The sequence below is a fragment of the Trinickia sp. genome (assembly GCF_051954495.1).
Taxonomy (GTDB): domain Bacteria; phylum Pseudomonadota; class Gammaproteobacteria; order Burkholderiales; family Burkholderiaceae; genus Trinickia.
The window spans coordinates 1-53,914 of the sequence record NZ_JBQCHR010000017.1; the positions used below are offsets into that span (position 1 = coordinate 1).

At 66.0% G+C, this 53,914-nt stretch carries 55 protein-coding genes, 1 other RNA gene, 1 pseudogene and 1 riboswitch; of the genes and pseudogenes, 28 read left to right on the forward strand and 29 right to left on the reverse strand.

The annotated features are described in order from the left end of the window. From gspL to ACTHNR_RS01855, 3 genes are all read left to right on the forward strand, one after another. Positions 1-956, forward strand: a 956-nt coding sequence (gene gspL, locus ACTHNR_RS01845; RefSeq protein WP_440545714.1) for a type II secretion system protein GspL, incomplete at its 5' end; no start/stop codon positions are given. Then, positions 953-1,474 carry a type II secretion system protein GspM gene (gene gspM / locus ACTHNR_RS01850; RefSeq protein WP_440545715.1) on the forward strand — a complete coding sequence of 174 codons (522 nt, stop codon included), beginning with the start codon at positions 953-955 and terminating at the stop codon, positions 1,472-1,474. The genes gspL and gspM, both read left to right, overlap by 4 nt. Positions 1,475-1,535: 61 nt before the next feature. Next, on the forward strand, positions 1,536-2,315 hold the full coding sequence (locus ACTHNR_RS01855) for a type II secretion system protein N (RefSeq protein ID WP_440545716.1): 780 nt from the start codon (positions 1,536-1,538) through the stop codon (positions 2,313-2,315). On the opposite strand, the gene ACTHNR_RS01860 is transcribed toward ACTHNR_RS01855, so the two are convergent. After that, a complete protein-coding gene (locus tag ACTHNR_RS01860; RefSeq protein WP_440545717.1) occupies positions 2,312-3,895 on the reverse strand; it encodes an efflux transporter outer membrane subunit in 1,584 nt (527 codons plus the stop codon). The genes ACTHNR_RS01855 and ACTHNR_RS01860 overlap by 4 nt on opposite strands. 258 nt (positions 3,896-4,153) lie before the next feature. Between ACTHNR_RS01860 and ACTHNR_RS01865 the strand changes: the two genes are divergently transcribed. After that, positions 4,154-5,716: a DHA2 family efflux MFS transporter permease subunit gene (locus ACTHNR_RS01865; protein ID WP_440545718.1), complete on the forward strand. Its 1,563-nt coding sequence runs from the start codon at positions 4,154-4,156 to the stop codon at positions 5,714-5,716. A gap of 23 nt (positions 5,717-5,739) precedes the next feature. On the opposite strand, the gene ACTHNR_RS01870 is transcribed toward ACTHNR_RS01865, so the two are convergent. From ACTHNR_RS01870 to ACTHNR_RS01890, 5 genes are all read right to left on the reverse strand, one after another. Further along, a complete protein-coding gene (locus ACTHNR_RS01870; RefSeq protein WP_440545719.1) occupies positions 5,740-6,189 on the reverse strand; it encodes a hypothetical protein in 450 nt (149 codons plus the stop codon). A gap of 138 nt (positions 6,190-6,327) precedes the next feature. Continuing rightward, positions 6,328-7,944, reverse strand: coding sequence for a glutamate--cysteine ligase (gene gshA, locus ACTHNR_RS01875; RefSeq protein WP_440545720.1), 1,617 nt, complete (start codon positions 7,942-7,944; stop codon positions 6,328-6,330). 124 nt (positions 7,945-8,068) lie between these two features. Further along, positions 8,069-9,001, reverse strand: a complete 933-nt coding sequence (locus tag ACTHNR_RS01880; RefSeq protein WP_440545721.1) for a DNA-3-methyladenine glycosylase family protein — start codon at positions 8,999-9,001, stop codon at positions 8,069-8,071. After that, a complete protein-coding gene (gene ada, locus ACTHNR_RS01885; protein ID WP_440545723.1) occupies positions 8,998-10,122 on the reverse strand; it encodes a bifunctional DNA-binding transcriptional regulator/O6-methylguanine-DNA methyltransferase Ada in 1,125 nt (374 codons plus the stop codon). Before ada ends, ACTHNR_RS01880 begins: the two co-directional genes overlap by 4 nt. A gap of 360 nt (positions 10,123-10,482) precedes the next feature. Continuing rightward, entirely contained in the window at positions 10,483-10,746 is a 264-nt protein-coding gene (locus tag ACTHNR_RS01890; RefSeq protein WP_440545724.1) for a Txe/YoeB family addiction module toxin, read from the reverse strand. Positions 10,747-10,932: 186 nt separating this feature from the next. Between ACTHNR_RS01890 and ACTHNR_RS01895 the strand changes: the two genes are divergently transcribed. Continuing rightward, complete coding sequence (locus ACTHNR_RS01895; protein WP_440545726.1) at positions 10,933-11,358, forward strand: VOC family protein; 426 nt, start codon at positions 10,933-10,935, stop codon at positions 11,356-11,358. A gap of 21 nt (positions 11,359-11,379) precedes the next feature. On the opposite strand, the gene ACTHNR_RS01900 is transcribed toward ACTHNR_RS01895, so the two are convergent. After that, positions 11,380-11,934, reverse strand: coding sequence for a YaeQ family protein (locus ACTHNR_RS01900; RefSeq protein WP_440545727.1), 555 nt, complete (start codon positions 11,932-11,934; stop codon positions 11,380-11,382). 157 nt (positions 11,935-12,091) lie between these two features. After that, a complete protein-coding gene (gene sap1, locus ACTHNR_RS01905) occupies positions 12,092-12,433 on the reverse strand; it encodes a surface attachment protein Sap1 (RefSeq protein ID WP_440545728.1) in 342 nt (113 codons plus the stop codon). 161 nt (positions 12,434-12,594) lie between these two features. On the opposite strand from sap1, the gene ACTHNR_RS01910 reads away from it, so the two are divergent. Beyond that, complete coding sequence (locus tag ACTHNR_RS01910; protein ID WP_440545730.1) at positions 12,595-12,972, forward strand: hypothetical protein; 378 nt, start codon at positions 12,595-12,597, stop codon at positions 12,970-12,972. A gap of 296 nt (positions 12,973-13,268) precedes the next feature. Here ACTHNR_RS01910 and hutG read toward each other — a convergent pair whose 3' ends face one another. From hutG to ACTHNR_RS01935, 5 genes are all read right to left on the reverse strand, one after another. Further along, on the reverse strand, positions 13,269-14,243 hold the full coding sequence (gene hutG, locus ACTHNR_RS01915; RefSeq protein ID WP_440545731.1) for a formimidoylglutamase: 975 nt from the start codon (positions 14,241-14,243) through the stop codon (positions 13,269-13,271). Next, positions 14,240-15,031 (reverse strand): amino acid ABC transporter ATP-binding protein, encoded by a 792-nt coding sequence (locus ACTHNR_RS01920; RefSeq protein WP_440545732.1) that lies wholly within the window; start codon positions 15,029-15,031, stop codon positions 14,240-14,242. Before ACTHNR_RS01920 ends, hutG begins: the two co-directional genes overlap by 4 nt. Further along, on the reverse strand, positions 15,028-15,696 hold the full coding sequence (locus tag ACTHNR_RS01925) for an amino acid ABC transporter permease (protein ID WP_440545775.1): 669 nt from the start codon (positions 15,694-15,696) through the stop codon (positions 15,028-15,030). Before ACTHNR_RS01925 ends, ACTHNR_RS01920 begins: the two co-directional genes overlap by 4 nt. 89 nt (positions 15,697-15,785) lie before the next feature. Continuing rightward, positions 15,786-16,535, reverse strand: a complete 750-nt coding sequence (locus ACTHNR_RS01930; RefSeq protein ID WP_440545733.1) for a transporter substrate-binding domain-containing protein — start codon at positions 16,533-16,535, stop codon at positions 15,786-15,788. 50 nt (positions 16,536-16,585) lie between these two features. Next, a complete protein-coding gene (locus tag ACTHNR_RS01935) occupies positions 16,586-17,347 on the reverse strand; it encodes an IclR family transcriptional regulator (protein ID WP_440545735.1) in 762 nt (253 codons plus the stop codon). Between the two features lie 384 nt (positions 17,348-17,731). On the opposite strand from ACTHNR_RS01935, the gene ACTHNR_RS01940 reads away from it, so the two are divergent. From ACTHNR_RS01940 to cobA, 8 genes are all read left to right on the forward strand, one after another. Continuing rightward, on the forward strand, positions 17,732-19,402 hold the full coding sequence (locus ACTHNR_RS01940) for a methyl-accepting chemotaxis protein (RefSeq protein ID WP_440545737.1): 1,671 nt from the start codon (positions 17,732-17,734) through the stop codon (positions 19,400-19,402). A gap of 119 nt (positions 19,403-19,521) precedes the next feature. Further along, complete coding sequence (gene cysC, locus ACTHNR_RS01945; RefSeq protein ID WP_440545738.1) at positions 19,522-20,229, forward strand: adenylyl-sulfate kinase; 708 nt, start codon at positions 19,522-19,524, stop codon at positions 20,227-20,229. Then, positions 20,213-21,250 carry a DHH family phosphoesterase gene (locus tag ACTHNR_RS01950; protein WP_440545739.1) on the forward strand — a complete coding sequence of 346 codons (1,038 nt, stop codon included), beginning with the start codon at positions 20,213-20,215 and terminating at the stop codon, positions 21,248-21,250. Before cysC ends, ACTHNR_RS01950 begins: the two co-directional genes overlap by 17 nt. 21 nt (positions 21,251-21,271) lie before the next feature. Then, positions 21,272-22,399 carry a sulfotransferase family protein gene (locus tag ACTHNR_RS01955; protein ID WP_440545740.1) on the forward strand — a complete coding sequence of 376 codons (1,128 nt, stop codon included), beginning with the start codon at positions 21,272-21,274 and terminating at the stop codon, positions 22,397-22,399. Positions 22,400-22,578: 179 nt separating this feature from the next. Next, positions 22,579-23,361, forward strand: coding sequence for a sulfite exporter TauE/SafE family protein (locus ACTHNR_RS01960; protein ID WP_440545741.1), 783 nt, complete (start codon positions 22,579-22,581; stop codon positions 23,359-23,361). Positions 23,362-23,437: 76 nt separating this feature from the next. After that, positions 23,438-24,400, forward strand: a complete 963-nt coding sequence (gene cysD, locus ACTHNR_RS01965; protein WP_440545742.1) for a sulfate adenylyltransferase subunit CysD — start codon at positions 23,438-23,440, stop codon at positions 24,398-24,400. Between the two features lie 41 nt (positions 24,401-24,441). Continuing rightward, the gene (locus tag ACTHNR_RS01970; protein ID WP_440545743.1) at positions 24,442-25,776 is read left to right on the forward strand and encodes a sulfate adenylyltransferase subunit 1; all 1,335 of its coding nucleotides are present in this window, start codon (positions 24,442-24,444) and stop codon (positions 25,774-25,776) included. 58 nt (positions 25,777-25,834) lie between these two features. After that, positions 25,835-26,611, forward strand: a complete 777-nt coding sequence (cobA, locus tag ACTHNR_RS01975; protein ID WP_440545744.1) for a uroporphyrinogen-III C-methyltransferase — start codon at positions 25,835-25,837, stop codon at positions 26,609-26,611. A 21-nt stretch (positions 26,612-26,632) separates the two neighbouring features. Here the strand turns inward: cobA and ACTHNR_RS01980 are convergent, their stop codons facing one another. From ACTHNR_RS01980 to lptF, 3 genes are read right to left on the reverse strand one after another with little or no spacing between them, the layout of a single operon-like run. Further along, positions 26,633-27,028, reverse strand: a complete 396-nt coding sequence (locus tag ACTHNR_RS01980; RefSeq protein ID WP_440545745.1) for a sirohydrochlorin chelatase — start codon at positions 27,026-27,028, stop codon at positions 26,633-26,635. Between the two features lie 20 nt (positions 27,029-27,048). After that, the gene (lptG, locus tag ACTHNR_RS01985; protein ID WP_440545746.1) at positions 27,049-28,206 is read right to left on the reverse strand and encodes an LPS export ABC transporter permease LptG; all 1,158 of its coding nucleotides are present in this window, start codon (positions 28,204-28,206) and stop codon (positions 27,049-27,051) included. Between the two features lie 4 nt (positions 28,207-28,210). Continuing rightward, the gene (gene lptF, locus ACTHNR_RS01990; RefSeq protein ID WP_440545747.1) at positions 28,211-29,308 is read right to left on the reverse strand and encodes an LPS export ABC transporter permease LptF; all 1,098 of its coding nucleotides are present in this window, start codon (positions 29,306-29,308) and stop codon (positions 28,211-28,213) included. A gap of 126 nt (positions 29,309-29,434) precedes the next feature. Between lptF and ACTHNR_RS01995 the strand changes: the two genes are divergently transcribed. The 3 genes from ACTHNR_RS01995 (at position 29,435) to ACTHNR_RS02005 (ending at position 31,992) form a co-directional block, all read left to right on the forward strand. After that, positions 29,435-30,946: a leucyl aminopeptidase gene (locus ACTHNR_RS01995; protein ID WP_440545748.1), complete on the forward strand. Its 1,512-nt coding sequence runs from the start codon at positions 29,435-29,437 to the stop codon at positions 30,944-30,946. Positions 30,947-30,980: 34 nt separating this feature from the next. Continuing rightward, positions 30,981-31,397, forward strand: a complete 417-nt coding sequence (locus ACTHNR_RS02000; RefSeq protein ID WP_440545750.1) for a DNA polymerase III subunit chi — start codon at positions 30,981-30,983, stop codon at positions 31,395-31,397. 112 nt (positions 31,398-31,509) lie between these two features. After that, entirely contained in the window at positions 31,510-31,992 is a 483-nt protein-coding gene (locus ACTHNR_RS02005; RefSeq protein WP_440545751.1) for a DUF2486 family protein, read from the forward strand. 34 nt (positions 31,993-32,026) lie between these two features. Here ACTHNR_RS02005 and ilvD read toward each other — a convergent pair whose 3' ends face one another. Further along, on the reverse strand, positions 32,027-33,700 hold the full coding sequence (gene ilvD, locus ACTHNR_RS02010; RefSeq protein WP_440545752.1) for a dihydroxy-acid dehydratase: 1,674 nt from the start codon (positions 33,698-33,700) through the stop codon (positions 32,027-32,029). Positions 33,701-33,959: 259 nt separating this feature from the next. Between ilvD and ACTHNR_RS02015 the strand changes: the two genes are divergently transcribed. Both ACTHNR_RS02015 and lgt read left to right on the forward strand, forming a co-directional pair. Continuing rightward, positions 33,960-34,949 (forward strand): LysR substrate-binding domain-containing protein, encoded by a 990-nt coding sequence (locus ACTHNR_RS02015; protein ID WP_440545753.1) that lies wholly within the window; start codon positions 33,960-33,962, stop codon positions 34,947-34,949. Between the two features lie 84 nt (positions 34,950-35,033). Further along, complete coding sequence (gene lgt, locus ACTHNR_RS02020; RefSeq protein WP_440545755.1) at positions 35,034-35,936, forward strand: prolipoprotein diacylglyceryl transferase; 903 nt, start codon at positions 35,034-35,036, stop codon at positions 35,934-35,936. A 64-nt stretch (positions 35,937-36,000) separates the two neighbouring features. Here lgt and ACTHNR_RS02025 read toward each other — a convergent pair whose 3' ends face one another. From ACTHNR_RS02025 to ACTHNR_RS02045, 5 genes are all read right to left on the reverse strand, one after another. Continuing rightward, positions 36,001-36,726: an SIMPL domain-containing protein gene (locus ACTHNR_RS02025; RefSeq protein WP_440545756.1), complete on the reverse strand. Its 726-nt coding sequence runs from the start codon at positions 36,724-36,726 to the stop codon at positions 36,001-36,003. A gap of 66 nt (positions 36,727-36,792) precedes the next feature. Next, positions 36,793-37,251: an EVE domain-containing protein gene (locus ACTHNR_RS02030; RefSeq protein ID WP_440545757.1), complete on the reverse strand. Its 459-nt coding sequence runs from the start codon at positions 37,249-37,251 to the stop codon at positions 36,793-36,795. 51 nt (positions 37,252-37,302) lie between these two features. Beyond that, positions 37,303-37,484, reverse strand: a non-coding RNA gene (gene ssrS / locus ACTHNR_RS02035) — 6S RNA. 48 nt (positions 37,485-37,532) lie between these two features. Next, positions 37,533-37,847 (reverse strand): cell division protein ZapA, encoded by a 315-nt coding sequence (locus tag ACTHNR_RS02040; protein ID WP_440545758.1) that lies wholly within the window; start codon positions 37,845-37,847, stop codon positions 37,533-37,535. Further along, positions 37,844-38,200, reverse strand: coding sequence for an ATPase (locus tag ACTHNR_RS02045; RefSeq protein ID WP_440545759.1), 357 nt, complete (start codon positions 38,198-38,200; stop codon positions 37,844-37,846). The genes ACTHNR_RS02040 and ACTHNR_RS02045 overlap by 4 nt, the downstream gene beginning before the upstream one ends. A 179-nt stretch (positions 38,201-38,379) precedes the next feature. After that, positions 38,380-38,624: riboswitch (cobalamin riboswitch) on the forward strand. A 100-nt stretch (positions 38,625-38,724) separates the two neighbouring features. On the opposite strand from ACTHNR_RS02045, the gene ACTHNR_RS02050 reads away from it, so the two are divergent. From ACTHNR_RS02050 to cobC, 6 genes are all read left to right on the forward strand, one after another. Next, on the forward strand, positions 38,725-40,680 hold the full coding sequence (locus tag ACTHNR_RS02050) for a TonB-dependent receptor plug domain-containing protein (protein ID WP_440545760.1): 1,956 nt from the start codon (positions 38,725-38,727) through the stop codon (positions 40,678-40,680). A gap of 72 nt (positions 40,681-40,752) precedes the next feature. After that, positions 40,753-41,760: a FecCD family ABC transporter permease gene (locus tag ACTHNR_RS02055; RefSeq protein WP_440545761.1), complete on the forward strand. Its 1,008-nt coding sequence runs from the start codon at positions 40,753-40,755 to the stop codon at positions 41,758-41,760. A gap of 5 nt (positions 41,761-41,765) precedes the next feature. Next, the gene (locus ACTHNR_RS02060; RefSeq protein ID WP_440545776.1) at positions 41,766-42,578 is read left to right on the forward strand and encodes an ABC transporter ATP-binding protein; all 813 of its coding nucleotides are present in this window, start codon (positions 41,766-41,768) and stop codon (positions 42,576-42,578) included. A 239-nt stretch (positions 42,579-42,817) separates the two neighbouring features. Further along, positions 42,818-43,873 (forward strand): nicotinate-nucleotide--dimethylbenzimidazole phosphoribosyltransferase, encoded by a 1,056-nt coding sequence (gene cobT, locus ACTHNR_RS02065; protein WP_440545762.1) that lies wholly within the window; start codon positions 42,818-42,820, stop codon positions 43,871-43,873. Next, on the forward strand, positions 43,870-44,673 hold the full coding sequence (locus ACTHNR_RS02070; protein ID WP_440545763.1) for an adenosylcobinamide-GDP ribazoletransferase: 804 nt from the start codon (positions 43,870-43,872) through the stop codon (positions 44,671-44,673). The genes cobT and ACTHNR_RS02070 overlap by 4 nt, the downstream gene beginning before the upstream one ends. Beyond that, positions 44,658-45,266, forward strand: a complete 609-nt coding sequence (gene cobC / locus ACTHNR_RS02075) for an alpha-ribazole phosphatase (RefSeq protein ID WP_440545764.1) — start codon at positions 44,658-44,660, stop codon at positions 45,264-45,266. The genes ACTHNR_RS02070 and cobC overlap by 16 nt, the downstream gene beginning before the upstream one ends. A 32-nt stretch (positions 45,267-45,298) precedes the next feature. On the opposite strand, the gene ACTHNR_RS02080 is transcribed toward cobC, so the two are convergent. The 3 genes from ACTHNR_RS02080 to ACTHNR_RS02090 all read right to left on the reverse strand — a co-directional run bounded on the left by ACTHNR_RS02080 (position 45,299) and on the right by ACTHNR_RS02090 (position 47,293). Continuing rightward, on the reverse strand, positions 45,299-46,207 hold the full coding sequence (locus tag ACTHNR_RS02080) for a cobalamin-binding protein (protein ID WP_440545777.1): 909 nt from the start codon (positions 46,205-46,207) through the stop codon (positions 45,299-45,301). A gap of 11 nt (positions 46,208-46,218) precedes the next feature. Beyond that, positions 46,219-46,791, reverse strand: a complete 573-nt coding sequence (gene cobU, locus ACTHNR_RS02085) for a bifunctional adenosylcobinamide kinase/adenosylcobinamide-phosphate guanylyltransferase (RefSeq protein WP_440545766.1) — start codon at positions 46,789-46,791, stop codon at positions 46,219-46,221. Positions 46,792-46,873: 82 nt separating this feature from the next. Beyond that, the gene (locus ACTHNR_RS02090) at positions 46,874-47,293 is read right to left on the reverse strand and encodes a PaaI family thioesterase (protein ID WP_440545768.1); all 420 of its coding nucleotides are present in this window, start codon (positions 47,291-47,293) and stop codon (positions 46,874-46,876) included. A gap of 125 nt (positions 47,294-47,418) precedes the next feature. Between ACTHNR_RS02090 and ACTHNR_RS02095 the strand changes: the two genes are divergently transcribed. Beyond that, positions 47,419-48,042, forward strand: coding sequence for a ParA family protein (locus tag ACTHNR_RS02095; RefSeq protein WP_440545769.1), 624 nt, complete (start codon positions 47,419-47,421; stop codon positions 48,040-48,042). Positions 48,043-48,103: 61 nt separating this feature from the next. On the opposite strand, the gene panD is transcribed toward ACTHNR_RS02095, so the two are convergent. From panD to ACTHNR_RS02115, 4 genes are all read right to left on the reverse strand, one after another. Then, the gene (gene panD / locus ACTHNR_RS02100) at positions 48,104-48,490 is read right to left on the reverse strand and encodes an aspartate 1-decarboxylase (protein WP_440545771.1); all 387 of its coding nucleotides are present in this window, start codon (positions 48,488-48,490) and stop codon (positions 48,104-48,106) included. 67 nt (positions 48,491-48,557) lie between these two features. Beyond that, positions 48,558-49,391 carry a pantoate--beta-alanine ligase gene (gene panC, locus ACTHNR_RS02105; RefSeq protein WP_440545772.1) on the reverse strand — a complete coding sequence of 278 codons (834 nt, stop codon included), beginning with the start codon at positions 49,389-49,391 and terminating at the stop codon, positions 48,558-48,560. A 137-nt stretch (positions 49,392-49,528) separates the two neighbouring features. Continuing rightward, on the reverse strand, positions 49,529-50,398 hold the full coding sequence (locus ACTHNR_RS02110) for a segregation and condensation protein A (protein WP_440545773.1): 870 nt from the start codon (positions 50,396-50,398) through the stop codon (positions 49,529-49,531). A gap of 2 nt (positions 50,399-50,400) precedes the next feature. Next, on the reverse strand, positions 50,401-50,589 hold the full coding sequence (locus ACTHNR_RS02115; protein WP_440545774.1) for a DUF3460 family protein: 189 nt from the start codon (positions 50,587-50,589) through the stop codon (positions 50,401-50,403). Between the two features lie 348 nt (positions 50,590-50,937). On the opposite strand from ACTHNR_RS02115, the gene ACTHNR_RS02120 reads away from it, so the two are divergent. Both ACTHNR_RS02120 and ACTHNR_RS02125 read left to right on the forward strand, forming a co-directional pair. Further along, positions 50,938-52,677: an autotransporter assembly complex protein TamA gene (locus tag ACTHNR_RS02120; RefSeq protein WP_440545778.1), complete on the forward strand. Its 1,740-nt coding sequence runs from the start codon at positions 50,938-50,940 to the stop codon at positions 52,675-52,677. A 33-nt stretch (positions 52,678-52,710) separates the two neighbouring features. Continuing rightward, a pseudogene (locus tag ACTHNR_RS02125) lies at positions 52,711-53,914 on the forward strand (hypothetical protein); the annotation flags it as partial.

Below are 53,914 nucleotides of genomic sequence, written 5' to 3' on the forward strand. Positions count from 1 at the left end.
CCCCTGAACCCGCGTTGGCCGAAAGCGCGGGCGCGGGGCCGGGCCCGGCCGAGGCGGCCATCGCGCCGCGGGACGATGCGCCGCAGCTGGAGCCGCTCGTCGCGGCCGTGCTCGGCACCGTGGCGCAGACGGCGCCCGCGATTCTTGCCGACGTCGCCATTACGGCCACGCCCGAGCCGACGCTGCTGTCGAGCACCGAGCCGCGGGTCGAACTGGCCCTCGCGCGCGGCGCCCACGGCGAAGGGTTGGCGGTGCCGCTCTCCGCGCTCGGCACGACGCTTGCGGCCCTGGCCGGCGAGGCAAGCGTCTCGGCGTACGAGCTCGCCGGGCTGCCCGGCGGGGAACCGACGTTGGCCGGGGAAGCCGTCCCCGCGCACGGTCTGCACGTGGGCGTCGCCCCGCTGCCGTTCGAAACCCTGGCGCGCAACGCGCTCGCCTGTCGCTTCGATCTGTGTCAGTTCGAGTTCGAGTCGCGGCCTTGGCGGCTCGATCGAGCGACGCTGCGGCGGCTGCGTTTGCCGATCGCGCTTGGGATCGCCACGCTCGTCGTCGCGGTGATTGGGGCGAACGTGCAATGGATGATGCTCGCGCGCGAGCGCGATGCGATCAACGCGCAGATGACGGAGTTGCTGTTGAATGCGTTTCCGAAGACGACGGTCGTGCTCGATCCGGCATCGCAGATGGCGACGCAGCTCGAGCATTTGCGCGTCGCCGCAGGCGAACTGTCGCCCGACGATTTTCTGTCGTTGGCGGCCCGCCTCGATCATTCGCTCGGGGCCGTTCCCGTGAACGGAATCGCGGCGCTCGACTACCACGATCGGCGGCTCGAGGTGACGTTCAAGCCCGAGGTCAAACCCGACCCCGCCTTCGCCCAGCGGCTGGCGCAAAACGCACTGTCGGGCGAGATCGACACGAACACGGGCAAGTGGGTCATTCGAAACGGGAGCGGTCAATGAATCTCGGCGCACTGGGTGATGTCTGGGCGGGCTTCTGGGAGCCGCGCACGGCGCGAGAAAAGATGTTGCTCACTTGGGGCGGCGTGGCCGTCGGCGTCGCCATCGCCTACTCGGTGCTGTGGGCGCCGGCGCAGCAAGGGCGCGCCCATTTGCGCGAGACGCTGCCGGCCATGCAGCGTCAACTAGCGCAGATGACGGCGCAAGCCGACGAGGCGCGTGCGCTCGCGCCCGCGGCGCAAGGGGCGGCCCCCACGGGCGGTGCGCTGCGCGATGCGCTGACTGCGTCGCTGACCCAGGCCGGCGTGGCCACGACGCAGGTGCGCTTGACCGGCGAGGCCGTTCAGATCGAAGCGAAGAACGTCTCCTTCCCGGCCTGGACGATGTGGCTCGACGACGCGCGCAAGCAGTTCAAGGTGCGCGTGAGCGAGGTGCACGCGAACGCGCTGAAGGCGGACGGTCAGGTGGATCTGACTGCCACGCTGCAGCCCGCCACGGCGAGCCCGAGGTCCGCGCAATGACGCTGCGGGCCGTGTCGGGCGCCGACGGCGAGCCGGCGCCGCGCAGCGAGCGAGGCTCGGCATGAGGTTGATTGGACGGCGTCTGCTCGCCGTGCTGCCGTGGTGCGTCATCGCGCTCGTGTCGTGCGGCGCGACGCTCGTCGCCATGATGCCGGCCGCTTGGATCACGCCGCAGTTCGCGAAGGCCACGCAAGGCCACGTCAATTTGATCGAGCCGTCCGGTTCGCTGTGGCATGGGTCCGCCACGCTCGTGCTGGCGGCGGGCAGGGATGCGGGCGCCGGCACTCTGCTGCCCGGGCGCGTGCAATGGCGCACGGCGTTCTGGCCGCTGCTGACCGGCCGGCTGAGCATGCGCATGCAGCAAACGCCGGCGATGCCCGAGGCGGTCGAAGTCTCCGCCGCTCCGCGGGCGGCAACTGTTTCCGCAGGCGAAATCGCGGTGCCCGCGGCCTTGCTGTCGGGCCTGGGCGCGCCGTTCAACACGCTCGATCCGCACGGCTCCGTGCGCGTGGCTTGGACGCCGTGGCGCGTGGTCGGACAGCGCGCTTACGGGCAGCTCGTCATTACGTTGACGGACATGACTTCCCGCGTGTCGCCGGTCAAGCCGTTGGGTTCGTATCGCGTGTCGTTCCAGTCGCAGGGCGATTCTTCGACCATCGAACTGTCGACGCTGAAGGGCCCGTTGATGCTGACCGGGCAAGGCACGATCGCGGCAAACGCGACGTCGTTTCATGGACAGGCAAGCGCGGCGCCCGAAGCGCGCGACAATCTCGCGGGCTTGCTCAACGTGATCGGTCGCCCGACCGGCGACGGCTCGGTCGCGCTCGATTACTCCCGTTAGCCGCCGGAGCCGGCGGGAGCGGCGTCGGCGGCCGCAGCGCGGGGCGAGCCGCCGTTGCCGTCGCTTGGCGGCTGCTGGTCCTGCTGATCGCGGCTCATCCGCGCCGCGTCCCACCCGCCCCCCAAAGCCTTCACGAGCCCGACCGAGGACACCATCCGCTGGCCGGCCAGATTCGCGAGCTTCTGCTCGGCGGCGAAGGCCGTCGTCTGCGCGGTCAGGACGTTGACGTAGCCGACGGTACCGGCCTTGTATTCGTTCGTCACGATCGCGAGCGCTTGGCGGGCGGAATCGACCGCTTGCCGCTGCACGACGATTTCCTGCGCGAGAATGCGTTGCGAGGCAAGGTCGTCCTCCACCTCCTGAAACGCGCCGAGCACCGTTTGCCGATAGACGGCAACTTGCTGGTCGTAGGCCGCGCGCGCGGCTTCGGTCTGGGCGTGCCGTAGCCCTGCGTCGAACAGCGTGGCCGCGAGTTCGGGGCCGACGCTCCAGAATCGGGACGGCAGGGTGAAAAGATTGGACCATACCGAGTTTTGGAACCCGCCTTGGGCCGAAAGCGTCAGCGTCGGAAAGTAGGCCGACATCGCAACGCCGATCTGCTCGTTGGCCGCGGCCGCTCGGCGTTCGGCCGCCGCGATGTCGGGCCGCCGCTCGAGCAGCGCCGAGGGCACGTCGACGGGGATGGCCGGCGGCTCGGCGTGAAGCGGCATCGAGGGAAGCGAGAATGTCGATGCGCTTTGACCGATGAGCGCGGCGATCGCGTGTTCGGCCTGCGCCCGAGCGACGCCGTTGTCGATGGCGCTAGCCCGCGCCGATTGAAGTTGCGTCTGCGCTTGAATGACGTCCGAGCGCGCGACGACGCCCTGCGCGTACTGGTTCTGCGTCAGGGTCAGCGCTTGGGTGTAGGCGGCGACGGTATCGTCGAGCAGCTTTTGCGTGGCGTCGAGCGCGCGTAGCTGAAAGTACGTTTGCGCGAGGGTCGCCTGCGCCGAAAGCCTCGCATTCGCGAGGTCTGCCGCCGCGCCCTGCTGACCGGCTTCTTGCGCCGCCACCGTGCGGCTTACCTTGCCCCAAAGATCGGGTTCCCAGGAGGCGTCGAGTGCGACATTGAACGCATTGCTGACGCCGGAAACCGTGCGCGCGCCGCCGCTCGTCGAACCGATCGAGCCGCTGCGCGAGAGCTGCTGCCCCGAGCGCGACGCGCTGGCGGACAGCCCGAGCGTGGGGAAGTACGCCGCACGCGCTTCGCCGACGAGCGCTCGCGCCTGCCGGTAGGCCGCGTCGAATTGGGCGATCGTCTGATTATTCGTGTTCAACGTTTCGATGAGCGCCGAGAGGCGAGCATCGTCGTAGATCGACCACCAGGGCCCGCGATCGCTCCGATCGCCCGGCTCGGCCACCTTCCACCCCGGCGGGATTTCCTTGTACGAGGCGCTGGCGGGTGTGCTCGGGCGATGGTAATCGGGGCCGACCGCGCATCCGGCGAGCGCGGCGATGGCGGCGACGCAGCCGAGGGCGGTGGCAACGCGGGAGGCCCGCGGCGCAGCGGCGGATGAAGTGCGAGGGCGATGACGCGGCATACCGGCGAAGGTTCGATGTGATGCGGCCGATGGTACCGCAGGGCGCGGCCTGCCTGAGTTACGGCCGGTTACGGACATCGCGGCCCTTCGCCGGCTGCCCGCACGCTGGAAGCCGGATCGACCCAATCCAGGCCTCAACCATAATTGCATAGAAAAATATTGACAGGGCAAGCAATTATGGCGATATTGGCGCCGAACGCAAACCATTGGCGCCGATGGACGGGCTTGCCCGGTCGGCGAAGAACAAGGAGAACGCGCATGGCAAATGCGGCTTCGGCGGCGGCCGAACCTCAGGCAGGCCCGTTGCCCCTGAAGGGCGGCACCCTCGCGCTACTGACGATCGGCCTCGCCTTCGGCACCTTCATGGAAGTGCTCGATACGTCGATCGCCAACGTGGCGGTGCCGACGATTTCGGGCAGCCTGGGCGTTGCAACGAGCGACGGCACGTGGGTGATTTCATCGTACTCGGTAGCGGCCGCCATCGCGGTGCCGCTGACCGGATGGCTCGCCCGCCGCGTGGGCGAGGTTCGGCTGTTCACGATGTCGGTGCTGGCGTTCACGATCGCGTCGGCGCTTTGCGGGTTGGCCGCGAATTTCCCGTCATTGATCGGTTTTCGCCTGCTGCAAGGGCTCGTGTCGGGGCCGATGGTTCCGCTGTCGCAAACCATTCTCATGCGTAGCTACCCGCCGCAGAAACGCGGCCTGGCGCTCGGGCTATGGGCCATGACGGTGATCGTGGCGCCCATCTTCGGGCCGGTGATGGGCGGCTGGATCACCGACAACTACACGTGGCCCTGGATCTTCTACATCAATTTGCCGATCGGTCTGATTTCGGCCTCGTCAGCCTACTTTCTGCTGCGCGGGCGCGAAACGAAAATCACGAAGCAGCCGATCGACGCGATCGGGCTGGCGTTGCTCGTCATCGGCGTGTCGTGCCTGCAGATGATGCTCGATCTCGGCAAGGATCGCGATTGGTTCAATTCCACCTTCATCGTCACGCTGGCGCTCATCGCCGTCGTCGCCCTCGCTTTTCTGCTGGCGTGGGAAATCACGGAGAAGACGCCCGTCATCGACTTGACGCTGTTCAAGGATCGAAACTTCGGCCTTGGCGCGCTGATCATCTTTCTCGGGTACATGACGTTTTTCGGATCGGTCGTCATCTTTCCGCTTTGGCTGCAGACGGTGATGGGCTACACGGCGGGCCTCGCGGGGCTCGCGACCGCGCCGGTCGGGCTGCTTGCCCTCGTGCTGTCTCCGCTTATCGGACGCAACCTGCACCGGCTCGATTTGCGCATGGTCGCGAGCTTCGCGTTCACGGTGTTCGCGATCGTCTCCGTCTGGAACGGCACGTTCACGCTCGATGTACCGTTCGGCCACGTGATCTTGCCGCGTATCGTTCAAGGCATCGGCGTGGCCTGCTTCTTCGTGCCCATGACGACGATCACGCTCTCGAGCATTCCCGACGAGCGGCTGGCGAGTGCATCCGGGTTGTCGAACTTCCTGCGCACGCTGGCGGGTGCGATCGGCACCGCGATCAGCACGACCTACTGGGAAAACGATGCCATCTACCACCATGCCGTGCTGGCGGAATCGGTCAACGCCTATTCGTCGAATACGGCCGCTTACCAGAGCGCGCTCGGAACGCTGGGGTTTTCCGGCGGCAGCGTCGGCGCGCAACTGAACGCGCTCGTCACGCAGCAGGGGTACATGATGGCCACGAACGACTTCTTCCGCATTTCCTGCGCCGCGTTCGCGCTGCTGGCCGTGCTCGTTTGGATCACCAAGCCCAAGCGCGGCAGCGGTCCGGCCATGGCGCACTAATGCCAGGCCGGCGGCTCATGCCCTCATTGCGGGGCGTGGGCCTGCGCCGGCGGCGCGGATGACGGCCCCTCTTCGCCCGATCTCACGAATTGCTTGAACCTGGCCGCCGATTGCCAAGGATCGGGGCGGCATCCGGCCAGCGGACGATCGCAGTGGGCCGCGAATCCGATCGTGAACGAACCATCCGGGTTGCGCGCGCGCGTGACTTGAAAAGCCGGCGCGCCGCTGCCGCCGGCCGGGCCGGCCGTTTCGATCGCGTCGGCGGTGTCCGTCTGCAAGGGGTATTGCGCGTGCTGCGTCACCCACTGCCGTGCGCGCGCCCACCACAGCGTGCATTGATCGGCTCGGCATACGAGCGGCGCCGTGGCGATCTGCATCGTTTCCGGCTCGACGCGATTCGCCGCCGTGCACCCGGTGAAGAGTGCGCAAGCGAGCACCGCGGCCACCGTGCCGATTCTTCCTGTCGATTCCATGCGAACGCCCTCCGTCCTGGCTTCGATCAGTCTTCGCCCCGCAGTGAAGAAAGGGGCTCCATCCAGTTCGACGCGGATCGGGCGCAGTCGTTCGCGCGATGCGAATCGAAACGAGCAGCGGCGCCCGGGCGCGTAGGTTCAGACGCTGAAGCGTTCGAGCGTGTAGCTGCGGTAATCGTTGACGAAGTCGTCGAACGAAGCCGGCGCGTCGCGCCGCTCGAGCTCGACTTGCTCGGCCAGCGACTGTTCCGCCAGTGCCCGTGCGGCGGCGAGCGCTTGCGCGTCGAGCGGGCGGGCCTTGAAGTACGCGGCATGCGCTTCGCTTTGCGCGAGGCCGAATTCGAGGAAGCTCTGGCCGCGCTCGCGCATGGTGCGCAGCACCTGCGCCGAAGGGGTGGCTTCCGGATCGGCCAGCTTCACGCGCTGGGCCGCTACCGCACGCACATGGGCGTCGCCGCCGCGCACAGCGTCGAGTGCGCGCGCGGCCGCGTCGATGCGCTCGAACAGCTCGTCCGCCCAATCGCGCAGCGACAGGGCTTGACCGTCGCGCATCAGCGTGAGGCCCGGCCTGCGGCCTTCGAGCGTCACCGCGCCGAAATTCGCGTTCGCCTCCGCAAGGGCGGCCGGCGGCAGCGGTGGGCTATCGTCGAGCGCGCCAACGAGCAAGTAGGCATCCAGAAAGCGCGCCGTCTCGACGCTGATGCCGCACGGCTCGAACGGGTCGATGTCGAGACAGCGCACCTCGACGTACTGAATGCCGCGCGAAGCGAGTGCATGCAGCGGTCGCTCGCCCGGATGCGTCACGCGCTTGGGCCGGATCGTCGAGTAAAACTCGTTCTCGATCTGCAGCACGTTCGTATTGAGCTGCACCCAAGCGCCGTCGCGATGGGTGCCGATCGCTTCATAGGCCGGGTACGGTTCGCTGACGGCCCGCGCCAGCGCTTCCAAATAACCCTGCAGCGAGTCGTAGTTCGGTTGCAGCGCGGCCTGCGCCGTCGTGTTCGAATAGCCGAGGTCGCTCATGCGCAAACTCGTCGCGTACGGACGATAGAGCGTGCTTTCGTCGAACGTTTCTAGCGTGTGCGCTCGGCCGCGTAAAAACGCGCGGTCGAGCGCCGGCGACGCGCCGAACAGGTACATCAGCAGCCAGCTCGTGCGGCGGAAATTGCGGATCAGCGCAAGGTACGAAGCCGACTGAAAATCGACCGCCGTGGCCGGCGAGGGGCGCGCTGCGTGAAGCAGACGCCAGGCCTCTTCGCTGAGCGAATAGTTGTAGTGAATACCGGCGATGCACTGCATCGTGCGGCCATAACGCAGCGCAAGGCCGTGCCGGTACACGTGCTTGAGCCGGCCGATGTTCGAGCTGCCGTATTCCGCGATCGGAATTTGATCGTCGGCCGGCAAACGGCCCGGCATCGAATGGTTCCACAGCAGCTCGCCGCCGAGCTGCGAGTAGACCAAGCGATGCAACTCGTCGAGCCGTGCGATCACCTGCTCGGGATCGGCCAGCGCCGGTGTAATGAGCTCGAGCAACGCCTCGGAATAGTCGGTCGTGAGAGACGGATGCGTGAGGGCCGAGCCGAGTGCGCTCGGATGCGGCGTCATGGCCAGCGAGCCGTCGCGTGCGACACGCAGGCTTTCCTTCTCGATGCCGCGCAGGCCGCGGACGAGCACGTCCCGCGCCGCCGGCGACGTCAACACCGACAAGCGCTGCGCGAATGCTTCCGACCGGGGGGGTGTTTGGATATCTGACATCGAAGCCGATTGCGATCAGGCGCCTTTGCACTGCCGCGCGCGGCGCCTCGATGCAATTAATTTTTGAGTAGCGGGCACTTTAACACCGCGCCGCGAACCTCGCTTGAGGCCACGCCGGAGGCGGCTAGCCGCCCCGGGCGGCCCCCGCCCGATCGGCGATTTCGTTCCAAAGATGCATGGCGGCGTAGGCGCGCCAAGGCCGCCACGCTTCGGTCCGAGCGCGTTGCGCCGCGGCGCGGGCGAGCGCGGGATCGCGCGCCGCGATCGCTTGCATGAGGACGAGGTCGGTGGCGGGGAAGGCATCCACGTCGCGCCAGGCGCGCATCGCGATGTACTCGACGGTCCATGGGCCGATGCCCGGCAGCGCGAGCAGCGCCGCGCGCGCGTCGGCCAGCGCGGCTGCCGGTAGCTGGCCCGCGTGGATATCGTCGATCGGCAGCTCGCCCGAGGCTACCGCACGCGCGAGGCCTTGGAGCGCGGCCACGCGCTTGCCCGGCATGCCGATCTGCGCGAGATCCGCATCCGCTAACGCCGCCGGGGTCGGAAAGCGCCAGGCGGTGCCGGGGTGCGGATGATCGTCGATGCGCTCGCCTGCGCGCACGACGAGACGCCCGATTAGCGTGGTCGCTGCTTTGACGCTGACCTGCTGACCGACGATGGCCCGGACGACGAGCTCGAACGCCGACCAAGCGCCCGGCAGACGCAGTCCCGGGGCGGCCTGTACAAGCGGCGCGAGCCAAGGGTCGCGCCCGAGGTGAGCGCCGATGGCGGCCGGGTCGGCGGCAACATCGAACATGGTGGCCACGTGCGGTGCGAGCGCCGACGCATGCCGGCTCGCTTCGCCCTCGATCGTGACCACGAGGCGGCGCTTGCGCGGATGGCGCGTCACGAGCAGGGTGCCGCTCGCCGTGTTCCACTCGATCGCGCGCCGGTACGCGCCGTCCTCCACGGCTTCGACGCCGGGCGTCGCGCGCCCCGCAAAGAAACGCAGTACGCGCGCCCAGTCATAGGGCGCCTTGAACGGCAGTTCGAAGCTGGCGGCGAGGACGGGGCTCAAGCTGCGTCGTCCAGATCGCGGCGAACGTACTCGATCGTGTCGGCTTCGGCAGATGCCGCGGGAGCCACCGCCGCGTGCCGCGCCTCGGCATCGAGCAAGGCCGCCTTGCGCGACAGGCCCCACCGATAGCCGGCGAGCGAACCGCCCTTTTGTAGGACGCGATGACACGGAATAGCCAGCGCGATCTCGTTCGAGGCGCAGGCGCTTGCCACGGCGCGCACGGCATGGGCGACGCCGAGCGATTCGGCCACCTGCGTGTAGCTGCGCGTCTCGCCGTAGGGAATGCGTCGCAGGGCGTCCCATACGCGTTGGCGGAACGCCGTGGTGCTGACGTCGAGCGGCAGGTCGAACGTTTCGCGTTGTCCGCGCAGATACGCGTCGATTTGTTCGATGAACGGCGCGATACGGGCGCGATCCTCGACGAGTTCGGCGTTGGCGAGCGCATGGCGCAGCGCCTGTTGCAGTTCGGCTTCGTCGTCGCCAAAGGCGATTCGGCAGATGCCCTTCGCGGTTGCCGCGACGAGCACGGGACCGAGCGCGGTGCGCGCGCTCGCATAGTAGACGCGCAGGCCGTCGCCCTTCTTGCGATACGTCGAAGGCGGCATGCCGAGCTCGCCCGCCACGCTGCCGTACAGCCGCGAGGGGGAGTTGAAGCCGGCATCGAGCGCGGCGCGCGTGACATCGTCGCCGCGTTGAAGCGCCTCCCTCAGGGCCGCGCCGCGCCGCGCGGCCTGATATTCGCGCGGCGACACGCCGACGACGCGCTTGAACAGCCGCTGCAGGTGAAACGGGCTGACGTGGACGGCCTCGCTCAGTTGCGCGAGTGTGACGCGTGCTTGCGGATCGGCGTCGAGCGCCGCGCACGCGCGCTCGACGATGGCGAGTTCGCGCGGCAGACCGTCGGGACGGCAGCGTTTGCAGGGACGAAAGCCGCCCGCGCGGGCGGCGTCGACCGTGCCGAAGAACGCGACGTTTTCTCGGCGCGGCAGGCGCGAGGCGCACGAAGGCCGGCAAAAGACGCCCGTCGTGGCGACGGCGTAGAAAAACGCGCCATCCGCCCGCGCGTCGCGCGCGACGACGGCATCCCAGCGCTGCGCATCGGTCTGATAGGCGGTATCCATGATCTTCCTCGACGTTGGCAGGTGAACGATGCCAACTTTATGTGTTCGAGCCGGTCGCTGCGCGCCGATTGTTGCGCTCTAATTCTGCCGCAACGCCCGGGCGGATGTTCGCGCCCCGTTTGCCGGTTCGCAGTCCTAGCTGGGGCGTGCACACACTCCCGAATCCATCGTCATTTTCCGTCATAAAAAAGATATTGCATTGCACCATCCAGATGTGTATAGTAGGAACTGTCTCCTCCATGTCTCCTCCTGATATGGATTCACCCGCTCCCTGTGAGCGGGTTTTTTTTGTCCGTACGCTTCGTATGGGCAAAAAAAGAGCACCGTTTCCGGTGCTTGGGTGCGGCTTGGCGGCCCGCGTCAGTAGTGAAAGCGACACTGCATCACGTAAAGAACGCCTTCTTGGACGATGTAGACGAGGCGATCCGCTTTAGTGATCCGCCGCGACCAGAACCCGGTCGGATCGCCCTTCAGCGGTTCGGGCTTCCCCGTGCCTTTGAATGGATCCCGGCAGATTTCCTCCACTAGGCCGTTGATTTCGTCGACGACCGCCCGGTCATGCTTGTGCCAATAGAGATAGTCGTCCCAAGCGTGCGTCGTCCATGCGACCTTGCATCTACTCACGGCCGCTGCTTTGTTCTTTGTCGTCCTAAGGCGCCGAATCCTGCCGGCGGTCGCTCGGAGGCGTCTGGTCGCGACGCCGCCGCCCGTCGCACACCTGCGGCTACACTGACTATATCGAGGGCGCGGCCAGCCGCGTATGGCCATACGGCCCCGCGCCGACCGCCGCCGCATGAAGGGAGACATCCGATGAAGCCGACGATTCGCGAAATCGACCATGTCGTCATTCGCACGTCCGACCCTGTCGCATTGGCGCGCTTCTACTGCGAGGCGCTTGGGTGCACCATCGAAAAAGAGCAGCCGGACATTGGGCTTACCCAACTGCGCGCGGGGCGCTCGCTGATCGATCTGCTGAAGGTCGGCGCGAAGATCGATCGCGCCGACAGCGGCGCGCCCGGCGCCGGACGGAACATGGATCACCTGTGTCTCCGTGTGGAGCACTACGATGCGCACGCGCTTGCCGAGCACGTGACGGCGCATGGGGCGAGGCTCGGCGAAGCAGGCCGTCGCTATGGCGCGGACGGCTTCGGGCAGTCGCTTTATTTGTTCGATCCCGAAGGCAACATGATCGAGCTCAAAGGGCCGCCTGAATCGGCGCGGGCCACCTCGCTTTGATCGCGCGGCCGCCCGCCGCCATTAGCCTGCGCTTCTGGCCTTGAGCACCGACCACTGAAGTTCGACGGGGTCCGAGCTTGCGCTCGTGAACCATGCCGCACCGTCTTGCACGGTGAACTGCAACCGCATCGTGCGCTCGGCCAGCCGCGCGAGCGTTTCGCCGACGCCCTCGGCCAGCGACCACACTTCCACGTTGCGCAGCCGCTCGACTTTGCCGCGCAATCCGTCCCACCAGATTTGCGACGCGCGGCCGCCGTAGGCGATGACGATCACCGAATCGGACCGGCCGCTGGCCTTGGCCAGCCGACGTTCATCGGGCTGCCCCACTTCGATCCAGGTTTGGATGGCGCCGGTCAGATCCTTTTGCCAGAGATCGGGCTCGTCCGTATCGGATAGGCCCTTGGCGAGTTCGAGACGCTCATTGGCGAAGAACGCGAACGCGGCAAGGCGCACCATCATCCGCTCGTCGGGTTCGGAAGGATGGCGAGCACTGGTCAGCGCATGGTCGCCGTAGTAATGGCGATCCATGTCGGCAATTTGCAGTTCGGCTTTGTAGATGGTCGATTTGAGGGCCATGCGGCGGAGAAGAGGCTCGTTTGCGCGAATCGTCGCGTTTCGTGCGCGGCGCGCGTCGATATGCGCGCGCCGTCATTGGCGCGAAATGATAGCGAAAACTAGGCCAAGCATGGCAAACGGCCCGGGCGAGCCGGGCCGCGATGGGACGAATCGACGGTTATTGCTTGATGAATTCCGCGTGGGTCCACAGCCCTTCGGTATCGCCGTTGCCGGCGTTCACGAATTCGACGTCCCGGCCGACGACGCGCACGACACGGAAGTCCGCATGCTCGGGCGTCGACAAGCATTGGTAGCCGGAGAAATATTCCTGCATCTTTTGCTGTTCGCCCGCTTGTGCGTGCTGGTAGGCGGAATCAAGCTTATCCTTGGATAAGCATCCGTAGGCATTCGCCCTGAATTGGAAGGTTTGCTGCGGTCTGAGCACTTGATCTTGCGCTTGCGCAACCGTGGCCGCGGCGGCCAACCCCACGAGCATCAAAAGCATGCCTGCTTTTTTCATATACGCCTCCATGCGGGTTTTTACTTAGGTTAGCTATGTATTTAAAGGCAATCTAAAACCCGCGTGTTTGAGCGTAGAACATAGGTTTAAAAGCACAAGCACATCTTGTGTGCACTTGCAAAAGCGACGGATTGTCGCACCGGTGCGACCGCACCCGAGCGATGCGCGCTGACTGCCTTGCCACACCTTGCCAGGCGGGCCATGAAAGCGTTCGGAAAGCGCGAGCGCGGCTTGCTGCAAGGCTTTCGGCGTTATTTGCGGATTACGCAGAAAACGAATTAAGCCGTTTAATAAAATGCCAAAAGCATTTTGCGGCGGCGCACATAAAGATGTTCGTCGATGACGGCTCGGAACCGTTATCGCCCGCTTTGCCGCGCGACAAAATTAATGCCTGCCGCGATCGCTATCGTCTCGAAACGCAGAAATTGGCTGCATCGATTCGTTTTAGCTTGCGTGGGCAGCGGCACGAGCGCCATGAATGGTTCGTCGGCGCGCATTTGCTCGCTCCAAAGCACGCCGCCGCCGTGCGATTTCGGTGAATGCGTGCGAACCCACGTGCTGCTCGCGTTGCCTCGCGCGAACCGAGCAACATGCGCTTAGAATGGTTTCCACTCTCTTTCGCTTTCGCCTGGCAATGGCACGGGAGGCTCATCGTGATCGAGCGAGTGATTTTGGGCGCGTTCCTCGTGCTGCCGCTTTTGATCGTCGCGTTTCTTTTTTCCGACGAATTATGGCAGGAGCACTTGCGGGAAACGCGCGGCGCCGCGCCGCGCCGACTGGACTGGCGGCATCCGTTACGGAGCCTTTTGCACCGGCACTGAATTGGCGGCGTGCATCAAAGCAGACGATAGAGCAGTCGAGCCGCCGCACGCGCCGTCCGGCTGTCCCGATCGTATTGCGGGTTGAATTCGGCAATGTCGGCAACGCGCAGCTTGCTCGAGGCCCGCACGCGCATGACCATCGCTTCGACGACGGCAAGCGGCACGCCTAGCGCGGCCGGTGCGGAAACGCCCGGGGCGACGGCCGCGGGCAGCACGTCGAGATCGATCGTCAGATAGACGTCGTCCGCCGCTGCGATCAATCCGTCCAATTCGGCGAGTCGATCCGCCAACTGGCTTTCCTGCATGACTACGTCGAGGGCGTAGTGCGCGCCGATTTCATGCGCACGGGCGAACAGCGCCGCCGTATTGGCGAGTTCGCTGATGCCGAAGCATGCGTAGGTGAGCGCCGCGCCGCGGGCCCCGCAGTCTCGCGCGATTTGGTCGAAGGGCGTGCCCGAGTTGCCCGGGCGCGTCGTGCGCAGATCGAAGTGCGCATCGAAGTTGATGACGAGCAGCCGCCCGCGAGGCCGCGCCGCAGCCGGCTCGGGCCTGCCTTCCCCATCGAGCCAGCCGCGTAGCCCGAGGTAGGTGCCCCAAGCAACCTCGTGCCCGCCGCCCAAAATGATGGGCCGGGCCCCTCGCGTCAAGGCGTGTCGCACCCGCTCGCCCAGTGCCGCTTGCGCTGCTTCGAGCTCGTCCGCTTCACAAAGCACGTCGCCCGCGTCGAAACAGCGAGCCACCCGATGAGCCGGCAGCGAAGCGAGTGCGCGTCGAAGCAGCCGAGGTGCGTGCGCGGCGCCGATACGCCCTTGGTTGCGGCGCACGCCTTCGTCACAGCAAAAACCGATCAATACGGGCGCGCCGGCAACGGGTTCCGGCTCGAGGGGATCGTCGAAAGCGCGCACGCGCTCGTACAGCCTCGCGGTGTCGCCCGCCTCGCCGGCATCGCGCCGGCCGGTCCAGACCGACGGATCGAACGCCGCGTTCATGCGCGGGAGAGCACGGCTTGCAAAAAGGCGCGCGTACGCGGCTGCGTCGGCGCGGAAAAGATCGTTTGCGGCGGCCCCGCCTCGACGATCGCGCCCCCGTCCATCACGACGACTACGTCGGCGACTTCCCGGGCGAAGCCCATTTCGTGCGTCACGACGACCATGGTCATGCCGTCGCTCGCCAGCATTTTCATCACCTGCAGCACCTCGCCGACCAGTTCGGGGTCCAGCGCCGAGGTAGGTTCGTCGAACAGCATGACGCGCGGGCGCATCGCCAGCGCGCGAGCGATCGCCACACGCTGTTTTTGTCCGCCCGACAAGCTCGCCGGCATCGCGTGAGCCTTGTGCGCTAGGCCGACTTTCTCGAGCAGTTGGATGGCGCAGGATTGCGCTTGCTCTTTCGAAGCGCCGCGCAGCTTGCGCGGACCAAGCGTCACGTTTTCGATGACGGACAGATGCGGAAACAAATTGAACGATTGGAACACCATGCCCACCTCGGTGCGCAGCGCGTTGAGCGCGCGCTCCTTGAGCATGACGCCGTGATCGACGAGCCGATGACCGCAGATGTCGATCGTGCCGCCCTCGGCCTGCTCGAGCCCGTTGCAGCACCTGAGAAACGTGCTCTTGCCCGAGCCGCTGGGCCCGATGACCACGACGACCTGAGACGGCGCGACGTCGAAATCGATGCCGTTCAAGACGGTGTGGGCGCCAAACGATTTCTTGAGCGCGCGGATGCGGATGATCGGCGCGGCGTCCGTGGGAAAACGATCTTGCGGTACGGCGTTCACTGAACCATTCCTCCCGCGCGCAAGCGCTGCTCTGCGCGCTGCAGTAGGTAATTCGTCGTGCTCGTGAGCACGAGATAGACGAGTGCGATAGCCAGATAGACTTCGAGCGAGCGGTACGACACGCTGATGATCTTCTGCCCTTCGTGCATGAGATCGTCGATCGTGAGCAGCGACACGAGCGCCGAATTCTTGATCAATGCGATGAATTCGTTGCCGAGCGGCGGAATCATGCGCACGACGGCCTGCGGCAAAATCACGGTGCGCATCGCGAGCGACGAGGACATGCCGATCGAACGCGCGGCCTCGGTCTGTCCGCGATCGATCGATTGAATCGCGCCGCGCACGATTTCCGACACGTAGGCCGCGGAATACAGCCCGAGCCCGAGGATGCCGCAGAAGAAGGCCGGCAGCATGACGTTGAACTGCGGCAGGCCGAAGAACAGCAGGAACAGCTGCACGAGCAGCGGCGTGCCGCGAAAGAACGTAACGTAGGCCGTGCAAAAAACGTAGACGAAGCGGCGCCGGCGCACGAGCCGGCCGATGCCGATCAAAAGGCCGATCGCGCAGCTCAGGACGAGCGCGGCCGCCGTGACTTCGATCGTGACGGCGGCGCCGTGCAAGATATCGGTCCAGCCGGCGAACACGGGGGAGAAATCGAGTTGCATCTGCATCCGCTTCGACTCTTGAAGGTGAAGCACACGGCCGCGCGTCTATTGCGGCCGGCGAGGGGTGTCGCGTCGGCGTCAGCTCGGCGTTATTTGCTGCTGAACCACTTCTTGACGAGGGCAGCATAGGTGCCGTCTGCCTTGATTTTCTCGAGCGCCGAATTCAATGCGTCGCGAAGCTGCGGCTCGTCCTTGCGCACCGCGATCCCGTACTGCTCGGTCGTCAGCTGCTCGTCGAGCACGCGAAAGCCCGGGCGCGTGCGCGCGAGCTGGTAGGCGGCCGGCTTGCCCGTCACGGCTGCATCGGTGCGGCCGATGCCGACGAGGTCGAACATCTCTTGGTTCTTTTCGACTTCGACGCGCTGCACCTGCGGATAGTGATCGTGCAAGAAGTTCACCGATTTTGTCCCTACCTGAACGCTCACCTTCTTGCCGTTCAGATCGGCGAGCGTCTTGATGGGGGAATCGGATTTGACGAGCGCGACCAGGCCGCCCGCATAGTAAGGCTGCGTGAAGTCGACCACCTGAGCGCGTTCGGGCGTGATGTAGATGGCCGAAATCGCGACGTCGAAGCGACGGGCAATGAGGCCTGGAATGAGCCCCTTGAAGTCGATGTCGGTCCATTGGACCTGCTTGCCCATCGTTTTCGCCAGCGCGTTCATGAGATCGACGTCGAACCCGGTGCGCGCGCCGTTTTCCGTGAATTCCATGGGCGGGAACGTGGCGTCGGTCGCCACCTGCAGGGTGCCGGTATCGGCTGCGTGCGCCGCGCCGGGGGCGAGGGTGAAGGCGAATGCCGCGCTCATGCAGAGGGCGGCGAGCAGGCGGATCGGTTTCATCGAGGGTCTCCTTGAGGTTCCATGCAACGCTGCGGCAAGCAGCGAATCGATCAAGCGTCGTTCGATCGGTCGGTTTGAAGGCGGCGCGAAATGTTGCGCGCCGTGCGGCGGGTCGCGTCGATCAGCGCGGCCTCGCGCCCCGCCACGCGCGTGACCGGGGCCATCAGCGTGATCGAGGCCACGCTCGGGCTCGTGCGGCCGGCGCGCGCGAAGATCGGCGCGCTGACGCCCCACACGCCTGGGTCGACTTCGCTGTCGCTGACGACGTAGCCGTCTTCGCGGATCCTCGCGAGCTGCGCGATGAGCGCGGCCCGGCCCGCTTCATCGCCCGCGAACATCGTGTCGAGAATATCGGCGCAGCGGCGCTCGTTCATGAACGCAAGCAGCGACTTGGCCGATGCGCCCGCTTTGAGCGGGACGGCCCGCCCTTTCTCGAACGAGCAACGCAACGAATGCAGGCTTTCGATCATCTCCAGGCAAACGACCTGTTCCTTGACCGCCACCACGAGTCCCACGCTTTCACCCGAGGACTGCGCGAGACGTTCGATGGCGCCGCGGCTCGCTTCGATCAAATGCGAGCCGAGGTCGAACGACAGGGCGAGCTGAAGGCTAACGGGGCCCGGCGCATACCGGCCGGCGTTTTCCGAGACGAAGCCCCAGCGCTTGAGCAACGCGATTTGACGGTATAGCGTGCTCTGCGCGAGCCCCGTCTTGCCGACGAGTTCGCGCACGGACATGGCCTTGCCGTGATGAGCGAGCGAGGCGAGCACGAGCAAGATCCGCTCGGCGCCGGCTCCGGGGACGTCCTGCATGACAGATCGGTCCGTTTAAGTACGTAAACGATACCAAGCATGCCGCACAATTCTCATGAAAAGAAAACTCGATTCCCATGAAACGGGAGTTTTCGCGAGGGTGTTTACCCCTACGGCCGAGAAAACGGGGCCATTGACGATCGTCAATTTTCGGCGATAGCCGCCGGTCTATGGTGCTCGGTTCGGCATTTTAAATCGTCATACGAAAAAGTAGTCGACCTACCTCGCTTACCAACTATCTCGTCATTAAAAACGTTTTCATCCGATAAAACACTTAAGGCCTTTTACGGATGTGCCGTTCACGCTGCTTGTGACCGCCAGGTCTCACGCGTTTGGCGTCCACGGACGAGAGAGACGTCCTTTTAATTACAAGGTAGCGACGAGATGAACTTATCCCACATGAAAGTGGCGAGCCGCCTCGGCATCGGCTTCGCGCTGGTTTCAGCCCTGCTTGCGATCGTGACCGTGTTCGCCCTGATGCGAATGTCCGCACTGCAGAGCGCGGTGGTGAATATCACCGATGTCAACTCCGTCGAGGCTTCATTGGCGAATCGCCTCGACGAAAGCATTTCCAACCGCGCGCTGGCGTTGCGCAATCTAGTTTTGCTCCAGGCTGACCAGCAGGATCAGGTGGATATCGAAAACAAGCGGTTCGACGCCGAAACCGATGTCTACGAGCAAAGCCGCGCGAAGCTCGCGACGATGTTCACCTTGCCGGGCACGAGCCCCGACGAATCGTCGCTACTGCAGCAGATCACCCAGCAGGGCGAGCTCGCCTTGCCGCTCATGAAAAAGGCCCGAGAGCTCGCTTTGTCGGGCCAACGCGACGCCGCCTATCATCTGCTGCGGTTCGATCTGCGGCCGATTCAAGCTAAATGGTGGGCCTATGTACGCCAATTGCGCACCCTCGAGCACAAGCAAAGCGATGAGCTGACGGCAGACGCAAAAGAAACCTACGCATCGAGCCGGCTCGGCATCATCGCGCTGGCGCTCGCCGCGTTGGCCGTCAGCATCGTTTCGGCACTCGTGATCACGCGCGGCATCATCAAGCAGCTCGGCGGCGAGCCCGGTGACGCGGCCGACGCTGCAGACCGCGTGGCGACGGGCGACTTGACGACGGAAGTCTTCGTCAAGCCCGGCGACGACACGAGCCTCATGCATTCCATGAAGACGATGAGAGAGAGCCTCGTTGGCATCGTGAGCCAGGTCAATGTCAGCACCGGCGCGATCGCTTCGGCGGCGGGGCAGATCGCGAGCGGCAACCTCGACTTGTCCTCGCGCACGGAAGAACAGGCCGCGTCGCTCGAGCAAACGGCCGCGTCGATGGAAGAGTTGACGGCGACCGTGAAGCGCAATTCCGAACATGCGCGCCAAGCCAACGAACTGGCCGCGTCGGCTTCGGTCGTCTCGGAGCGCGCCGGCACCGTGGTGTCGCAGGTCGTGACGACGATGGGCTCGATCAATCAGGCGTCGCAGAAGATCGTCGAAATCATTGCGGTGATCGACGGCATCGCCTTCCAAACCAACATCCTCGCCCTGAACGCCGCGGTGGAAGCGGCGCGCGCGGGCGAACAAGGACGCGGCTTCGCTGTCGTGGCTTCCGAGGTGCGCAGCCTCGCACAGCGTTCGGCGACGGCGGCCAAGGAAATCAAGGCGCTGATCAGCGGCTCGGTCGAACAGGTCGAAGTGGGCAACAAGCTCGTCGACGAAGCGGGCGCGACGATGAAGGACGTCGTCGACGGCGTCAAGCGCGTCACGCTCATCATGGGCGAGATCATGAGCGCCAGCGAAGAGCAGGCGACCGGCATCGAGCAGATCAACCTTGCGCTGACGCAGATGGATCAAGTGACGCAACAGAACGCCGCGCTCGTCGAGGAAGCCGCCGCGGCCGCCGAATCGATGCGCGAACAGGCCGACGCGCTGGTGTCCGCCGTGAGCGTATTCAAGCTGCGTCAAGGCGCCGCCGGCGCGCCGATGCGCCCGAGCGTGAGCCGCACTGCGCATCGCCTTGGCGCGCCGGCGGGCTCGCGTGTGCTGGCCTACGAACCTGCGTGAGGCATCACGTCGCGCGCTGGGTCTGGTGTCAAGAATCCCACGCAAGGCACGGTCGTGTGCTTTGATATGCCGCAGACGGCGGTCGAATTTCTAAAATCATGACAACGAGGATGTTTCCCATGAACGCTGAGGGGCCGATCCACGGTGCACAGCCTCATGCGCACGCCCGTGAAGTGGAACCCGGAGGCGGCGGACGAGAGAGCGTCCGCCGCCCGAATGTGAATGTCTTCCGGCATGCCGGCGGGTTGTCCGACGATACGCGCGCGCTGCAGTTCGGCCGACCGCCGCTGACGTTTTGGCTCACGGGATTGAGCGGGGCCGGCAAGTCGACGATCGCGTTCGATTTCGAGCGGCTGCTCAGGCGCGACGCGCGTCCGTGCGCCGTGCTGGACGGCGACAACCTGCGTTGCGGATTGAACCGCGACCTGGGTTTTTCGGAGCATGACCGCCGCGAGAACGTTCGGCGCGCGGCGGAGGTCGCACGCGTCATGAACGATGTCGGCCTCATTGTCGTCACGTCGTTCGTTTCGCCCTTGCGCGAGGATCGGGCTGCGGCGCGCGAGATCATCGGCGAGGCACGGTTCGTCGAAGTGCACGTCAGCACGGCGCTGGCCGTGTGCGAATCGCGCGATCCGAAAGGACTTTACCGCAAGGCTCGGCGAGGCGAGCTCTCGCAATTCACGGGCGTCAGCGCGCCCTACGAGCCTCCGCTCGCGCCCGCGCTCGCACTCGACACGGCGCAATTGGCGCAAGGCGGCGCGGCGTCTCTGCTGCTCGCTTACCTGATGCGGCGCGATTCGGAGCATGAAGATGGCCGGTCCTGCTGAACCTCTGCCCACGGTGGCGCCCGTGCTCGCCTACGACGTGTTCAACGGCGATGCGGACGGATTGTGCGCGCTGCATCAGCTGCGTCTCGCGCAGCCCCGAGAAGCGCGCCGAATCACGGGCGTGAAGCGCGATGTCGCGCTGTTGCGCCAGGTGCCGAGCGTGGCCGATATCGACGTGACGGTGCTCGACATTTCGCTCGACACGAACGTCGACGCGCTGGCTCGGCTGCTGGAAGCGGGAGCGATCGTCACCTACTACGATCATCACAGCGCGCGGCTAGCCAGCCCTCATCCGCGACTGACGATGCACTGGGACGATTCTCCTCATGTTTGTACGAGCGTCCTCGTCGACCGCGCGCTAGGCGGGCGCTATCGACGCTGGGCGATCGTCGGCGCGTTCGGCGACAACCTCGACGCGACGGCCGCTAGGCTCGCGGGCGCCGAGGGCGTGCCCGACCACGAGATGGCCACGCTCTCGACACTGGGGCGTCTGCTCAACTACAACGCTTACGGGGACACGCTCGACGATCTTCACATCCGGCCCGATGCGCTCTACGACGCATTGCATCCGTTCGCCGATCCGTTGGAATTCGTCGCGGCCTCGCCGTGTTTCGCGCAGCTCGAACACGGCTATTGGGAGGATCTGTCGCGTGTGGATTCGCTCGTGCCGCATCACGCATGCGAGGGCGGCGCCGTCTACGTGCTTCCGGACGAGCCCTGGGCGCGGCGCATTTCGGGCACGTTCGCGAACTTACTGGCCGCGCAGGCGCGCGACCGATCGTTCGCGGTCCTGAACGCACGCAGCGACGGATCGTGTTGCGTAAGCGTGCGCTCGTCCAAGCCGGACTCGCACCCGGCGAACCTGCTGTGCGAACGCTTCGACACCGGTGGTGGGCGACGCGCCGCCGCCGGCGTCAATGTGCTGCCGAGCGCGAGCATCGACGCGTTCATCGACGCTTTTTCAACGTATTTCACGACGATGGGCGCGGCTGGCGCGATGACGCCCACCGCATCCAAGTAAGCACCGAGGAGCACCAAAACAATGAACCGAGCATCCGATCGCGCACAGGCCGGCGCGAGACCCAGGCCCGTCTTGATGATTCCGCTGCGCCGCTGCGGCAGCCACGCGCTGCGGTTGCGCTTGAACTTGAACCCGGCGTTCTATTCGCCGTATCCGCTGCATATCGTCGACTTCATGCCGATCGTGCCGCTCTACGGCGATCTCGACGACGACCGCGCCTACTTTCGCCTCGTGAGCGACGTCGTCGGGCTCCAGGCCGCGAGCATGGTGAAATGGCCCGGGATCGTCTTCGATCCGGTCGATATCTTCGAAGCGATTCGCCATGAGCCGCGCAGCGTGCATCGCATCGTCTGGGAGCTGCTGCTTCGCGCCGGCGAGCAAGCCGGAGCGGGCGTCGTCATGGACAAATCGCTCGACAGCGTGCACTACGCCGAAGCGTTGATGCGCCTTTTTCCCGACATGCTGTTTTTGAACGTGGTGCGCGACCCGCGCGCGCAGATCGCTTCGATGAACAAGGCGATCATCCATGACTTCGACACGCTGCTGAACGCGCATACGTGGGTCGAGGCCCATCGCGCGGCCGACGCGATTTTGGCGCAGTACCCGCAGCGCACGCTCACCATCCGCTACGAAGATTTTCTGACCGACGAAGAAGCCATCCTGAAGGAGGTTTGCGCGTTCTTCGGCATTGCGTTCTTGCCGAGCATGCTGGACGTTTCTCATTCGGACGAGGCGCGGCAAATTTCGCGCATGTCCGCCTTATGGTCGTCCAATTGCTTCGCGCCGATCGCCGCCAATGCCGACAAGTACAAGCGCGCGCTGTCGATGGAGGAGATCGCGATTATAGAAACGTTGACGAAAGCTTATATGGAGCGTTACGGTTACGAGCGCATAACCGCCGCATCGGCTGTGATCGATGCGGCGGCCTTCGATGCGGCGCGTCATGCTTCGGATACAGGGCGAGCGCACGCATGGCAGGCGCTCGAGCGGACGAACTTTCGCGATTTTGCGCTGCGGCGCCACCGGGCCGAGTATTTGGCCACGGTGCGCGCCCGCATGGAGCAATGCGCGGCGGCTCAGGCAGCGCTCGGCCACGCTGCGCCCGTCAAGCTCGATGCGCTTACGGAGGTTTTCGAAATCACGGACTGACCGTTCGGCGCTGAAATAGAAGCAGAAATAGAAGCGGAAAGACAAGCCATTGCCGTAAATAACGAATTACGTCATTACGAGGCTACGAAAGTACCCAATGAAAAACCATGTCGGACGCGGTGCGCGATGTACGCGCCGCGCCGGCAATGAGTTGCCGTGTACCTGAGAGGAACACCACGATGTCTATTGCGTTGCAGACGCAGGTTGCGCTTGCGTCCGTGTCCGGGCTATCCATCGGCTTTGCGCTCGGACTTGTCGGCGGCGGCGCAGGCATGTTGTCCGTGCCGCTGCTGCTCTATTTCGTCAAAGTCGGCGATCCGCATGTCGCGATCGGCACGACGGCCGCGGCTATCGCGCTCACCGCGCTCGTCAATCTCGTCTCGTATGCGCGGGCCGGCCATGTGCGTTGGCGCGTGGGCGCTTTATTCGCGGCGGCCGGCGTCTCCGGCGCGTTCGCGGGCTCGCGGTGGTCGCTGCATATCGACGGCGGCGCCTTGACGTTGCTGCTCGCGGTTATCGTGGCCGCGGTCGCGGTGCTCATGATGTCACGTGCGCAACCGACCCACGACGGGCCGATCCCGATCGCCACTGCCGGCAGAGGTTTCGCCACGGCCGGCGCGGGCGTGGCGGTCGGCGGCGTGGCCGGGTTCTTCGGCATTAGCGGCGGCTTTCTATCGGTGCCGGCGCTGCGCTTGATCGCGCGTGTGTCGATGCTCGAGGCCGTGGCCTCCTCGCTCGTCTCGGTCGTGGTGTTCGCCGCGACGACGGCCGCCAACTACGCGATGGCCGGAAAGGTCAGCGTGCCGCTCGCGCTGGCGCTCGTCGCCGGCGGCGTCGTCGGCGGCCGTTTCGGCATGCGATCGGCCAAAGCCATCGCCGGCAGGAGCCAAACGCTGCAAAAGATTTTCGCCGCGATGCTGCTGCTGATCGCGGCCTATATCGCCTATCGGAGCGTCGGCTAGTTCGCCGGCTGCCCTAACCTGCTCACACCATGTATCACGCTCGTTCGACAAAAACGCAGACACCAAGGCCAACATCATGTCTACCCTGATCGCCTCTCTCGGCACGGCCGGCGCCGTAAAGCCAGCCCTACGCATGGACCACCTCGACTGGCTGGAGGCCGAATCGATCCACATCCTGCGCGAGCTCGTTGCCGAGTGCAGCAAGCCGGCGCTGCTGTTCTCGGGCGGCAAGGATTCGGTGGTCGTGCTGCACCTGGCGCTCAAGGCGTTCGGGCTCGGCGCGAACCGCAAGACGGCGCTGCCCTTTCCGCTCGTGCACATCGACACGGGGCACAACTATCCGGAAGTGATCGAGTTTCGCGATCGCCGCGCGGCGCAGATCGGCGCGCAGCTGGTCGTGGGCCATGTCGAGGATTCGATCAAGCGCGGCACGGTGCGGCTGCGCCGCGAGACCGATTCGCGCAATGCCGCGCAAGCGGTGACGCTGCTCGAGACGATCGATGAGCACGGCTTCACGGCGATGATCGGCGGGGCGCGCCGCGATGAAGAGAAGGCGCGCGCCAAGGAGCGCATCTTCTCGTTTCGCGACGAATTCGGCCAGTGGGATCCGAAGGCGCAGCGCCCGGAACTGTGGAGCCTGTTCAACGCGCGGCTGCACAAAGGCGAGCACCTGCGCGTGTTCCCGATCTCGAACTGGACCGAGCTGGACGTGTGGCAGTACATCGCGCGCGAAGGCTTGGAGCTGCCCTCGATCTACTACGCGCACGAGCGCGAGATCGTGCGCCGCGGCGGCCTGCTCGTGCCGGTGACGCCGCTCACGCCGATGCGCGAGGGCGAGCAAAGCGAGCAGGCGCTCGTGCGTTTTCGCACGGTGGGCGACATCAGTTGCACGTGCCCGGTCGAGAGCGATGCGGACGATGTCGAGAAGATCATCGCCGAGACGGCGGTGACCGACATCACCGAGCGCGGGGCCACGCGCATGGACGATCAAGCGTCCGAGGCTGCGATGGAGCAGCGCAAGAAGCAAGGCTACTTCTAAACGCCGGCACCCCGAACGACATCAAGACGGAATCCAGAATCATGAGTACTCCTCACCAACCGGCAGACCTGGGCGTGCTGCGTTTCATCACGGCGGGCAGCGTGGACGACGGCAAGAGCACGCTGATCGGCCGGCTGCTTTACGACAGCAAGGCTGTGCTGTCCGATCAGCTCTCGGCGCTCTCGCGCGCGAAGAACAAGCGCACGGTGGGCGAGGAGATCGACCTCTCGCTGCTCACCGACGGGCTGGAGGCCGAGCGCGAGCAAGGCATCACGATCGACGTGGCCTATCGCTACTTCGCCACGGCGCGGCGCAAGTTCATCATTGCCGATACGCCCGGGCACGAGCAGTACACGCGCAACATGGTGACGGGCGCCTCGACGGCGCACGCGGCAATCATCCTCATCGACGCCACGCGCGTGAGCAAGGACGAGCAAGGGCGCACGATCTTGCTGCCGCAGACCAAGCGCCACAGCGCGATCGTGAAGCTGCTGGCGTTGCAGCACGTGATCGTGGCGATCAACAAGATGGACTTGGTGGAATACAGCGAGACGCGCTTCAACGAGATTCGCGACGCGTACGTGGAATTGGCGCGGCAGTTGGGCATCTCGGACGTGCGGTTCGTGCCGGTGTCGGCGCTCAAGGGCGACAACATCGTGCAGGCGAGCGAGCGCATGCCGTGGTACGCGGGCGAGCCGCTCTTGGACGTGCTCGAGCAGTTGCCGGTGGCGCAGGCGATGGGCGAGGCGCTGCGCTTCCCGGTGCAGTGGGTGGCGCGTCAAGACGGCTCGAGCGCAGACGACTTCCGCGGCTACATGGGGCGCGTGGAGGCGGGAGAAGTGCGCGTGGGCGAGCCGATCGTCGTGCTGCCCGCGAAAAAGGAAGCGACGGTGGCCGAGATCATCGCGCCGGTGCCGGGCGGCACGGCGCAGGTGGACCGCGCGTTCGCGGGGCAGACGGTGACGATCCGCTTGAGCGAGGACGTGGACGTGTCGCGGGGCGACACGTTCGTGGCGGCGCAAGAGGCAAAAGCGGCACAAGCGGCGCAGCCGGCGAAGAAGCTGGAAGCGGACTTGTGCTGGTTCGACGACGAGCCGCTCTCGACGCAGCGTAAATATCTGCTCAAGCAGACGACCAATACGGTATTTGCGCGAATCGGCTCGGTCAAGGAGGTGCTCGACGTGCATACGCTATCGCATACGAGCGAAGTGCACGATTTGAAGATGAACGATATCGGACGCGTTGCATTGACGCTGCAAAAACCGATCGTTTGCGATGCGTACGATGCACAACCGGCGACCGGCGCGTTCGTGCTGATCGACGAAGCCACGCATCATACGGTGGCGGCCGGCATGATTCGTGCATATTCCGCGTGACTGACGAACGCGGCGGCGCGACTCGCGCCGCCTGAACACGCGAGAGGATGAAAGGGCGATGGGCAAGGTGTACTTGATCGGTGCGGGACCGGGAGCGGCGGATCTCATTACGGTGCGTGGCGCCCGCTTGTTGGGCACGGCCGACGTCGTCCTGCACGATGCGCTTATCGAACCGGCGATGCTCGAGCACGCGCCCCATGCGCGCAAAATCGCCGTGGGCAAGCGCTGCGGCCAGCGCTCCACGGCGCAGCACTTCATCAACAAGCAGATTGTCGACGCGGCGCGCACGCATGACGTGGTCGTGCGGCTCAAGGGCGGCGACCCGATGCTGTTCGGACGCGCCGACGAAGAAATGCGCGCGCTCGAAGAGGCCGGCATCGAATACGAGGTCGTGCCCGGAATCACGGCTGCGTTGGCGGCTGCGTCGTCGGTCAAGCGATCGCTGACGCTACGGGGCGTTGCGCGCAGCGTGGCGCTCGCCACGAAGAGCCGCGCACCCGACACGGAGGCGATTCGCGAGGCCGTGAACGCCGATTCGCTCGTCTTCTACATGGGCCGCGATAGCGCGCCCGATATCGCGCAGCAGCTGATCGACGCGGGCCGCTCGGGCGCGACCCCCGTGGCGATCGTCGAGGCGTGCAGCACGGCGCGCGAGCGCACGCTTACGCTCACGCTCGAGGCGCTCGCGATGGGCGAGGCGCAGGCGTGGCTCGACCCGTCGCAGCCGAGCCTGTTGATGATCGGTGAGGCGTTCGCCGAACGCGCTCGCGCCACGACGCAACAAGAGAACGCCGGGCGCGCCGAAGCAAGCGCCGCATTCGCGCACGCCGCGTGATCGACTAGCGATTCCCCGCGCTCATCCGAGCGAATTCAACTGACTGAGACAGTACGCTGCGAGTGCATCGAGGACGGCGTCGTCCTCGCCCACGGGCACCGCGTGGCGGATGGTCACGCCCGGGTGGGCGGCGCGGCACGCGTCGAGGATGACGGGAAGATCGCGCCGCACATGGCCGCCTTGGCCGAAGAATACGGGCACGACCGTGATCGACGCGCAGCCCGCGGCCACTTGCGCGGCGACGGCGGCCGGCAGATCGGGCGACATCAATTCGAGGAAGGCAAGCGAGACGTCCACGCCGGGGCCCGCGAGCGCGCGCAGCTTGCCGGCCAGGCGTTCGAACGGCTCGGCCCAGCGCGCATCGCGCGCGCCGTGCGCGAATAAGACGATGCCGCGTGCGTTCGTGCTTGCGTTCACCGTTGCCTCCGCTGCCGGCGTCAGTGCCGGTCGACCCACTTGAGCCCCGCGAGCCCGAGTACGAGATAGATGAGACCCGGCAACGCGGCTGTGACAGGCGCGGGCCACGTGTTGAGCATGCCGATGTGCGAGAACAGCGTGTTGATGAGCTGGAAGCTCATGCCAAGCATGATGCCGCCGAACACCTTCACGCCGACGACGCCGGCCCGCGTATGCAGGTAGCCGAAAGGCAGCGACAGCACGAGCATGACCAGCACGGCGAACGGATAAAGCAGCTTCTTCCAAAGGGCGATGTCGTAGCGCTGCGTGTCTTGATGGTTTTCGACCAGATGCTGGATGTAGCGGAACAGATTGAACATCGACATCCGATCGGGCGCGACGAGCAGCACCGAGAGGATCTGCGGCGTGAGTTCCGAGCGCAGCGAGTATTGCGGCAGGTCGGTTTGCGTCGCGCGATAAGCCGGTGCGAGCGCGTCGGCGGGCGTATTGGGCGTATTGGCCGGAGGCGGCAAGCTGGACAGCTTCGTATCGGTGACGCCTGTCAGCAACCAATGGCCGTTGCCCTCGTAGCGGCCCGTCTGCGCCGTTCTCACGTTCGTGAGCCGCAGGCTCGGATCGAATTCGTAAATGCGCACGTTGCTGATGGTCGCATCGGGCATCAACGAGCCGACGTTGACGAAGCGCGTGACTTGCTGGCCGTCCTCGCGCGCCGTGAGCGTGTCCTTGACCCACACGCCCGAGGCGAAATTGGTCGACACCGCCGAACCGAGCGCCTCGAGCCGCACGCGCTCGGAGAGCTGATCGGAATAGGGTCCGACGACCTCGCCGATGAAATACGTCACGGCGACGAGCGGAATGCCGATCTTGATCAGCGAGCGCAGCGCCTGCCCGGTGGAGAGCCCCGACACGCGGAAGATCGTGTATTCGGAGCTCGCCGCCATTTGTGCGAACACGTAGATCGCGCTGATCAGCGCGGCCACGGGGATGATCTCGTAAAAGCGCGACGGCGTTTGCAGCGCGACGCGCAGCACGGCGTAGCCGAATTTATAGTTGCCGTGGCCGACCGTGTTGAGCTCGTTGATGAGATCGAAAAAGAAGAACAGGCCCGAGAACGCGAACAAGATGAAGATGAACGCGAGATAGATCTGACGGGCGAAATACCGTTCGTAGATGCGCATGGCCTCAGGCTCCTCGCGAGGACGCGAACCACGTACGCGGAATCAGCGGACGATTGCGCACGCGCAGCCAGAACACGACGACGACGAGCGCCGCCGCGACGATATGCAGGCCGACCAGACCGAGGACGAACGACATCTTGCCTTGCTCCAGCCACGATTGCACGACGTTGAGCAGGTTCGAATACGTGAGGAAGATCAAGACCGCCATCACGAGATTGATCGTGCGGCCGCGCCGCGGGTTTTGATAGGCGAGGGGGATGCCGAGCAGCATCAGATTGATCGCCATGAGCGGCAGGCCCGTGCGCCACGCGAATTCGGCGAGCCGATCGCGCGTGGGGTGGCGCAGCAGGGCGAGCGTCGACATGCCGGTGGTCGTCGTGGCGTTGACGACCGGCTGGTGGGTCATCTTCACGCCATAGTGTTCGAATTCCATGATGCGGAAATCGGGTTTGCCGGGCTCCCCGTCGTAGCGGCGCCCGTTGTCCAATACGACGAAGCGCGAGCCGTCTTTCATCGTTTCCGTATGGCCGTTTTGCGAAACGACGACGCTGACTTTGCCGTGTTCGGTGCTGGCGACGAAAACATTCTGCACGCGCGATTGATCGGGCGTCATCTTTTCGATGAAGAACACGCGGTTCGTGGCCGGCGATTCGCGAAACTGGCCCGGCGCGAGCAGCGAGACTTCGTCGCGCTGCTGAAAGCGTGCGCGAATCAGTTTGCTTTGCGCGTTCGACCAGGGCCAGCCCACATAGGCGAAGAAGGCGATCAGCACGATGAGCGGCGCGGCGAACTTCGCGATCGGCTTGATGAAGCGCGTCAGGCTCACGCCCGAGGCGAGCCAGACGACCATCTCGGAATCGCGGTACCAGCGCGTGAGCACGAACAGGATCGACACGAACATCGTGACGACGAGCATCACGGCGATGTAGCCGATGACGGTCAGACCGATCAGGACGACGACGTCCTTCGGATCGACTTCGCCGGATGCGGCATACCCGACGATGCGTATCATCATCGTCGTGAGAAAGATGGTCAGCAGCACCATGAATACGGCGCCTGCCGTATAGGCTAGCTCGCGCTGCAGGGAGCGTTCGAAGATCATCGTCGGTGCGAGAGGGCGGGGGCGGCGGCGCATCGAGCGCAGCGCAATCCGACGCCGGAGAAAAAATAGCGGATAATTGCGGCTTCGTTTCGAGACTTAAGCCGATTTTATCCGAGGACAAGCGCGATGGACTTTAGCATAAAAGCCTGTGACTGGACGAAGGGCACGACGGGTAGCTTCCTGACGGGGAAATCCGATTGCATCGTGATCGGCGTGTTCGAAGGCCAATCTTTGTCGGGCGCGGCGCTGGAGATCGACGCGGCGACGAAGGGGCTGCTTTTGCGCATCGTCAAGGCCGGCGACATGCAGGGCAAGTGCGGCTCGACCCTGTTCCTGCACGAGGTGGAAGGTATCGGCGCTTCGCGCGTGCTGCTCGTCGGGCTCGGCAAGCAAGACGCGTTCGGCCAAAAGGCCTACGGCGAAGCGGTCCGTGCCGCCTGGCGGGCGCTGCTCGGCACGAAGGTCGTTCAGGTCACCTTCACGCTCGCTCAGCTGCCGGTCAAGGAACGTTCGGCCGACTGGGCCGTGCGCGCCGCCGTCCTCGCGTTGCGCGGCGAGACCTATCAGTTCACGCAGCTGAAGAGCAAGCCCGATCCCGCCAAGTACGCGCTCAAGCGCATCGTGATGTCGGTCGATTCGGACGACGAAAAGCTGGCCAAGCTCGCCGTCAAGCAGGCTCTGGCCGTCTCGAACGGCATGGAGCTCGCGCGCGATCTTGGCAACCTGCCCGGCAACATCTGCACGCCCGGCTACCTGGCGGAAACCGCCAAGAAGCTCGGCAAGGAATTCAAGTTCAAGGTCGAAGTGCTCGGCGAGAAGCAGCTCGAAGCGCTGAAGATGGGCTCGCTTCTGTCGGTCACGCGCGGCACGGCCGAGCCCGCGCAGTTCATCGTCATGCAATATCAAGGCGCCGCGGCCAAGGCCGCGCCGGTCGTGCTCGTCGGCAAGGGCGTCACGTTCGACAGCGGCGGCATCTCGCTCAAGCCGGGCGAGGGCATGGACGAAATGAAGTACGACATGTGCGGCGCGGCGTCCGTGTTCGGTACGCTGCGCGCGGTGGCCGAGCTCGGGCTCAAGCTGAACGTCGTCGGTATCGTGCCCGCCGTCGAAAATATGCCGGGCGGCAAAGCCACGAAGCCCGGCGACATCGTGACGAGCATGTCCGGCCTGACGATCGAAGTGCTCAACACCGATGCCGAAGGGCGCTTGATCCTGTGCGACGCGCTCACGTACGCCGAGCGCTTCAAGCCGGCGGCCGTCGTCGATATCGCGACCCTCACGGGGGCGTGCATCATCGCGCTGGGCCATCACAATTCCGGCCTGTTTTCGAAGGACGACGCGCTGGCCGGCGAACTGCTCGATGCCTCGCGCGAAGCGTCGGATCCCGCTTGGCGCATGCCGCTCGACGACGAGTATCAAGAGCAATTGAAGTCGAATTTCGCCGATCTGGCGAACATCGGCGGCCGCCCGGCCGGCAGCGTGACGGCGGCCTGCTTCCTGTCGCGTTTCACCGAAAGCTATCCTTGGGCGCATCTGGACATTGCCGGCACCGCGTGGAAGAGCGGCGCGGCGAAGGGCGCCACGGGCCGCCCCGTGCCGCTGCTCACGCAGTTCCTGATCGATCGCGCGGGACAGTGATGGCGGTGGGCTGGATGGCGCGCGAGGGCGGGCGGTGACGCGCATCGATTTTCATACGAACGTCGGCGATGCGCTGCTGTACGCCTGCCGGCTCGCCCGCAAGGCTTATCAGGCCGGGCAGCCGCTTGTCGTGGTAGCCGATCCGGGGCGGCTGCGCGCGTTCGACGAGCAGCTTTGGACGTTTTCGCCGCTCGATTTCCTGCCGCACTGCATGGCCGACAGCGCACTGGCCGAACGCACGCCGATCGTGCTCACGACCGATCTTGCGCACGCGCCGCACCATCGGATCTTGCTGAACCTCGCGCCGGCTGTGCCGGTGCAATTCGCTCGCTTCGAACGGTTGCTCGAAGTCGTCGGCAACAGCGAGGACGAGCTGGCCGCGGGCCGCGAGCGCTACCGGTTCTACCGCGATCGCGGCTATCCGCTCAACAATCACAAGCAGGGCGCGTAGCGCGCCGGTGCGCTAGGCGCGCCCGGCCATTCGCGGCCCGGCCATTCGTGGCCCGGCCATTCGTGGCCCGGCCATTCGTGGCCCGGCCATTCGTCAAACTAGGGAGGCAAGCATGACCGATCCCCATGACCCCGATTCGATCCCGATGCTGACGGACGTCATCGTCCCCGGCCGTCCGCCGGTCGGCCGCCCCGAGCACCCGCACGACGATGCACCCGCCGCTCCCGCGCAGCCGCCGGCTCCGGCGCCGGCCGCCGCGGAGGCGGCCGCGTCGGCGGCGCAGGCATCGAGCGAAACGACGACGCAACGCCCGCAGCCCGCTCATCGGCCGGGCGATGCGCCCGATTCCCGCAGCGCCGCCTTCGACGCACGCGACGTCGAATTCATCGCCGAGCGTTTGCGAGGGCGGTTTTCGAGCTACTTGCGCGAGGACGCGCGCCGCGTGATCGAGGCGCGTTGCCGCGACGCCATCGAGGAACATACGAATTGGCTCGTGCGGCAAGTCACGCGCGAAGTCGTGTCGGCACTCGAGGCCGAGGTGGCCGGCTGGGTGCGCGACGCCGTGCGTGAGGAACTCGCACGGCATACGTCTTAAGCGTTACTCGGAATCAGGCGGCCCTCGAAGCCGCCTATCCGGTCACCGCGCCCTGGTGGGCCGGGCGCGCGAGCGCGGCGTACTTGGCGAGCACCCCGCGCGTGTAGCGCGGCGCGGGCGGCGTAAAGGCCGCCCGGCGGCGTTCGAGTTCGGCGTCGTCCACGTTCAACTGCAGCAGCAGCGCGTGAGCGTCGATCGTGATCGAATCGCCCTCTTGCACGAGCGCGATCGTACCGCCCACGAACGCTTCGGGCGCGACGTGGCCCACCACCATCCCCCATGTGCCGCCCGAGAAGCGCCCGTCGGTGATGAGGCCGACCGATTCGCCGAGCCCCTTGCCGATCAGCGCGGAAGTGGGCGCGAGCATCTCTGGCATGCCGGGGCCGCCTTGCGGGCCAAGGTAGCGCAGCACCAGCACGTCGCCCGGGCGGATGCGGTCATCCAAGATGGCGGCGAGCGCGCTTTGCTCGTCGTCGAATACGCGCGCGGGGCCCGTGATAACCGGGTTCTTTAGGCCCGTGATTTTCGCGACGGCGCCATCGGTCGCAAGGTTGCCCTTCAGGATCGCTAGGTGGCCTTGGGCATAGAGCGCCTTCTCGATCGGAAAAATGACCTGCTGATCGGCGCGCGGCACGCTCGGCACGTGCTCGAGTTCCTCGGCCAGTGTCTTGCCCGTGATCGTGATGCAATCGCCGTGCAGCAACCCGGCATCGAGCAAGATCTTCAAGACTTGCGGAATGCCGCCCGCGGCATGCAGGTCGGTCGCGACATACTCGCCGGACGGCTTCAGGTTGCAGATGACCGGCACGCGCTTGCGGATGCGCTCGAAATCGTCGATCGACCAGGGCACGTCGGCCGCGTGCGCGATGGCGAGATAGTGCAGCACCGCGTTCGTCGAGCCGCCCGTGGCCATGATGAGCGCGACGGCGTTTTCGATCGACTCGCGCGTGATGATGTCGCGCGGCTTCAAATCGTTCTTCACGGCTTGTACGAGCACGCGCGCCGATTCGGCGCTCGAGTCGACCTTCTCGTCGTCGGGATTGGCCATCGTCGACGAGTAGAGCAGCGACATGCCGAGCGCTTCGAACGACGAGCTCATCGTGTTGGCGGTGTACATGCCGCCGCACGAACCCGTCGAGGGACAGGCGTTCTGCTCGATGCCGTCGAAATCCTCCTTCGACATGCGCCCCGCCGTGAATTCGCCGACGGCCTCGAACGACGAGACGATCGTCAAATCCTTGCCCTTCCAGTGGCCGGGCCGGATCGTGCCGCCGTAGACGTAGATGCCCGGCACGTTGATGCGGGCGAGCGCGATCATGCCGCCCGGCATGTTCTTGTCGCAGCCGCCGATCACGACTACGCCGTCCATCCATTGGCCTTGCACGCACGTTTCGATGCAGTCGGCGATGACCTCCCGCGAGACGAGCGAGTACTTCATGCCTTCGGTGCCCATCGACATGCCGTCGGAGATCGTCGGCGTGCCGAATGTCTGCGCATTCGCGCCCGAGTCTTTCACGGCCGCGACGGCTGCGTCCGCCAGCTTCTGCAGGCCCGCGTTGCACGGTGTGATCGTCGAGTGCCCGTTCGCGATGCCGATCATCGGCTTGTCGAAGTCGTCCTTCTCATAGCCGAGCGCGTAGAACATCGAGCGGTTCGGGGCGCGTGCCACACCTTGCGTGATGTGCTGGGAACGGCGGTTGTATGCCATGGGCGGACTCCGGTTCGTTGATCGAAAGTGGGCGCGGCCGTGCACCGGCGAAGGCGCGCCGATGCGGGGAAGGCAAGGCGAGGCGGGCGCGGCGCGTGAGGCTCGAAGCAGCATGACGCGCCTGGTTCGGCGTGTCCAATATATGATTCATGACGAACTAGGTCGAAACGCATATCGATGCAAATGGGCCTTAGCCACGCTTGACACGCCGATCGCGGTCCATGGCCGCCGATCGGCGACATCGTACGGAGCCGTCGCCATGACCCCCGATCTGCGCCAATTGCGCTATTTCGTCGCCGTCGCAGAAGAGCGGCATTTCGGGCGCGCCGCGCGCAAGCTGTCGATGACGCAGCCGCCGCTTTCGCAGGCGATTCGCGCGCTCGAGGAGGCGCTCGGGGTCGCGTTGTTCGCCCGCACGAAACGCACGGTCGAGCTTACGCCCGTGGGCGCCGATCTGCTTCCCGAGGTGCGCAAGCTGCTTGCCCAGGCGGACACGCTGCGGCCGCTCGCGCAAAGTCTCGCGCGCGGCGAGGCCGGCGCGCTCTCCTTGGCGTTCGTGTCGACGGCCGATTACGGTTTGCTGCCCCAGTTGTTGCGCGAGTTCGCGGTTCGCCATCCGCGCGTGCGCTTGAATTTGTCCGAGGCGACGAGCGACGTGCAAATCGAGGAACTCGTCGCGGGTCGGATCGACGCGGGCCTCATCATTCCGCCGTTGCCGCCGCGCCATGCCGCGACGCTGACGTATCTGCCCGTCATGCGCGAGCCGCTCGTCGCCGCGCTGCCGGCTTCGAGCCAGGCGCATCGCGGCCGCGGCGATCCGCCCGACTGGATCGATACGCCGATTTCCCTGGCCGAAGTGGGGCGCTTGCCGCTCGTCGTCTTTCCTCGTCGTTTGGCGCCGGGCTTTTATGACATCATTACGGGCTGCTACGGCGCGGCGGGCCTCACGCCCCGCATCGGACAGGAGGCGATCCAGATGCAGACGATCGTGAGCCTCGTGTCGGCGGGCATGGGTGTCGCGCTCGTGCCGCAATCGCTGCGTAACCTGCGGCGCACCGGCGTCGTGTATCGGCCGCTGGCGGAGCGCACGCCGCTCGTCGAGACGGGGCTCGTCTGGCGAACGGCCGACGTGAGTCCCGTGCTGGCCGGTTTCATCGATATCGTGCGGGCGCATGCAAGCGTGCATGCGCCGTTGACACAGGCTGCCGCGCGCGGCCGCGCGAAGCCGCGCAAGGATGGGTCGGGATAGACGTCTTATGTCGGTTCGCGTCGCTTTACGCGGTATCCTCGGCCCTCGTTCAACGCCTCATTACTTCATGCCCGAAGCCTTACGATGCTGATTCATCCGAATTTCGATCCCATTGCAATTCATTTCGGCCCGCTTGCCGTGCGCTGGTACGGGCTCATGTATCTCGTCGGATTCGTGCTTGCCGTTGTCATCGCCCGGTTGCGGCTGCGCTTGCCGCATGTCGCCGCGCAGGGGTGGACGACGAAGGACATCGACGACATCCTGTTTTACGGCGTGCTCGGCACCATCTTGGGCGGACGGCTCGGCTACGTGCTCTTCTACAAGGCCGACTACTACCTCGCGCACCCGCTCGATGTGTTCAAGGTGTGGCAGGGCGGCATGTCGTTTCACGGCGGCTTTCTCGGCGTCACGCTGGCGATGGTGCTGTTCGCCTATCAGCGCAAGCGGACGTGGCTGCAAGTGACGGACTTCGTCGCGCCGATGGTGCCGACGGGCCTCGCGGCTGGCCGTCTCGGCAATTTCATCAACGGTGAGCTGTGGGGGCGCGTGACGGACCCGAGCGCGCCCTGGGCCATGATGTTCCAGAACGCGTCGGGCGACGATGCGCTTTGGCTCGCCTCGCATCCGCAACTCGCGGCGAAGTGGCATTTGGCCGAGATATTCGCGCGCTATCGCATGCTGCCGCGCCATCCGTCCGAGCTCTATGAGATCGCGCTCGAAGGCGTGACGCTGTTTCTGGTGTTGTGGTTCTTCACACGCAAGCCGCGTCCGGTGGGCGCGGCATCGGCGATATTCCTGATCGGCTACGGGCTGGCTCGGTTCACCGTCGAATTCGCGCGCGAGCCCGACGATTTTCTCGGGCTGCTCGCGCTTGGCCTATCGATGGGGCAATGGCTCTCGTTGCCGATGATCATCGCGGGCATCGCGATGCTCGTATGGTCGTATCGGCGCGCGCCCACGGCGCCGGCGGCCGCGCGCGCGCAGTGATCGAGGCGGACGCACGGCCATCCGTCGTCCGCCGCGGCAACCCTTTCGAGATCTTGCGGCCGTATCAGCGGGTCATCTGTACCGAGCCGGACACGCTGACGGTGACCGTCGAGGTGCCGGCCTCGACCGGCAGCGGGGCCGCCGCCTTGGCTTCGGCTGCCATCGCGCGCATCGCGAACATCGGGCGCGGCGGCGGGGGCGCATTGCGGCCCACCTCCACCTCGCGAATCGTGTAGCCCGAGTAGCCGAACGCGTTGGCGGACGACTTCGCCTGCGTCCTGAAGTTGTCGATTGCTTCGGTCGTCAGCTTTTCCGCGGCGGCGCGCTGCGCCTCGGGCGACAGCGAATACGCCACGCCGCCCACTTGCATCGTCGAATTGAGCTGGCCCGCCAGACGCGAGGCGGCCCCGAAGTCGCGCGATTCGAGGATGATCTCCGTTCGGCCGCGCCATGCCGAGATGCGGCCGTCGCGATCGGTCGTGGGGTAGATCGAGAAGGTTCCCGTGCGCACCTTGACGGCCGCAACCCCCTTCGCTTGCTTCAGCGCGGCCTCGGCATGCTGGTTCAATGCGTTGGTGAGCGAGGCGGCGTCGGGCGCTTCTTGTTCGTAAAACAGCGTGATTTCGACGACGTCCTGAGGCACTTCGGCGCTGGCTTGCGCCGATAGCGACAGCACGCCCGACGGCGCCGGCTGGCTGAGCACGGTGTCGGCGCGCGCGGGAAGCGCGAGGAGGGTAAGGGGTGCGGCAGCCGCGGCAGCGAGGGCCAACACTGCGGTTGTTCTTTTCATGTGTGCTCCGTTGAGGGCGTTGGGACGTTCACGACCCGGCAAGCGCCTCGCATCGCGCGCGACGCACTACGTGAGCTGCTCCGTGATGAAGCGCCATTCGTCTTCGGTCACGGGCGTGATCGAGAGGCGGTTGCCCTTGGCCAGCACTCGCATGCCGGCAAGCTCGGCGTGCGCGCGCAGCTCCGCGAGCGGCACGAGCGGCGTCTTCTTCACGAAGCGCACGTCGACGAGCAGCCAGCGCGGCGTTTCGCGCGAGGATTTCGCATCGTAGTACGGGCTCTTCGGGTCGAACTGCGTCGGATCGGGATAAGCGCCCGACACGACTTCGGCAATTCCGGCGATGCCGGGTTCCGGACAGCTCGAATGATAGAAGAGCACGCCGTCGCCGATTCCCATCATGTCGCGCATGAAGTTGCGCGCTTGATAGTTGCGTACGCCCGTCCACGGCAGCGTGCGCTTGGGGGCGCCGGCGAGATCGTCGATGCTTGCTTCTTCCGGTTCGGACTTCATGAGCCAGTAGCGCATGGAGGCAGGCCCCAAATGAAAACGGCATCGGAAGAACCGATGCCGTCGAATAAAATCCCCGCCTTAGCCGCTAGGCCGGCATCCTGAACCTGGGGTTCAGAATTGGTCGCAGTTAGCAGCACTTCGGGTACATCAGACAGAGTGACGCGCACGCCCGTGCTACAAATTTCCGCAACCGTGCACATGGCATTGGTTCAAGGAATTTATGACCTTGGCGAACCAGGCAGGGAAGCCGTAAAACCTGTTATGTGAGAACTGCCGCTCGTTGCGTTTTTACCGCACTACAGTGCTTCGTGCTGATCGAGCACCGCACCGAGCTTTTCGTTCATTTGGCGCATTGTACGCCGGATTTCTTCCGCGGGAAACGCTTCGCCGTGACGCACGCTCTGTTGCAGCTTGAGCAATTCCGACGCCAGCGAGAGCGCCGCCATCACGGCGATGCGGTCGGTGCCGCGCACGTTGCTCGACGAGCGGATCTTCGTCATCTCCGCGTCGACGCGCGCCACGGCCTCGAGCAGCGCCGCTTCCGTTTCGGGAGAGCACGCGAGGCGGTACGGTTGGCCGAGAATCGTGGCTTCGATCTGTTTGGTCGTCATGCATCTTCTCCGTGCTGCGCGGCCGCGCTGTCCGTGGCTCGCCCTTCCTGCTGCGAAGCGAGCAGATCGAGCTGGCTGTCGGAATCGTACGGGCCTTTGGCGCGAGGCAGCTTTTCGAGGATCGCGTTCAGGCGCACCTGCGCGTCGTCGATCTTGGCGACGAGCGCATCGCGTTCCGCTTGCAAGCCATTGCGCTCCTCGCGCAGCAGCGCGAGTTCGGCGTGCGCGGCCTCGTTTTCTTGGCGCAATTGCGCGAGCTGCTCTTCGAGCGCGTGGCGAGCTTGCTGCTGGCGTTCGTTGATGGCGATGAGCCGGCCGATATTCTGCGAGAGGGATTCGAGTTCGTTGAGCATCCGCTGCGTCCTCTAAAGACCCCGCATTTTAGCGCTAAATATGGGCGATTCCGACGGCGCTTCGTATCGAGACGTAACCGTTGTTGGCTTTTTTTGCGAAACGCGCGTTTTCGCACGATGTTTGCAGGGGTTTCGGATGGCGGCTGGCGGCGATTCTTGACGCTCGATGCCCCCGCTCATACACTTGCGGCACTTTGGTGCTCGCGCGCTGGGCTCTCCCATGCGCGCGGTTAAACGGGAAACAGGGAGCGAAGTCCGCCCGGACGAGCCAACCTGTGCTGCCCCCGCCAACGGTAAGCGACACGCACGGCATCTCAAAAAATCCGCCGTGCGAATACACATCCAATGCCACTGCGTCACCCACGTGGGAAGGCGGATGCGTTTCGTCGTCAGCCCGGATACCGGCCAGAGGGGGAGTGCAGCCGCACGTGCGCCGCGCATCGCGTCGCGCTTGGGCGGCCGCGCTCGATGACAAAGCAGTCTGCGGGGAGCAGCTGCATGCCGATTCCAAGGAAAACCACACGATGTCCACGCTTAACGTCCGCGCGGCGCTGCTTGCGTTCGCCGGTCTGCCGCTCGTCGCGCTCGCACAGTCCGCGCCGAGCGATCCCGCTTCGCCTGTTTCTCCCGCCTCTTCTACTGCCGACGCCGCGCGGAGCGCCTCCGCGCAGTCGAGCGCATCGAGCGCATCGAGCGCGGCCGCGCCGGAAAAAGGCGGCGTGCTCGCGCCGATCGTCGTCACCGCGGCGCGCGGGCCGCAGCCTCTCGCGGAAGCCATTCCCCAAACGACACGCTTTTCGCGACAAGACATCGCCGATTCCACGGCGACGGACTTGCCGGGCCTGCTCGAACAAGCGCCGGGCGCGCAAATTATCCGCAACGGCCCGCCGGGCTCGAACGTGACGCTGTTTTTGCGCGGGGGGTCGGCCACGCAGTCGCTGGTGCTGATCGACGGCGTGCGTGTCGATTCGGTGAGCCTGGGGCAGGCGCAGATCGGCCAGATTCCGTTGTCGGAGGTCGATCACGTCGAGGTCGTCAACGGCGACGTGTCGGCGCTTTACGGCTCCGGCGCAATGGGCGGTGTGGTGCAAGTGTTCACCAAGGATGGCGGAAACCATCCGCCGCGCTTCAATTTCTCGGCCGGCTACGGCAGCTATCACACACAGACGCAGCAAGCGGGCGTGAACGGCGCGCTCGACAAGGACGGCAAGACGACGTTCAGCTTCAGCGTCTCGCGTTCGAAGACCGATGGCTTCTCGTCCATCGATCCCGCACTCGCGCCAAGTGCGAACCCCGATGCCAACGGGTACTTGAACGAAAACGTGTCGGCGATGGTGCGTCACAAGTTCGACGATCGCTGGGACGCCGGCGTGCGCTACTTCCAGTCGAACGGGAAGGATAGTTTCGATAATGCGTTCGGCGCGCCGACCGACGTCAACTATCTTTACAGCAAAGTCCGGATGGCGTCGATCTTCGCCAACGGCAAGCTCACCGATTGGTGGACGACGCATCTCACCGCGGCGCTCGGCGACGACCGGGCGATCGACAAGACGAACGGGGCCTACGACAACCGGTTCGACACGGACAATCGTCAATTCACGTGGCAGAACGATTTCAAACTCGCCGCGCAGCAGAAACTGCAGGTGGGGTACGAGCGGCTCGATCAAAGCCTCGAATCCGACTCGTTCACGGCCCCCAATCGCCGCGTGAATACGGTCTTCGCCGGCTACGACGCGCGCTTCGGCGCGAATCAGATCCAAGCGAACGTACGGCGCGACCAATATTCCGACTTCGGCGGCGCGAACACGTACTATCTCGGCTACGGATTCGACTTCACCGAGCATTGGAAGGTCACGGCCAGCTATTCGAGCGCGTTTCGCGCGCCGAGTTTCGACGATCTGTACTTTCCGGGCAGCGGCAACACGTCGATTCGGCCCGAGCGCAGCCATTCGGTCGAAGCGGCCGTGCAGTACGCGTCGGATGAACTCGGCGTGCTGCGGCTCACGGCGTTTCAGACCCGCTACACCGATTTGATCAACTACATCCCGACGCAAGGCGGGTTGTTCTTCGTCGCCGAAAACGTCGGTCACGCGAAGGTGCAGGGGCTCGAAGGGTCCTGGAGCGGGCAAATCGGCAAGACCAACGTGCGCGCGGCATTGACGCTGCAGAACCCCGTCGATGAAGATGCCGGGACCGATCTGTCGCGGCGTGCGCGGCACTTCGCGACCTTTTCGGCGAATCGCTCGCTCGGCGGCTGGCGCGTGGGCGGCGAATGGATCGTGAGCGGGCCGCGCAACGACAGCGGCGCGAATCTCAGCGGGTTCGGTCTAGTGAATCTGTCGGCGCGCTATAACATCACGAAGTCCTGGTATGTGAGCGCCCACATCGACAACCTGCTCGACAAGAACTATGAGCTCGCCTACACCTACAACACGCCGCGCCGCAGCGCATTCGTCACCATCGGCTGGCAACAGCAGTGACGCGCGCGGGACGGGATGCACGCCGTGCCTCGAACTCGGGCGCGCGTGCGTCCACGCGCTAAAGTCGCCTCGATGAACGCGCGCCGCGCCGCTTTCGTTTGGCTCGTCCTGGGCGTCGCCGGGCTCGCGGTCTTCGTTGCCGCGCTCGCGCTCGGCAGTGTGACGATCTCGCCGTGGCGTGCCGCCCTCGCGCTCGTGCATGGCGGCGCCGCGGGGCAGGCGAGCGATATCGCCGGTGAAATCGTGCGGACGCTGCGTTTGCCGCGCGCGGTCGCGGGCTTTTCCTGCGGTGCGTTGCTCGCGCTTGCGGGCGCATTGCTGCAGGTGTTGCTGCGCAATCCGTTGGCCGAGCCCTATGTACTCGGGGTCTCGGGCGGAGCGGCGGCGTTCGCGGTGGCGGCGCTGTTCGCCGGATGCGCCTGGTGGCTCGTCGATGCCGCTTCCTTCGGCGGCGCGCTGCTCTCGATCGCGCTCGTGCTCGGGCTCGCGCGCCGCGAATTCTGGCGCGGCGAGCCGCAGGAGGCCTCGCCGCGCCTGCTGCTGACGGGCGTCGTCGTGGCGACGGGATGGGGCGCGATCATCACCTTGCTCATCGCCCTCGCGCCCGACGACAGGCTGCGCGGCATCGTGTTCTGGCTGACGGGCGATCTGAACGGCGCGGCGGCCCCTTGGGCCGCGCTTGCGGCGCTCGTGCTGGCGCTGGCCGTTTGCGTGCCCGTCGCGCCGCAACTGAACGTGCTGTTGCGAGGCGATGCGCTCGCATCGTCGCTCGGCGTGCCGGCGGCGCGGCTGCGCCTGCGTATCTACGTCGTCGCTTCGATTGCGGCGGCGGCCAGCGTGACGACGGCCGGCACGATCGGCTTCGTCGGCCTCGTCGTACCGCACGCCCTGCGGCTCGTGCTCGGCAACGACCAGCGCATGCTCGTGCCGGCGAGCGCGCTCGCGGGCGGCGTCGCCGTCATGGGCGCCGATCTGCTCGCACGCACGGCGATCGCGCCCGCGCAACTGCCCGTCGGCGTCGTGACTGCGCTCGTCGGCGTGCCGATGTTTCTTTGGATGCTGCTCGGGAGGCGCAGGTGAAGTCGCTGACGAACGTCGACGCCGGCGCGGGCCCGGCTTCGTTGTCTGCACAGCATCTGACGCTGCGGGCCGGCGCGCGTACACTGCTCGACGATTTCACGCATACGTTTTATCCAGGCGAGATCTGGTGCATCGCCGGGCCGAACGGGGCGGGCAAGACGACGTTGATCACGACGCTCGCCGGGCTCGCGCGGCCCGCTGGCGGACACGTCGAAGTCGACGGGGAACGCATCGAGGCATGGCCGAGCGCGGCGCTGGCACGCCGACGCGCGTTGATGCCGCAGACTTCGCACGATGCGTTCGGCGCGACCGTGCTCGACATCGTGCTGCTCAGTCGCTTTCCGCACCTGACGGGTTGGGGATGGGAGCGCCCCGTCGACCGCGCGGCCGCGCACGCCGCGCTCGAGCTTCTCGGGCTCGAGGCGCTCGCCTCGCGCAACGTGCTTTCCTTGTCGGGCGGCGAGCGGCAACGCGTCGCGCTCGCCGCTGCGTTGTGCCAAGAAACGCCGTTGCTTCTGCTCGACGAACCGCTGGCGTTTCTCGATTGGCACCATCAAATCAGCTGCTTGACGGCGCTCGTAGAATGGGCCGAGACCTCGCCGCGCGCGATCGTCTTTTCGTGTCACGACCTCAATCTCGCCCGTCGCTTCGCGACGCACGTGCTGTTGCTGGAAGGCAATGGCATCGCGCATACCGGGGCGGCACGCGATGTGCTTACGCCGGCGCTGACGAGCCGCGCATTCGGCTATCCGCTCGTGCTGATCGAACAAGACGGCTATGAGGCGCTGGTGCCTGCGTTGCCGGGCGCATCGCGCTGAAGTTGCGCACATTCGACGCATCGAACATGTCCGTTGCGCGGGCGCGGCGCGGCGTCCACGGCGAAGCGAGCCCTCACATAGTGATGTCCGGGGTCTGTCCGGCCCGGTGCGCTGCGGTTTTACCGAATTGAAGCGGGGCGTCCAATGCGAGTATGGTGATGCCTTTGCGATGCCCGTCGGCCCATCGTCGAGGGAGCGAACCTCGGCCGCGCATCGCGCGCACCTAACTTGAATCGAGCATGAACGCCTCACTCCCATTGCCCGTCGTCGCGCCGCTCGACCGCTCGCTGCGCGACGCACTCACGCGCATCATCGATGCCAAGACGAAACCGCCGGGCAGCCTCGGCATGCTCGAAGTGCTCGCGCGCCAGATCGGCATGATCCAACGAAGCACGCGTCCGAGCATCGAACGTCCGGCGATGATCGTATTCGCAGCCGATCACGGCATCGCGCAAGAGGGCGTGAGTCCGTACCCGCAAGCGGTCACGGCGCAGATGGTCGCGAATTTTCTATCCGGCGGAGCCGCGATCAATGCGATCAGCGGCGTGTCGGGACTGACGCTCGAAGTCGTCAACGCGGGTGTCGCCACGCCGCTCGCGCCGCTGCCCGGCCTCGTCGACGTGCCGATCGGCCCAGGCACGCGCAATTTCGCGCACGAGCGCGCGATGACGCGCGACGAGGCGCGCGCAGCCATGCTGACGGGCGCCGAGCGGGTGCGTTATCACGCCGCGCTCGGCACCAACGTGATCGGTTTCGGCGAAATGGGCATCGGCAACAGCTCCGCCGCCGCTTGCCTCATGAGCCGCCTGTGCGAAGTGCCGATCGACGATTGCGTCGGTCGCGGCACCGGCCTCGACAATGCGGGGCTCGCGCGCAAGCGCAACGTGTTGGCCGCCGCGCTCGCGCTCCATGGCGACGTGCTCGAGCCCATCGACGTCTTGGCGACGTTCGGCGGCTTCGAAATCGCGATGATGGTGGGCGCGTACCTCGCGGCCGCCGAGACCCATATGACCATCCTCGTCGACGGCTTCATCGCGACCGCGGCGCTAGTGGTGGCCGATGCGATTGCGCCGGCTGTGCGCGACTACTGCGTCTTCGCGCATCTGTCGAACGAGGCAGGCCATCGGCGCATGCTCGATTACTTCGGCGCGAAGCCGCTGCTGACGCTCGATCTGCGTCTGGGCGAAGGGACCGGGGCCGCGCTGGCGCTGCCCGTTTTGCGCGCGGCTGTCGCTTTCCTCAACGAGATGGCGAGCTTCGAATCGGCCGGCGTAGCGGGGCGCGAAGCGCGATGACGCTCGAGCGCGGCCGCTCGCCCACCTCGCTTGTTCGCCGCCGCGCCCTGCACGGCGAACTGCGCTACGTCGTCGCCGCGTTCGGCTATTTCACGCGCGTGCCTATTCCTGCTGCGTTCGGCTTCGATCCGCGCGATCTCGCGGGCGCGTCGCGCTACTTCCCGCTCGTCGGGGCGTGCGTCGGGGGCGTCGCCGCGCTCGTCTATCTGATCGCCTTGCGCGTGTTTCCGCCTACTGTCGCCGTGTTGCTGTCGATGGCCGCGACGCTGCTGGCGACGGGCGCGCTGCACGAAGACGGCCTTGCCGACTGTTGCGATGGCCTCGGCGGCGGCGCGGCACGCGAAGATGCGTTGCGCATCATGCGCGACCCTCGCCTCGGCGCATTTGGTGCAATTGGGCTCGTGATGGGGCTGGCGCTCAAGTGGCAGACGCTCGCGGCGCTACCCGCGGCGAGCGCCGCGTGTGCGATGGTGGCCTCGCATGCGGCAAGCCGTGCATTGGCCGTGAGCTTTCTAGCGACGCACGATTACGCGCGCGAGGACGGCAAAGCCAAAGCCGTTGCGCAGCGCATGTCGCCCGGCGCGCTGGCCGTGGCGTTTGTCCTCGGCTTGCCTTGGCTTTTCCTGCTCGATTGGCGTGCGGGCGTCTTCGGGCTGGCTGCCGCGCTGGCGCTGCGCTTCGCGCTGGCGCGGTATTTCGCGCGCAGGCTCGGCGGCTATACGGGGGATTGTCTCGGCCTCGCTCAGCAGCTCTTCGAACTCACGTTCTATCTATTCGCACTCGCGTGGACCTCGTTTTAGTTCGGCACCCCGAGCCGGCGATCGAGCTCGGTGTCTGCTACGGCAGGACCGACGTGCCGTTGGCCGGCGACGCGGCACACGCCGCGCAGGCGGTGCTGGAACGGCTCGCCGCGCTCGGCGCGCCCGCGCCGCGGCAGCTCGTCACCAGTCCTTTGCAACGATGCGCGCGTTTAGCCGACCAGCTCGCCCGACACTTCGATTGCACGTGCGAGGTCGATGCGCGTTTGCAGGAAATCGACTTCGGCGATTGGGAGGGCCAGCGCTGGGCTGCGATCGATCGTGTCGCGCTCGATGCATGGGCGGCCGATTTGCGTTGCGCGCGCATGCATGGCGGCGAGAGCGTCGAGCAGTTCGAGGCGCGTGTCGGCGATTGGCTCTCGCGATTGCATGCGCCTTGGGCGTCGCGCTCGAGCTCGCCGTCTTCGAGCGTGCTCGCCGTGACGCATGCCGGGGTAATGCGGATGATCGCTTCGCTGGCGCTCGATGAGCTTCTGGAGACGACGCTTACGTGGCCGCTGAACATGGCCTGCGTCGTCTGGCTACGGTGCGACGGAGCCGATGCGCGGTGGCGCTTGCTCCACTGGAATGTTTGAACGCGAGCAAGCCGCTCAACCCGAGCGCACTGTCATTTCGGCCGATGCTCGCGCGCGATGTCCAGATCGCGGCACAGTTGTTCGGCGCCTTGCGCCAGGCGGGGCCCCGGGCGGTTGATGAGATCGCCGTCGACGGCGAACAGGTTGCCGCGCGCGACGGCCATCATGCGCGGCCAGGCATGCCACGCCGCAAGGCTCGGCAGCGGCGCGTCGGCTGGGGTGGCCCCGACGCTCGTCGTCACGATTGCTTCGGGATTGGCCGCGACCACCGATTCGGTCGATACCGTCGGTACGAGCGGCGTGAGGTTCGCGAATACATTGCGCCCTCCGCACAGCGTGATGATGTCGCTCACGATATGCGTGCCGTTCAGCGTCATCAGCGGATCGTCCCACACCTGATAGAAGAGGCTGACCGGCGCTCGCCCGGCGTAGCGCGCGCGCAGGGCGGCGATTTTGCCGCGGTAGTCGGCCGCCGCGGCCTGCGCTTGCGGTTCGGTGCCGAGCAGCCGACCGAGTGCGATGAGATCGGTCGCCACGTCGTCGAGCTTGCGCGGCTCGCTGTGATAAAGCGCAATGCCGAGCGCGCGCAGCCGGTCGAGCTGACGCTCGTCGTTGCCGTGACGCCAGACGATCACGAGGTCCGGCCTGAGCGCGACGATGCGCTCTAGGTCCAACGCGTTGTTGTCGCCCACGCGCGGCAGCGCTTTCGCGGCGCTGGGGTAGTCGCTGTACGACACCGCGCCGACGAGCCTAGCGCCGCCTCCCGCCGCATAGGCAAGTTCCACCGCGTGCGGCGAGAGCGCCACGACGCGCTGCGCCGGCTTCGATAGCGTGACGCGCTCGCCCGCGTCGTCGGCGACGCTGATCGATGCATGGGCCTGCTGCGCGCCACACACCGCCGTACCCGCCGCGAGGAGCGCGAGACTCGCCAGGGCCCTCATCCGCAGGCCGTTCACCGCACGCTGCCTTGTTTGACCGCCATCGGCAGCCCCGCCACCATCAGCGTGACGTCGCGCGCGAGGGCTGCGATGCGCTGATTGAGCCGTCCGAGCTCGTCGACATAGCGGCGCGTCATGGCGCCGAGCGGCACTACGCCCATGCCGATTTCGTTGCTGACCACGATGACGGGGCCGCGCGCTTGCGCGAGCGCCGTTTCGAGCGCGTCGATACGCGGTCCCCAGTGGCCAGGAACGCTAGCTTCCTCATCGCCGTCGACGGGCGAGATCAAATTGACGAGCCACAACGTCAGGCAATCGACGAGCAGGCAGGTGCGCCCGTCGTCGGCGTGCGAGATCGCGCCCGCCAGGTCTACGTCGGCTTCGACGACATGCCAATGCGCCGGCCGGCGCGCGCGATGATGGGCGATGCGCGCGGCGAATTCGGCGTCGTCGGCCTGACGGGCAGTCGCGATGTAGGTGACGTTCGATTGCCGCGCGGCGGCGAGCGCAAGCGCCAAGCGCTCGGCGTGGCGGCTCTTGCCCGAGCGCGCGCCGCCCAGGATGAAAGTGAGGTCGGGCGTGGTCATGCCGCGATTGTATCGGGGCGGGGCCACCGTTTAATATTCATCGGATGCATAGGCCGGACGGCAAATGGACGGCTGTCGCGCGCTAATTCAAGATCATCTGCGTGCAACGGAACAGCGCGATCGTATGGCCGTCCGGATCGAACACCGAGGCGTCCCATACGTGCGTGCTGCGTCCCAGATGAACGGCGGTGGCGACGGCTCGCACGGTGCCTGCCCGGCAGGTGCCGAGGAAATTGCTCTTGAGCTCGATCGTCGTGAACCCTCGCGCATGTTCGGGCAAATGCGCGAGGCAGGCATATCCGCAGCAGGTATCGGCCAGGCCGACCACGGTCGCCGCGTGCAGAAAGCCGTTCGGCGCGAGCAATTGCGGCCGCACGGCAAGCTTGCCCGTCAGCGTGCCTTGCGCCAGGGCGACGACGCGTACGCCGAGCAGCTCCGGCAGCGTCCCTTGTTGATGCTCATGGATGGTCTCGATCGTGTAATCGGGGCGTAGTGTCGACATCGAATGAGCCTCCTCGAGATAGGGACGATGGCGTGATTTGCCGATATTATCGGGACCTGCGATGCATTTTGATAGCGTAACGGGCTAACCGGCCGCGCCACGCGGCCTTCTACTCGGGAGTGTTCATGACGGTGATCGTGGTAGCGAACCCCAAAGGCGGCGTGGGCAAGAGCACGTTGTCGACGAACTTGGCGGGCGCCTTCGCGGCGAACGGCGAATGGGTGGCGCTGGCCGATCTCGATCGGCAGCAGTCGTCGCATGGCTGGCTCGCGCTACGGCCGGAAGGCTTGCCGCCCATCGAAGCGTGGCGCTTCGACCCGGACGCCCCATCCAAGCCGCCCAGGGGCCTCGAGCGCGCCGTAGTCGACACGCCCGCGGGACTGCACGGCGCGCGGCTTGCCGCGGCGCTCGACTTGGCCGACAAGGTCGTCGTTCCACTGCAGCCGTCGATGTTCGACATTCTTGCGACGCAGCATTTTCTCGAGCGGCTGGCGAAGGAAAAGGCCGTCCGCAAGGGGGACATCGAAGTCGGCGTGGTCGGCATGCGCGTGGACGCGCGCACGCGCTCGGCCGAGCAGCTGCATCGATTCGTGGAGGGCCTGGCGCTGCCCGTGCTCGGCTTTCTGCGCGATACGCAGAATTACGTGCAGCTGGCGGCGCACGGCCTGACGCTCTGGGACGTGCCGCAAAGCCGCGTGGAGAAAGACCTCGAACAGTGGGAGCCGATCACGGCGTGGGCCGCCAAGTAAGTGATCGGTCGACGGTCGGTCGCCGGTCGGTCGCCGCGACCGACCGGGCGCTCGATACGCCTTAGGTCCAGCTCTGAACCGGCACGTGGCCGCGGCTGCCCTTCATCTTGTTTTCCTCGTCGACGAACACGAGCTTCGGTTCCCAACCCGCCTTGAGTTCGGCGTCGTCGACCATCGCGAACGCCGCGATGATCACGAGGTCGCCGAGCTGCGCGCGGCGGGCGGCCGAGCCGTTCAGCGAGATCATGCCGCTGCCGCGCTCGCCCCGGATCGCGTAGGTCGAAAAACGCTCGCCGTTGTTGATGTTCCAGATATCGATGCGCTCGTTCTCGACGATGCCCGATGCATCGAGCAAGTCTTCGTCGATCGCGCACGAGCCTTCGTAGTGCAGCTCGCAATGGGTGACGACGGCGCGGTGAATCTTCGATTTGAGCATGTGTCGCTGCATGATCTTTCCTTCGGACTTCAGACTTCGTAGGGTTGCCCCGCGGCCCAGCGGTCAGGCGGCGGGCAACTTAGATTTCGAGGTTGTCGATGAGGCGAGTCGCACCGAGTTTCGCGGCCGCGAGCACGACGAGCGGAGCGTCGAGTTCGTGGGCAGCGGGCGCGAGCAGGTCCGCGCGCTTGCGCACGGCGATATAGTCGGGCTGCCAGCCGCGGGCGGCGAGGCTTTGCATGGCTTCGCGCTCGATCGCGGCGAAATCGCGCCGGCCGGACAGGACGGCGTCGCGCACGCGCGCGAGCGTGCCCGCGAGCATCGGCGCCTCGATGCGCTCCGCTTCGGTCAGATAGCGATTGCGCGAGCTGAGCGCGAGCCCGTCCGTATCGCGCACGGTTTCCGCGGCCACGATCTCGGTCGGCAAGGCGAACTGCTGGCACATCTGCCGCACGATCATGAGTTGCTGATAGTCCTTCTTGCCGAACACGGCCACGCGCGGCTGCACGCACGACATCAGCTTCATGACGACGGTGCACACGCCCGTGAAGAAGCCGGGGCGAAACTCGCCTTCGAGAATATCGCCCAAGTCGTGCGGCGGATGGACGCGGTACTCCTGCGGCTGCGGATACATGTCGCGCTCGGTCGGCGCGAACAGGACGTAAACGTTTTCTTTCTGCAGCTTATCGATATCCGCCTCCAGCGTGCGCGGATATTTGTCGAAATCCTCGTTCGGTCCAAACTGCAGACGATTGACGAAGATGCTCGCGACGACCGGGTCGCCGTGCTGCCGCGCAAGGCGCATCAGCGACAGGTGGCCTTCATGAAGATTGCCCATCGTCGGGACGAAGGCCGTACGGTTTTGGCCGCGCAACTGGTCGCGCAATTCCTGAATCGAGCTGATGACTTTCATAGGCGGGTACGTTGGGCGGTACGAGGCGCGCGCGAAGCCCTACGAGTTGAAGGCGCGCCGATTGTAGTGGATTTGGCGGCCCCTGACATCGACAAAGCGGTGGCTCGACGACAACCGGGCGGCGCGGCGTTCGCCCGTTATGCGGGCAGATACGCGAGACGGACGTAAATCGGTGCAAACGGTTCGGGCTGGGTAATTTCCACCAGCGATTCGCGCGCCAGCTCCAGCATGGCGATGAAGTTGACGACCACGACCGGCACGCCTCGCGTGACGTCGAAAAGATCGGAAAACTCCACGAAGCGCACGTTCTGCAACCGCCGCAGAATCAGGCTCATATGCTCGCGCACCGATAGCTCCTCGCGCGAGATCTTGTGATGCTGTACGAGCTTGGCGCGTTTGAGGACATCGGCCCATGCCGCGCGCAGGTCGTCCATCGCCACGTCCGGAAACCGCGGCGCCATGCTTTGCTCGATATAGACCTCGGCGCGCAGGAAGTCGCGCCCGAGCTGCGGCAGCTGATCGAGCCGCTGCGCCGCGAGTTTCATGCGCTCGTACTCGAGCAGGCGGCGCACCAGTTCGGCCCGCGGATCCTCGGGCTCCTCGCCCGTGTCGGCTTTCTTCACCGGCAACAGCATGCGCGACTTGATCTCGATGAGCATCGCGGCCATCAGCAGATACTCGGATGCGAGCTCGAGATTCGTTTTGCGCAGTTGCTCGACATAGCCGAGGTACTGCGCCGTGACGTCGGCCATCGGGATGTCGAGCACGTTGAAGTTCTGCTTGCGGATCAGGTACAGCAGCAGATCGAGCGGACCTTCGAACGTCTCGAGAAACACCTCGAGCGCATCGGGCGGGATGTAGAGATCCTGCGGCAGCTTGAACAGCGGCTCGCCGTATAGGCGAGCGAACGCAATGCCGTCGACGGTATCGGGCGTCGTATCGGTCGAAGGCGCGGTCAGCGCCGCGTCGGGCGTGGGCCCGCGCTGCCCTTCGTCGGCGGCGTTCACGCTTAGAAGTTCTGGTAGTAGACGTACGGGGTCTGCTTCACGCGCGATTGCTGCTGAGCGGAACGCTCTTCGAGATCGATCGGCTGCTTGTCCCACAGCAGCGCGCGGCCGCGACGCTGATCGGCTTCCAGCGTGGGCTTTTGCTCCTTGAGCTGATTGATGAATTGCGTGATGTCCGATTGATACAGCATGATGCGATCATCCTAAAAATAGGGTCGGGTCAGGTCGGGCCGGCTCGGGCGCCGCCCGACCATGAGCAAGCTGGGATTTTAGCGCATGCGCCGGGGTGCGGAACACCGTGCGCCGCCGCGCGTCGAACCGCGGGCACGCGAATCGCTCCGCGCGGCCCGGGCGCGGGCCCATCGGCGCTTCGCGCGCGGCAAGGGCCCGATGCGCCGATCGTTATGGTCAAATGTCCGCTTTTGTCGCGGCACGGGCGCGGCTCGCTGCGTCGTTCAACGTCTGGGAGGTTCTGTTTGCGGGTAGCCGTGATCGATTCGTCTCGCACCGGCCGCGGCCCACGCCGCGCGGCGGCCAAGGTGCGGCCGTCATGGCTCGCGTTCGCGCTCGGCGTGCTGCTCGCCGTGTCGGCCGCGCCCGCGTGGGCGAAGTACGACGTCACGATCGATGCGCCGCGCTCGGTGCGGAAGTTGCTCGAAAAGCATCTCGATCTCGCGCGCTTCGCGTCGCGCGACGATGTCACCGACGATCAATTCGACTTTCTGATCACGGCCACCCCGCAGCAGGTGCGCGATCTGGCCGCGACGGACGGCTATTTTTCCCCGGTGGTGCGCACCGACGTGCGTGCCGGCCAAAAGGGCAAGAAGGAGGTCACGGTGCATGTCGACCCTGGCCCGAGGACGATCGTCTCGTCGGTCGAACTCACGTTCAGGGGCCCCGTCGAGCAAGAAGCGCCCACGCGGGAAAACGCGGCGCGGTTCGCGTTCTCGCTGCACACGGGCGATCCGTTCACGCAGTCCGCCTGGACCGATGCCAAGGATGCCGCGCTGAAGGCGCTGCAAGCTCGCCGCTACCTCGGCGCCAAGATCGCGCAGTCGCAAGCGCGCATCGATCCTCGCACGCGGCAGGCGGCCTTGTCCGTCACGTTCGAGAGCGGCCCGACATTTACGATGGGCGCGCTCGACGTCTCGGGCGTGCGCCGCTATCCGGGCCGTATCGTCACCAACGTCAATCCGCTTGCGGTCGGCGAAGTGTACGACGCCGAGCGCATCGCCGAACTGCAGCGGCAGCTGCAAAACACGCCGTACTACGCGAGCGTGGCGATCGACGTCGACAGCGACGTCGCCAAGCCGAACGACGCGCCGATCCACGTAAAGGTGAGCGAGTACCCGTACAACAGCGTGCGCAGCGGCGTCGGCTACGCGACCGATACGGGCGCGCACGTGCAGGGCGCCTACACCTACCTCGATACTTTCGGCGCGGCATGGCCGCTTTCGGTCCAAGGCCGGCTCGATCAGATCCAGCAATACGGCCAGGTGCAGCTCGCGATGCCGCCCGGCCCGCGGGGCTGGGTCAACGCGGCGCTCGCGTCGTATACGAACACTCAAGTCTCCGGCACGCGTATCTACAGCGCGCGCGCCGGTCTGCAGCGCACGCGAACCGCGCAGTTCATCGACTACGCTTATTCGATCCAGTACTACGCCGACCGGCTCGACCAGAACGCCGCCGGGCCGACGACGAGCCATGCGCTGGTGCCGCAATGGTCGTGGACGCGGCGCAACGTCGACGATCCGCTGTTCCCGCGCAAGGGCAATCTGCTGCATGTCGAAGCCGGCTTTGCCGTCAAGGGTTTCGCCACCGACCAAACGTTCGGGCGCGGGTATGCGCGCGGCGTGCAGTACGTGCCGCTGTTCAAGCGCGACTTGTTTCTCGTGCGCGCCGAACTGGGGGGCGTGTTCACGAGCGGCGGCTCCGCGGGCATTCCGGCGTCGCTGCTGTTTCGCGCGGGAGGCTCGAACTCCGTTCGAGGCTACGGCTTCCAAAGCATCGGCAACAACGTCGACGGATCGGTCTTGCCTACCAAGTATCTGCTGACCGCCACGGCGGAGTATCAGCACTGGTTTACGCACGACTGGGGCGCGGCCGCGTTCTACGACATCGGCACGGCGGCGGACGCCTGGGGCGAGCGGGTCTTTTATCCGGGCGCGGGCTTGGGCGTGCGCTGGCGCAGCCCCGTGGGGCCGATCAACGTCGATCTCGCGTACGGCATCCGCAATCGCAGCGTGCGGCCGTATTTGACGCTCGGCATCGCTTTCTGACACTTCGTCTCGCTCGCTTGGGAATGTTCTCGCATGACGCATGATTCGCCGCCACCGCCGCACGACGACGCCCCGGGCCCTGCCGGTGAGGGCGAGGACCGGGCGCGCGCGGCAGCGGCGGGGGAAGTGGGCGCGCCGCACGAGCCCGGCGCACCGAAGCGTACGCATCGCGGCCGGCGCGTGGCCGCTTGGACCGCGGGGGTGCTCGTTCTGCTTGCTGCCGGCATCGCGGCCGCGACGTATGGCGCGCTCGCCACCGAGCCGGGCGCGCGGCTCGTTTGGCGCGCAGCCGTCGCGGCGACAGGGGCGCGCTTGTCCGGCACGTTCGAAGGCGGCACGCTTGCTGAAGGCGTGAGGCTCGCCGACGTTCGTTGGCGGGACGCGGCCGGGCCGAAGGGCGCCCCGCCCACCGACATACGGATCGATCGTCTATCGGGCAGGTGGGCGCTGACGCGCTCGCCTTGGCGGCTTACCGTACAGGCGCTGCATGCCGACACGATCGACGCCCGGTTGGCGCCGTCCAAGAGCACCGCGCCGACGCCGCTGCCCGCCGACCTTCGCCTGCCGATGGAACTCGACCTGCGTGCGCTGAGCATCGATAAGCTGCTGGTGCGCAACGGCGCGGCGACGACGGAAATCGATCGATTGCGGGTCCATGGCCGGAGCGACGGCCGCCATCACACGCTGTCGCTCGACGGCCTCGAGACGGGCTACGGCGCGCTTGCGGCCCACGTGGCGCTCGACGGCGCGCGGCCTTTCCCGCTGACAGGGGCGCTCTGCGCCACGGGTACCCTGGCCGGCGAGCCGTCGCAGCTGCGGGCGACGCTCTCCGGCACCCTCGAATCGCTCGTCGCCGATGCAACCGCCAGCGGTATGAAGCTGGCGGGGCGGGCGCATATCGAGGCGACGCCGTTTGCGGCCGTGCCGCTCGAGCGGGCCACGATCGCCCTCGATCACGTCGACCCGCGCGTGCTCAGCGCGGGCGCGCCGCAGGCGGATTTATCGCTGACCGCGACGCTCGCGCCCGTGCCCGGCGCGGGGCCGCTCGTCGTCGCGGGGCCCGTCGCGATCGTCAACGCGGCGCCGGGGCCGCTCGGCGAGCATCGCCTGCCGCTGGGGGGGGGGGCGCCCCCCCCGGGGGGGCCCCCCCCCCCGCCCCCGCGGGGCGCCGCGGCGCGAAACCCGCAGGGCACACCCCCCCCCCCACCCGGGGGGGCGCCCGCCCCCCGGGCCCGGG

What these genes read in the sequence shown, in the direction of transcription:
- gspM (WP_440545715.1), top strand. Translation starts at nt 953, where the DNA reads ATGAATCTCGGCGCACTGGGTGATGTCTGGGCGGGCTTCTGGGAGCCG.
- ACTHNR_RS01855 (WP_440545716.1), top strand. Translation starts at nt 1,536, where the DNA reads ATGAGGTTGATTGGACGGCGTCTGCTCGCCGTGCTGCCGTGGTGCGTC.
- ACTHNR_RS01860 (WP_440545717.1), bottom strand. Translation starts at nt 3,895, where the DNA reads ATGCCGCGTCATCGCCCTCGCACTTCATCCGCCGCTGCGCCGCGGGCC.
- ACTHNR_RS01865 (WP_440545718.1), top strand. Translation starts at nt 4,154, where the DNA reads ATGGCAAATGCGGCTTCGGCGGCGGCCGAACCTCAGGCAGGCCCGTTG.
- ACTHNR_RS01870 (WP_440545719.1), bottom strand. Translation starts at nt 6,189, where the DNA reads ATGGAATCGACAGGAAGAATCGGCACGGTGGCCGCGGTGCTCGCTTGC.
- gshA (WP_440545720.1), bottom strand. Translation starts at nt 7,944, where the DNA reads ATGTCAGATATCCAAACACCCCCCCGGTCGGAAGCATTCGCGCAGCGC.
- ada (WP_440545723.1), bottom strand. Translation starts at nt 10,122, where the DNA reads ATGGATACCGCCTATCAGACCGATGCGCAGCGCTGGGATGCCGTCGTC.
- ACTHNR_RS01895 (WP_440545726.1), top strand. Translation starts at nt 10,933, where the DNA reads ATGAAGCCGACGATTCGCGAAATCGACCATGTCGTCATTCGCACGTCC.
- ACTHNR_RS01900 (WP_440545727.1), bottom strand. Translation starts at nt 11,934, where the DNA reads ATGGCCCTCAAATCGACCATCTACAAAGCCGAACTGCAAATTGCCGAC.
- sap1 (WP_440545728.1), bottom strand. Translation starts at nt 12,433, where the DNA reads ATGAAAAAAGCAGGCATGCTTTTGATGCTCGTGGGGTTGGCCGCCGCG.
- ACTHNR_RS01910 (WP_440545730.1), top strand. Translation starts at nt 12,595, where the DNA reads ATGCGCGCTGACTGCCTTGCCACACCTTGCCAGGCGGGCCATGAAAGC.
- hutG (WP_440545731.1), bottom strand. Translation starts at nt 14,243, where the DNA reads ATGAACGCGGCGTTCGATCCGTCGGTCTGGACCGGCCGGCGCGATGCC.
- ACTHNR_RS01925 (WP_440545775.1), bottom strand. Translation starts at nt 15,696, where the DNA reads ATGCAACTCGATTTCTCCCCCGTGTTCGCCGGCTGGACCGATATCTTG.
- ACTHNR_RS01930 (WP_440545733.1), bottom strand. Translation starts at nt 16,535, where the DNA reads ATGAAACCGATCCGCCTGCTCGCCGCCCTCTGCATGAGCGCGGCATTC.
- ACTHNR_RS01935 (WP_440545735.1), bottom strand. Translation starts at nt 17,347, where the DNA reads ATGCAGGACGTCCCCGGAGCCGGCGCCGAGCGGATCTTGCTCGTGCTC.
- ACTHNR_RS01940 (WP_440545737.1), top strand. Translation starts at nt 17,732, where the DNA reads ATGAACTTATCCCACATGAAAGTGGCGAGCCGCCTCGGCATCGGCTTC.
- cysC (WP_440545738.1), top strand. Translation starts at nt 19,522, where the DNA reads ATGAACGCTGAGGGGCCGATCCACGGTGCACAGCCTCATGCGCACGCC.
- ACTHNR_RS01950 (WP_440545739.1), top strand. Translation starts at nt 20,213, where the DNA reads ATGGCCGGTCCTGCTGAACCTCTGCCCACGGTGGCGCCCGTGCTCGCC.
- ACTHNR_RS01955 (WP_440545740.1), top strand. Translation starts at nt 21,272, where the DNA reads ATGAACCGAGCATCCGATCGCGCACAGGCCGGCGCGAGACCCAGGCCC.
- ACTHNR_RS01960 (WP_440545741.1), top strand. Translation starts at nt 22,579, where the DNA reads ATGTCTATTGCGTTGCAGACGCAGGTTGCGCTTGCGTCCGTGTCCGGG.
- cysD (WP_440545742.1), top strand. Translation starts at nt 23,438, where the DNA reads ATGTCTACCCTGATCGCCTCTCTCGGCACGGCCGGCGCCGTAAAGCCA.
- ACTHNR_RS01970 (WP_440545743.1), top strand. Translation starts at nt 24,442, where the DNA reads ATGAGTACTCCTCACCAACCGGCAGACCTGGGCGTGCTGCGTTTCATC.
- cobA (WP_440545744.1), top strand. Translation starts at nt 25,835, where the DNA reads ATGGGCAAGGTGTACTTGATCGGTGCGGGACCGGGAGCGGCGGATCTC.
- lptG (WP_440545746.1), bottom strand. Translation starts at nt 28,206, where the DNA reads ATGCGCATCTACGAACGGTATTTCGCCCGTCAGATCTATCTCGCGTTC.
- lptF (WP_440545747.1), bottom strand. Translation starts at nt 29,308, where the DNA reads ATGATCTTCGAACGCTCCCTGCAGCGCGAGCTAGCCTATACGGCAGGC.
- ACTHNR_RS01995 (WP_440545748.1), top strand. Translation starts at nt 29,435, where the DNA reads ATGGACTTTAGCATAAAAGCCTGTGACTGGACGAAGGGCACGACGGGT.
- ACTHNR_RS02005 (WP_440545751.1), top strand. Translation starts at nt 31,510, where the DNA reads ATGACCGATCCCCATGACCCCGATTCGATCCCGATGCTGACGGACGTC.
- ilvD (WP_440545752.1), bottom strand. Translation starts at nt 33,700, where the DNA reads ATGGCATACAACCGCCGTTCCCAGCACATCACGCAAGGTGTGGCACGC.
- ACTHNR_RS02015 (WP_440545753.1), top strand. Translation starts at nt 33,960, where the DNA reads ATGACCCCCGATCTGCGCCAATTGCGCTATTTCGTCGCCGTCGCAGAA.
- lgt (WP_440545755.1), top strand. Translation starts at nt 35,034, where the DNA reads ATGCTGATTCATCCGAATTTCGATCCCATTGCAATTCATTTCGGCCCG.
- ACTHNR_RS02025 (WP_440545756.1), bottom strand. Translation starts at nt 36,726, where the DNA reads ATGAAAAGAACAACCGCAGTGTTGGCCCTCGCTGCCGCGGCTGCCGCA.
- ACTHNR_RS02030 (WP_440545757.1), bottom strand. Translation starts at nt 37,251, where the DNA reads ATGCGCTACTGGCTCATGAAGTCCGAACCGGAAGAAGCAAGCATCGAC.
- ACTHNR_RS02040 (WP_440545758.1), bottom strand. Translation starts at nt 37,847, where the DNA reads ATGACGACCAAACAGATCGAAGCCACGATTCTCGGCCAACCGTACCGC.
- ACTHNR_RS02045 (WP_440545759.1), bottom strand. Translation starts at nt 38,200, where the DNA reads ATGCTCAACGAACTCGAATCCCTCTCGCAGAATATCGGCCGGCTCATC.
- ACTHNR_RS02050 (WP_440545760.1), top strand. Translation starts at nt 38,725, where the DNA reads ATGTCCACGCTTAACGTCCGCGCGGCGCTGCTTGCGTTCGCCGGTCTG.
- ACTHNR_RS02055 (WP_440545761.1), top strand. Translation starts at nt 40,753, where the DNA reads ATGAACGCGCGCCGCGCCGCTTTCGTTTGGCTCGTCCTGGGCGTCGCC.
- cobT (WP_440545762.1), top strand. Translation starts at nt 42,818, where the DNA reads ATGAACGCCTCACTCCCATTGCCCGTCGTCGCGCCGCTCGACCGCTCG.
- ACTHNR_RS02070 (WP_440545763.1), top strand. Translation starts at nt 43,870, where the DNA reads ATGACGCTCGAGCGCGGCCGCTCGCCCACCTCGCTTGTTCGCCGCCGC.
- ACTHNR_RS02080 (WP_440545777.1), bottom strand. Translation starts at nt 46,207, where the DNA reads ATGAGGGCCCTGGCGAGTCTCGCGCTCCTCGCGGCGGGTACGGCGGTG.
- cobU (WP_440545766.1), bottom strand. Translation starts at nt 46,791, where the DNA reads ATGACCACGCCCGACCTCACTTTCATCCTGGGCGGCGCGCGCTCGGGC.
- ACTHNR_RS02090 (WP_440545768.1), bottom strand. Translation starts at nt 47,293, where the DNA reads ATGTCGACACTACGCCCCGATTACACGATCGAGACCATCCATGAGCAT.
- ACTHNR_RS02095 (WP_440545769.1), top strand. Translation starts at nt 47,419, where the DNA reads ATGACGGTGATCGTGGTAGCGAACCCCAAAGGCGGCGTGGGCAAGAGC.
- panD (WP_440545771.1), bottom strand. Translation starts at nt 48,490, where the DNA reads ATGCAGCGACACATGCTCAAATCGAAGATTCACCGCGCCGTCGTCACC.
- panC (WP_440545772.1), bottom strand. Translation starts at nt 49,391, where the DNA reads ATGAAAGTCATCAGCTCGATTCAGGAATTGCGCGACCAGTTGCGCGGC.
- ACTHNR_RS02115 (WP_440545774.1), bottom strand. Translation starts at nt 50,589, where the DNA reads ATGCTGTATCAATCGGACATCACGCAATTCATCAATCAGCTCAAGGAG.